Here is a 56,636-nt window from a genome sequence, read left to right as displayed (position 1 = left end):
TATTCGCCGCAACATTCGCCATTTTTACACTAGAGCATATAAATCCCCACCCAAAACCGCATGTATGGGTCCACGCAAAATTCCGCACGATCGGCAAATTGACTATTTAGTCGTTATCACTTTCTGCCGAAACATCCCAGAAAAACTTCGGTGAGCAATTTTATAAATAGTAAGTTTTCGAGGAATACCAGGTGATGATTGCATAATTGCTCGTGTTTGTTTATTTATAAACCATACAAACGGATAAATCACCTGGCCCTCTTTTATGTGATTATATTCCTACAATTAATAAAAACCGATGAACCTCCTTTGGTCCACCGGTCTGCTTACCTCTTAATTATTTTGCCGCTTCTTTTACTACCGCTACTACTGCTTCTGATAACTTCACAAGCTCTTTAATCGGCATTCTTTCATTCTTTGTATGGATCTCTTCGTACCCTACAGCAAGGTTAACAGTCGGCACTCCGTGTCCTGCGAAGATATTTGCATCACTTCCTCCGCCGCTTTGTAGTAATTCCGGTGTACGGCCAATCGCTGTCATTGCACGTTTAGCCACTTCAACAACTTCATCACCATCACCTAGCTTAAACCCTGGATACATTACATCAATCTCAACGTCAGCTTTTGTACCCATTTCCTTAGCCGTTTGTTCAAACGCTTCTTTCATTTTCGCTACTTGCGCTTCCATTTTTTCATTCACCAAAGAACGGGCTTCCGCCAAAATAGCCACGTGATCGCACACGATATTCGTTTGACTTCCCCCTTCAAAACGGCCGATATTTGCTGTCGTTTCTTCGTCAATTCGGCCTAAAGGCATTTTAGAGATGGCTTTTGCTGCAACTGTAATAGCTGAAATCCCCTTCTCAGGAGCAACACCGGCATGAGCAGTCTTGCCATGTACAACGGCTTTAACTTTTGCTTGTGTTGGTGCCGCTACAATAATATTACCTACAGGTCCATCACTATCTAGCGCAAAGCCATATTTCGCTTTTAGATGAGCAGGATCCATTGCTTTTGCCCCTACAAGTCCAGATTCTTCTCCGACCGTAATAATAAATTGAATCGTCCCGTGTTCGATATTTTGTTCTTTAAGCACACGGATCCCTTCAAGCATCGCTGCAATACCCGCTTTATCATCAGCGCCTAAAATCGTTGTTCCGTCTGTCACAACATACCCATCTTTAATTGACGGTTTTACTCCCTTACCTGGTACAACTGTGTCCATATGAGAAGTGAAATAAATTGCATCTACCCCATCTTTTGTTCCAGGTAATGTACAAATGAGGTTTCCTGCACTGTGATCTGTTTTATCAGCTGCATCATCTTCAACTACCTCTACTCCAAGAGAAGTGAATTTTTCTGTCAAAATCGGTGCAATTTCTGCTTCAAACTTTGTTTCTGAATCAATTTGTACAAGCTCTAAAAATTCATCTACTAAACGTTTTTCATTAATCATTATGTAGGCCTCCAATTTGTAGTTTCAGCTTAATGGTACATGATTTCAAGGAATTTTTCACCTTTTCAAGCGATAGACACTATATTATCAAAAATTAAACACTAAAAAGATGCATCAAATCAATGATGCATCTATATAACACTTTATTTTGTCACTTGCTCTTTTTCACAGAATTCATATAGAACCCCTCTGGCTGATTTAGGATGTAAAAACGCCACTTTTGCTCCACCAGCTCCTGGTACAGGCTCATCATTGATCATTTTTACGCCGTTCTCTTTAATATCTTCAATTCTTGATTCAATGTTCGTCACGCCAAGGGCAATATGATGAACCCCTTCACCGCGTTTTGCAATAAATTTAGCAATTGGACTTTCATCTGACAGCGGCTCTAATAATTCAACCTTAGATTCGCCAACCCCTAAAAAGGCTACTTTCACTCCTTGAGACGGTACTTCTTCAATATCAATTAGACGTAATTTCAAGCTTCCTACATAAAAAGGCAGTACCTCTTCAATAGATGTTACCGCAATCCCAATATGATCAATTTTTTTCGGTGTTTTTTCACTCAAAGGAACCACTCCTCCATTTATGACAGTCTAGTTATAACATTCGTTCCACCGATCAAAAAATCCTGCATATCCTGTCAAATTTTCTCGATTACGAAGGTACCCCTTGTCCTAATAGCGAGTTCTTAGTAAAATATAGGGTAGAGACGTATGAGGGAGGGTATTACATGCCACGCAAATTCCAAAAAACAATTATTTATATTATGATTTTCACTATGGTTGTAGGAACACTTTTAATGGGTGTATCACTATTCTAATCATTCATCTAACGATAAAAGTCGCTGCCAGAGTTCTGGCAGCGACTTTCTTACATAGCGCCTGCATCTATCGCTAACTGTTCAAAAGATGCATCTTTTCGCTTTAGAATATGAACCTTCGTACCTAAAGGGATTTGATCAAATAGCTGCTCAACTTCTTCATTTGGCAGGCGTACGCATCCTGCCGTCACGTGAGAACCGATCGAGTCAGGTCTATTGGTCCCGTGGATTCCATATATCCTGCCATCGGTTCCTTCCGCATCAAATCCGATCCACCTGGTGCCAAGAGGGTTATGTGGATCTCCGCCTTTAATGTCCAGTTTTCTGTAATATGGATTTTCAGCTTTCACCACAACAGTAAACTCTCCCTCAGGTGTTGCTGCACCCTCTTTTCCGCTCGCAACTTTATATACCCTTTGAACCTGGCCATCATAAATAAAAGCCAGTTCATTTGTTTCAATATTGATGATCAGGTAAGGATCGCCCAATGCAGGATTCTCCCCCAAAGGCCAAATCGGGGAAAACATCATTAAAAGCGATAACATCACAGCTGCCACATCTATCACCAGCCCTGCCTTTTTACCTGTAGCTTGCCTCTTAGATAGATCGTTTATCCACGTGATTCCATAAGCTGTCTTTAATATGAAGATATTGCCTTAATTCATGCATAATGTAGAATAAAGACGAACGAATTTCAAACTCCTCTCTTGTCTTAGGCAGTTCCATTTCCCTGAATTCCGCTTCCATTTGATCCAGGCGCTCTAAAAAGTAGACCACATGATTAGCAGGACTTAACGATTTACTTAATTCATCTAAGAAATCCGCTAGCTGAACGCTTTGAGGCAACGACCTTTCTAATGAAGAGATAAAGGGCATCATGCGTTCAACAATTTCAAACTGCTTCTCTCTCATCTTAAAATAATGATAATATTGGTCTTCATAACGCATGATGTGGTTATGAACATTTCGCAAAGCTTCATTCTTACCCTTCTTCAACAATTCCACTGTCTCTGGAATTTCAGCTCCGTCCCAATCACTTTGTCCGTGCCGTAAATATTCAGCCATTTCATGCAGGATCTTTTTAAAGTGATCTTCTATGTCCTTTAAATAAACACGTAAAACTTTTTCGCTGCTTGGCATATATAAATTCATAATTAAAGCCACACCTATTCCGATGATGATTAATAATAATTCATTAATAATAATGGCTGTTGAGACTTGTTGCAGTGTATAGAGATGCAAGACGATAACTAAGCTCGTTACAATACCCTCTTGAACTTTCAACATGACGGCTGTAGGTATGAATACTAGCAGCAATAAACCGAGCGACCACGGTTCATATCCCACTAATTCAAATATAATTACACTGTAAGCCATGCCGATCAAACAAGCAGCAAAACGCTGCCAGGATACGATTAATGACTTTCTTTTTGTAATAGAAATACAAAGGATCGTAATAATGGCTGCTGACGCATAAAAATCTAGTTGAAGAAGCTGGGCAATGGCGATTGCTATCGCTGCACCTACTGCTGTTTTTAAGGTTCGATAGCCAATTTTAAAATTCATTCATCACAGGCCTTTCTTTTATTATTGTTTTTATCATACCTTACTTTATTGTCATTTAATATAAAAAAGACCCACAGCCTATCACTGTGAATCTTTTCGTTATAATACCTTTTCAAGAAAGTCTTTGGCACGTTCTGATTTAGGCTCTGTAAAAAAGGTTTCAGGCGGAGCGTCCTCGACGAGCTTGCCTCCGTCTAAAAATAATACTCGATCAGCCACTTCACGCGCAAATCCCATCTCATGAGTGACGATCATCATCGTCATTCCTGTATGAGCTAAATCTTTCATAACAGCCAGCACCTCTTTAACCATTTCAGGATCAAGAGCTGATGTCGGCTCATCAAAAAGCATCACTTCAGGCTCCATAGCGAGCGCTCGTGCAATCGCCACACGTTGCTTTTGCCCCCCTGACAGCCTGTTAGGGTACTCATCTCGTTTTTCAAGCAGGCCGACCTTTTTCAAAAGCTTTTCTGCTCGTTCTACAGCCTCGCTTTTTGACACTCCTTTTACTGTCATAGGAGCATACGTCAAATTCTGAAGCACTGTCATATGAGGGAAAAGATGAAAATGCTGAAACACCATCCCGATCTGCTCACGTACTTTGAGTACATTCGTCTTCTTGTTTGTCAGATCTTGATCTCCTACCCAAATATGACCTGCTGTAGGCTTTTCTAAGAGATTAATGCAGCGGAGGAAGGTTGATTTCCCAGAGCCTGAAGGTCCAATAACCGCTACAACGTCTCCTTTATTTACTTCCGTTGAAATCCCCTTTAAGACCTCAACTTTTCCAAAGGCTTTATGCAAATTATCGACCTTAATCACTGCGTTGCAATCTCCTTTCGATCATTCGTCCAATAATGGTCAACACCATCACCATCACATAATAAATTAAACCAACAAACAATAACGCTTCGAAATACTTATAGATCTGCGCATTGACCATTTGAGCTCGGCGCATAATATCCCACACACCGATAATCGATACAATGGCTGACTCTTTCGTTAAGTTAATGAACTCATTAAAAAGGGCAGGAAGAATATTACGAAATGCTTGCGGTAAAATGATTCTGATCATCATTGGACGCTCAGGGATACCTAGTGCAGCGGCAGCTTCTTTTTGACCCTTATCAACCGCTTGAATCCCTGCACGGATAATTTCTGAAACATAGGCAGATGAGTTTAAACCAAAGGCTAGGACCCCTGCTAAAAAGGCGCTCATTTCAATTCCAAATTGCGGCGCCCCATAATAAATGATGGATAATTGCAAAATTAAAGGCGTTCCGCGGAAAACGGATGTATACGCATGAGCAAACCAGCGCAGTACAGTTATCTTGCCGATTTTCATGATGGCTAAAATAATTCCTAAGATTAGACCGACTAATAATGAGGTAGATACAAATTGTAATGTAACCCCAATCCCTTTTAATATAAAAGGGATATGGGGTTCAATCACTCTAAAATCTATGTTCATGACTGAATGTTTCCTTCCTACACAACGTATTCTTTATTCTTCAGCGTCGAACCATTTAATAATCAGCTCGTCCATTAGGCCGCTGTCAATCATTTCGTTTAATTTATCATTGAACGGTTCAACAAGCTCGCTGCCTTTAGGGAAAGCAATCGCAGAACCAGCTAGTTCCTCACTTGGCACTTCAAATTGCGCTAAACCTGATTGAGACTCCATGTAACCAGCAGCAACGGTATCTTCCATAAGGATCGCATCAAGACGGCCTGCTAATAATTCTTGAATTAATTCAGGAATACGGTCACGTTTTTCTACATTAAAACCAATCTCTTCTGCTAAATCTTCTGCTTCCCCTTCTTGGATGGAACCAAGCTGTACTCCGACTGTTAATCCCTCAAGATCTTCAACTGCACTTAATCCTTGATCTTCTTTTGAAACAATTAAATTCTGTGCTTCATAATAGATATCTGAGAAATCAACATTCTCCATACGTTCTTCTGTTGGTGTCATTCCAGCTAGTACGAAATCTGCACGGCCTGCTTCCATTGCTGGAATTAACCCGTTAAAATCAACATCTTGAATATCAAGCTCATACCCTAATTCACTTGCAATGTGATTAGCAATATCAATATCAAAACCGACAATCTCACCTGACTCTAAATCCACAGACTCATACGGAGGATAGTCAGCTGATGTGGCCATAATTAATGTGCCGCCTTCTCCTGATGTTGCATCTTCATTCACTTCTTCAGTCGGTTCCTCAGCTGGTGCTTCCACTTCCGCAGGCCCGTCCCCTTCTGCTCCACACCCTGCTAATAATCCTACTGATAGGATTGCCGATAATCCTGCCACACTCCACTTATACTTTTTCATCATTATTAACCCCCAACTATCTTTCTAGTAATATAATAATTATGCTTGTAGATGCATAATAACACATAGTTTTATGCATGAAAATAACTTTTCTAAAAAAAATCTTTTTTTAATTAATATCAGAAAATTCATGTTTTTTCAACTATAATCTCTTTTTTTTCAAAAAAAAGATGACCGCTAAAAGCGGCCATCACCTTACATTTATTCTGCTTCTTCTTCTTCTACTTCGATGTCATCTTCTTGTTCCATTGCTGGATCATCTGCTGGAGCTGGCTCATCTACCGGCTCACCGCATGCTGCTAATACACTTACTGATAATGCACCTGCTAGTAATGTATAAAGTAGTTTCTTGCTCATTGAAAATTCCTCCTTCGTGTCGGTTGAAATTTTATACTAATGTGCTTCGAACTACACCTATCATACTAAAACGATAAACACTTTATAAGTCATTTTCCTAAAATTACAAGTTTTCACAAAATTGTTTGAGAGTTTCCCAACCTGTGACAGTCATTTAAACATAATCAAAAAACAATTAAAAAAACCACAGCTCTATGTAAAATGGCTTAATGAACTGTGGTTTTAGCCTTGGATGTTTCCCCTATTTATTTGTATTAACAGCATGAAACGGACATTTAGAAGTAATCGGCTCACAATCGTCCCCGATGAAAAATTGTTTCCATTCGTGATGCGATGGATCACCGTAATGACTGATATCAGGATGCTTCGGGAGCTTATCCCATGCCTCAACTCGTTTTCTTACTGCTTCCCTAGAATTGATCCCATTCGGTTCTGTTCCTTCTAGACCTTCAAAGATTCGACGAGGCTGAATTCCGATAACCATACTCTCGCCTAAATTTCTTGTGATTCGCTGTTTATAGGCTGGAGCATTTCCAAATGCAAAAATTGATTCATCCTCAAAGCAAAACGACCATAAGAACTCATTTGGATCTGCTGGTGTGTGGTCGGGCCATTTTTTTGGATCATGCCGATTTAAGTATTGCAATACATCCCAGAAATAGTTTCTATAATAGGAAAGAGGCTGTTCTTTATTCTCAGGCTCTACGAATATAAAAAGGCCGCGCCTTACTAAAGGAGGTTCTTTCACTAATTGTAAAAAGGTTGAAAGAGTACGAGGAAGATGAGACCAATCGGAATGACTGATATAGGAATACCTGAGCTCTCCTCTTTCTTCACCTGTTCTGCCAAAAAAACAAGGGAAAGTTGGCTTCATCACAACTTCGCGATATTTATGATATTCCTCACTTACCCATTTAGGTACAATTTTTTCATTTTGCATATGCTCACTTGTTAATAAGTAGTTTGATTGCATATTCATAAAAACCCCTCCCTACCTTCACTTTATGATGATGATGTATCAAATAGAATATTCTTGCCGGTTTATGAATAACTTGTCTTATGCCTGTTATAAACGCATAAAAAGGAGGTGCGCTGCTTGATATCAAGCATTCTATTAGGCATTGCCCTAGCAGCACCAGTAGGGCCTATTAGTTTAGAGATGATTAAACGTGGTGTGAGATTTGGATTTTTTGCCTCCTTAGCAATAGGGCTTGGCGGCATGACTGCTGATGCTTTATTTATGCTTCTTATATACTTTGGGCTGACACATTTTTTAACGATCGAAATCGTTCATATCCTATTGTTTTTCTTCGGCAGTCTTTTTCTGCTCAAATTAAGCATTGAATCAATCAATAACACCATGAAACCTATAGATACGGTGAATCAGAATGAAGCTCCTTCAAATAGAATCGTACTGAATAGTTATGTTATTGGCTTTACAATCGCGCTTATAAATCCAATTAATATTCTTTTTTGGTTCGGGGTTTATGGCTCTGTGTTAAGCGAGTCTGCTCATAACACATCTATAAATGCTGTATTTTATCAAGCGATGTTCATATTTTTAGGTATCTTTCTATGGAATGTATGCATTTCAACCTTATCAAAACTAACATCTTTTGTTATGAATCAGCGATTGTATCAGTATATTCATGGCTTTGCGGCACTCTTGCTTATGTATTACAGTCTGCATTTCGGATATGAATGTATCCAATCGATTCGAGTAGCCCTTGCCTAACCATTCACGATTTTGACAGAAACTAAACCTTCCTATCGTTCCTGATTCTAGTATAATAAAAAAAATACCAGAAAGTGAGAGAGTGAAATGCAGTATAGAAGAGAAGAATCATTCCGTTATGAATTTAGTGAACCCCTTAAGTCAACCTTTAAAATCATTCGAGTCTCAGATGCAAATGTTGAGAGTAAGGAAGGTGAAATGTACATCTTAGATATAAGTGCCGGGGGAGTCAAAATGAATACTCACCTTGAGCTGCCCGATCCCAATAAGGCTAAAGTTGAAGTCGAGGTTGAATTGCAGCTTGCCAAAAAAAATTTAGATGTACAAGGAGAGATCGTTTGGAAAAAATCATTCGGGAGAAGCTACCATTACGGAATTGATTTCTCCATTACTGAGACCGAGAGTCAAGAATTAATAAAGATATTAAAAGAGCATATCAAGTATATCCAGACTAAAAAAGAACATGAGTGATCATGTTCTTTTTTGCTTATTATCCTTCATAAAACGGGAAGAATGACGTCAATTCTTGTCCCTGCTCCTTCTTCACTATGAATCGTTACAATCCCTTGGTGATGTTCAATGATTTTATAGCAGACCATGAGTCCGAGACCTGTTCCTTTCTCTTTTGTTGAGTAAAATGGTTCCCCTAATCGCGCAATCCGTTCACTGGAAATGCCGCAGCCATTATCTTCAATTTGGATACAAATCTGATCCTCTGCATGATTTAGCAGTCTAATGACTATTTCCCCGTTCACATCAACAGCTTCTATCGCATTTTTTATTAAATTCAGCAAGACCTGTTTTAATTGCTTTTCAGAGCCGCAGATAGGAGGGACCTTTTCATATTCAAAATCAATCTGTACATTTTTCATAATGGATTGTGTTTCTACTAACGTCATGACTTTATTAACAAGCGGATGCAAGTGTAAGTTGTCAAAAGTCGATTCATGGTTTGGCTTCGCTAAGGTTAAATATTCATAGATAATGGATTCAACTCGTTCCAATTCTTCCATCACTAAATCTAAGAATTGCTCATTAAATTCCTTTTCACGCTGAAATAACTGTAGAAATCCTTTTATAGCTGTTAACGGATTTCTAATTTCATGGGCTACTCCTGCTGCTAGTTGGGCAACGACAGATAATTTATCTGACTTTCTAATTAAATCGTCCATTCGGTTTCTTTCAGAGACATCTTTTAAGATCGTTCTAAAAGCAGGCTTTCCTTTAAATAAAATAACCGTTGACGTTGCTTCTACATCCACTTTCGAACCGTCCAAACATTGCAGCTCAAATACAGAAGTGGTCATCTTCTTTTTTCCGGACAGAAGCAATCTGGCATTTTCCCTAATCCGCTTAAAGTCATCTGCTTTATAGAGCACTTCAATTTTTTTATTAATTAACTCCTTTCTGTTAGCGGCTTTAAACAACTTTTCTCCGGCAGGATTAATATAAATCAACTTACTCCCATCATGAACAGAGATCGTTTCTGGGGTATGCTCGACTAAACTTTTATATCTCCTCTCACTCTCACGCAGATCATGTTCCATCTCTTTTCGTTTAGAACAATCGGTGAAATACAAAGTTACTTGATCTTCAATGCGATATGCTCGCACATCGTACCATGCCTTCATCTCATCGATATAATATTCCACTTGAATGCTTTCTTCCCCCGATAATAATTCATACACCTTCTTAGAGAGTCCAGGCTGATCCATTTGTAAAAGCGACCAAAAATCCCGTCCATTTAATTGTTCACCCGACATCCCTAACAGCCGTTCTGCTTTTTCATTGACAAATAAAAAGGTTCCATCCAGCTTAATCGTGATAATCCCGTCTTTAATCCCATTAAGAATCTTTTTAGCAAATGCTTCATTTGGTTGATAGGCAGTATCAGTATCTTTACTATGACTCTGCATAACTTGTAATAAATATTCACGTTCGTTCATTTGAATGGGTGTTAATATACATGTCAACGTTGTATCTATACCGGATATCTCATTAGTTTGTACTTTAAGTTTCTTAAACTGTTTTAAATCGGCAAAAAAGTCTCCATTTACTTCAGAAGATTTTTGCTGCATCGAATCATTATTAGGCAACTCAGTTTCGAATAGACCCGATTCAAAAAAAACGGACGTAAATAAATGGTCTTCAAGCATTTCATTAATATTTGTATACAACAATTCTCCTGTCTTAAATCCAAATAGTTCAGACCATTTATGATTTATTTCAATAATTGTTCCATTCCGATCTAAAAAGGCTTGAGCAACTCTTGTTCCATTTTCACTCGCACACCATATTGTATCAACCATACCCATTCTCCTAACTTTACTAAATACATTTAGCATTACGTAAAGTTCTGCAAAATTCTTTATATTCCTTCCTTTTTTGTTAGTCATATTTCTCACTCATCCGACATTTTTTACGAATAACCTAATATCTTCCCCTTAATCTGATGAAATCTTATATAATAAAGGGCAGGAGGTATGTATGGACTATTTATTATTTATTTTGTTAGGTGTAGGAATTGGAGTATTCTCTGGCTTTTTCGGTATTGGAGGAGGAATTATTTTAACGCCTTTATTGCTCATGTTTGGCTTACCGCCTACTACAGTGATCGGCACAAGCCTTATGCTTTCCCTTGGAACCTCTATTTCTGGAGCGATCTCACACTTCAGGTTAAAAAATATTAATTGGTATTATGTGATTATTATTAATTGTACAGGGATCATCGGTACGCAAATTGCTCATCCATTAATGATCCGGCTTGATTCTATGGGATTTGCTGAAACGGTGATTTCTGTTTTCTATATCGCTTTACTAAGCTACTTCGCCTTTTCGTTATTATTTCCGGCCAAAAAGGAGAAACAATCAACGAAGAAAAAGCTTCCACCAGCGATTGTAGCTGGGTTAATCGGCCTGGGTGCCGGGTTTATCTCATCTGCATTGGGAGTGAGCGGAGGGTTTTTCATTGTCCCTCTTCTTATATCGTTACTAGGATTCAAAGCGAGTCAAGCAGTAGGTACCAGCTTAGCCTCCGTTGTATTTATCGTAGCTGCAGGGCTTATTTCATATAGTTTATCAAGCCCTATTAATTTTGGAATCGGGTTAGCCTTAATTTTAGGAACATTCCTAGGCGCTCCAATTGGCGCAAGATCCACTCGTTTATTTAATGAGAAGAAAATGAAAAACCTGTTAGGCATTTTATATGTATGTATGATTGTTAGTGTATTATCAAATACGTTCTCAATTTCAATTATTGGATTAATCCTCATCAGCTCGTTTGCCCTTATTTTCTTCTTCCTCATCGCAAAAAAATTTATAGCACTAAAAACTAAGCAAGGACTTTCTTCTTCATGATGAGTCCTTGCTTTTTTCATACTCACCCTTTAATTCCCAATAAGAATTTTCTCCTCCTCTGCATGAATTCTCCATTTATGCAAACGATAATGACGAGAAAACATGCATAAAAGGAGGATGATGAGGGTGAAACGCTTAACACGATTAAAACAATCCAAAATGAATGGCCAATCAAGTGAAGCATCCACGAATTCATCTTCATCTCCGAGTCATGCCAAAACGTCTAATCTGCTCGTTAAAAACCAGCAGTACATTGAATCAACATTAAGTGATGCAGGCGACCTGCAAAGAAGGCATTTTAAAATTGATGACAAAAAAGCATCCTTGTATTATCTAAGCTCGGTAACAGAGTATGAAAAGATTGAGCGGATGTTAGGGTCAGCCTTCGACAGCAAAAGGTCTCTTGATAAAATGCTTGAACATGCAGCAATGTTTGTTCCTACCAATTCAAATAATAAAGTGATTGAAGCGCTGCTTGAAGGCAGGTCTGTTTTGCTGATAGACGGCGAGGAAATGATTTATTTACTTGATACAGGAAGTATTATTAAGCGTGATACAGCAGAGCCGATGAATGAAAAGGTTGTGCGTGGATCGCATGAGGGCTTTGTCGAAGATTTAGGGACGAATGTCCACCTTCTAAGAAGAAGAATTTCAAGCAGGCAATTAGCTATTCAATATCACAAAATCGGTACAGATACGAACACATCTGTTTGTATCGTGTATATGAAAAATATCGCTAACCCTCAATTAGTTCAAGAAATCACAAAACGTATTGAATCGATTGAAATGGACATGACCTTCAGTCCCGGATTTATTGAGGAATTTTTAGAGGATTCTACGTTCTCTCCCTTTCCTCAAGTGTTAAATACGGAACGTCCAGATCGTACGATGGCTGCTGTAATGGATGGCCAGATCGCCATTATGATAGAAGGAAGCCCAACTTGTATTATTGCGCCTATCACATTCTTTGCCTTTTACCAATCACCCGATGATTATAACAGCCGTTTTTATGTTGGGACCTTTTATCGAATGATTCGAATTTTGAGTTTTCTGATTGCAATATTACTTCCAGCTATCTATATCGCTGTTGTTGGATTTCACTTTGAAGTAATTCCGAATGATCTTGTTCTTCCTGTGAAGACCTCTGTTGAACAAATACCATATCCTCCGATTATTGAGGCCATTATCATGGAGCTTACCATTGAATTAATTCGCGAGGCCGGGGTAAGGCTTCCCTCCCCTATCGGGCAAACCATCGGGATTGTCGGAGGTCTCGTGATTGGTGATGCCATTGTTACAGCGGGTCTTGTATCAAATGTCATGATTATCGTAGTAGCATTAACCGCCATCGCCGCCTTTGTTGTTCCTTCAACAGAAATGAATACGTCGGTTCGAATTTTACGATTTCCATTTATGTTTGCGGCTGCATCATTTGGCTTTTTTGGCATTTCATTTGCAGGAATGCTTCTATTAATCCATTTGTGCAAATTGGAATCTTTTGGTGTTCCTTATTTTTCACCTGTTGCTCCTTTCCAATGGAAAGATCTTAAAGATACCTTTCTCCGCATGCCAGTTTGGTTAATGAATTTAAAGCCTGCTTCTTATAGACCTCTAAAGAAAAAACAACAAGGCTATTCAAGAAGGTGGGCTAAAAATGAGTAATCAAAACCAAAAAATGACGATTACCCCTTCTCAGCTCGCTTTGTTTGTTATCCAAACTCAAGTAGGTGTCGGCGTCCTTTCGATGCCCTTTTCTGTCTTTGATGCAGGGGCAAAAACAGATGGCTGGATCTCAATATTGTTAGCTGGCCTTGCTGTGCAGATCATCATCTTTATTTATATGTTCATCTCTAAACGGTATCCGAATTCAAATTTGTACATTATTTTGGAAAACGTTTTTGGCAAGTGGCTTGGAAAATTTTTAATCCTGATTCATGTGGTTTATTTCATTAGTGTAGGAGTGGTTATCTTAATCTTGTTTAGCTCGGTATTAACTATTTGGGCGTTCCCCAACACACCCCAATTTCTTAAAGTAGGAATAGCGGTTTTTACGGCATGGTACTTAACGAAAGAGAATGTGCGTATCATTGCCCGCTTTCACGTAATTGTTTCAGTACTGTTAGTTTTAGTCATTTTATTAACCATTACTGCCTTTACCCATGCTGAATATCGATATGTGCTGCCGATTGGTCATACGGGAATGACCAATATTTTGTTGAGCGCAAAAGCTGCCACGCTATCGTTATTAGGCTTTGAAATATTTATTATATTGTTCGCTGCGACTGAAGGGACAATTAAAACAAAAGTAAAAGCCGCAACGATCGCCAATGTGACAGTTACACTGATATATGCCTATTTAGCGTTTACTTGTTACATTTTTTTCAGTCCAGAAGAGATAGGTTTGGTCCCTCAACCCATCCTTTATTTAATCAAATCATTTTCCTTTATCGTGTTAGAGCGGACAGACTTAATCTTTCTTTCAGTATGGATGGTTTCCGTTTTAACTTCATTTGTTGGGTATCTCTATATTGCTTCATTAGGGACAGCTATGCTGTTTAATAAGACCAACCACAGCCCATTTGTATGGGGAATTTCTCTAATTATTTTTCTGTTCAGTGTTTCACCCCATAACGTATTACGCATAGCGACAATGTCTGAGTTAATTAGCAATATTGGAGGCGTTTTTTCCTTTATATTTCCTTTTGTTATTTTAGGTTTTGCTTTTCTTTTTAAGCGTAAAGAAAATAATGAGAGCAGAACAGGAAAGAAAGGAGTGTCTCCTACATGATCAGAAAAATGATCTTACTCCTATGTTGTCTTGTATTAATGAGCGGCTGTTGGGACAGCCGCTATTTAAAAGACATTCAATTAATTTACAGCGGCGCCTTTGATCTAGAAAAAGATGGTCGCATCAGAACAACGGTTACCATTCCTAGCGCAGATAGTGGAAAGGACCAACAAGCCCAAACAAGAAGTGTTACTGCAATAGGAAATACAACTAGACAAAGTAGATTAAATATTGACCATGAAGTATCCGGAAGACTGGATGCTGCCAAAACACGAGTCATCCTAATTAGTGATGAAGCAGCTAAAACAGATCTCTATTCTTATCTTGATGTCTTTTACCGTGACCCACGGAGCCCTTTAAATGCAAATATTGCAATTACAAAGGGCAAAGCAGAACCTTACTTGAAGTTAAAGGTAGAAAATCATCCTTTAGTTAGTGAATATCTCCGTGACTTAATTGATGCAGGTGAACAAGCTACTATTTTTCCAGTTACGAATATTCAATTTGTATGTCCAATTCTCTTTGATCCTGGGCAAGATGTCATTTTGCCCTATTTGAGTATTCGAGACGACTCAGAGGATATTCATGGTGATCAGATTGCTCTATTTAATGATCGAAAGTTTGCTGGCGCCCTAGGTACTGAGGAGAGCACGATGCTGCTTTTATTAATGGACAAATTTAAACGGACAGCAAATTTCACTGTAAGAGTAACTGATGACAAATACCCTCGATTAAATGATTTTATAACGGTTCAAGTGGTAGGAATTGATCGGGATTTAACTGTGGTTGAAGAAGCCGGCGGGATTCATGCTGATATTAACCTTACGATAAAAGTGAATGCTGTAGAATATCCTGAAGACGGGTTTACCGAGCGCGAGCTCACCCTCAAGTTAAATGAGAAGCTCGGAAAGCATTTTCAAGATGTAGCTAATCGAACGATGAGGCAGCTTCAAGAAGCGAATTGTGATGCACTAGGAATAGGCCTAGAGTTGATGGCGTATGACCGTGATGTATGGCTTAAAAACACCAATTGGAAAGAAGTCTATCCCAATATTGAATTACATGCCCACACAAAAACCGAGATTGTGACACATGGAATTATCAATTAAGCACGCACAATCTGCGTGCTTTTCATTATTTCATCACAACTTTCGTCTATAATGATAGAAGCTTTACCATTTTAATTTAGCTAAGGAGTATTGCTATGTATTCTGCTATAAAGATCGTACTCACAGCATGTTCACTTTTGATTCTTATCAGCTGCTCTCCTTTTTCACACGAAGGACTTCCTAGCGCTGAACCCGTAGTTATTGTTACCAATTCTTTTGATGAGAGTTTAAGCTTTATTCACGGCACAAAGCATGATTTGATAACGACTTGGAATCTGCATCACCCTGCATCTGGCACATTGTTACTTGATCACGACATACTATTAACCTACAGCTCGATCCATTCTACACTGTATGTGTATGACCTTACTTCAGGTAAAGAGGTTCAATCAATTTCTGTCTCTTCAGCTGTAGATGATCTGAAGCTGCTTAACAACAAACTTTACCTCACTCAAAGCGAAGAAAATGAAGTTGTCGTTTTATCGTTGGATGGTGAAGTGATAGATCGTATAGAAGTCGGTTCTTCACCACAATACCTTTATCGTCATGAGAATTCATTATATGTCCTGAATTATGAAGATACGAGCATTTCTGTTATCGACCTTTCCACTAACGAAGTCACTACAACCTTGCCAAGCATTGACCGTGCTACAGATATGATTATGGTTAACGAGTCAATTGTTTGGATAGGCGGTCATGGACGTGGTGCAGAGATAACCAATCACATTGAAATGGTTGATATCGTACGACAAGAAAAAGCAGGTCAACTATTTGCTCCAACGATGCCAGTTGCCTTCTTGAGTCATGATAATTCAATCCTGGTTCTTAGCCATGGCTCCAATCAGCTTCGTGAAATAAATTCTGAAACAAATGAAGTGGAATCTATTATCGATACGGTAGCTAACCCGTTTACTATGGCTGCACTTGATGACTTTCTATTTATCGCCGGCTATGATAGCAACTCTGTAGAAATCGTTGACCTAAATACTCTTACCTCACAAAAGAGGATTAAGGTTGGAGAAGGTCCGCTAGATTTAACTATCCGAGAGGAGGCAAAGTAGACATGCCTACCATTCTAATCGTAGAAGACGAACGAACCATGCAGCGTCTGTTAACGCTTCATCTCACAAAAGAAGGATTTGAGACCATTACGGCTGATCACGGTGAAGAGGCCATGTCCCTCCTCTCTTCACATCAAATTGATCTTGCAGTCGTAGACGTAATGATGCCAGTGATGGATGGTTTTGACTTCGTGAAAAAATTAAGAGAATCATCTACCCTCCCTGTCATTTTTCTAACGGCACGATCAGATGAAAAAGATCGTATTGAGGGGCTAATGCTAGGCGGCGATGATTATTTAAGCAAGCCTTTTAGCAAAGGGGAATTACTTGCACGCATTCAAGCGGTGTTACGAAGAACTTATCAAACAAATAGGAACCTTATTCATCATATTGGCAAACATATCGATCAACATATTGATAAACCGGAGATTTTTTCTTTAGATGGGATTCAACTGAATCGAAAAGCCCGCAGTATGAAAGTCGATCAAGTCCCAATTTCGCTTACCGTCAAAGAATTTGATTTGCTATTATTTTTATTTGAGCATCAAGGTCAGGTGTTCACAAGAGAGCATTTGCTCACCTCTGTCTGGGGTCTTGATTATGAAGGAACAGAGAGAACCGTTGATACACACATAAAAACTCTACGAATGAAGCTTAAACCATACGGAAATGTCATTCAAACTGTGTGGGGAATTGGCTATAAGCTGGTGGATATTGAATGAAGTGGGGTTCATGGTCTTTTCATAAAAAAGTGTGGGCATTTTTACTTACCTTTACGTACGGTTCCATTTTAGTGTCCGTATTGTTAGTTTCCTATATCTATCAAGAAGTGTATGTGGGTGCAGAGGAAGAACGGCTGCTCTCACTTGGCCGTAATCTGGCAACACAGCATACTCCAGGTGAACTAAACGAGGATTTCATTCAGAGGGCAGAAGCTCATAACGATGTGTCTACAACTCAGATATACGTCGTTCAAAACCCGCGGGAATTGAGCGCCTGCCTTCCTTTTGAGATTGACTATCAAACCTTTATTTCAGAGGAAGAGCGCAGACAGCTATTAAACGGGGAATACCTCGTCAAAATGGGGTATGAAGAACGAATTGACCGTAATGTATTAGCTGTTGTCACTCCATTAGTAGAGGACCGTGTATTAGATGGCATATTGTATGTATATGTTCCTGTCTCCTCAATTCAGGAAGTGTTTCTGCCAGCTGTACCTGTTCTCGTCCTCTTAATCTTAGTGTTGTTTGTTATTTTATACTTATCAGGTTCAAGGTTCACAACGTATGTAACTAAGCCGTTAACGACGATGCAGCTTGCCACAAAAAAGATTGCTGCAGGGGATTTTAGCAGCAGGGTTCCTATTCACACAGGTGATGAATTAGGGCAGCTGGGACATTCCTTTAATGAGATGGCCAATGCACTAGAAATTGAAGATGTAAGAAAGCAAACCTTCCTCTCAAATGTCTCACATGAGTTAAGAACTCCGCTAAGTTACGTTAAAGGATATAGTGAAGTACTTCTTGAAGACGAACAATTAAGAGAGGATCAAAAAGAATTTGTCTCTATTATTCATAATGAATCAGACCGGCTTAGTAAGCTGGTGAATGACTTATTGGACCTTGCAAAAATTCAAGGCGAACAAGAAGTTCTCTCAGCGGAACCGACTGTCCTTTCTGCTCTTATTGATGAAGCGGCTGCCTCTTATTTACCGAGTGCAAGAAAAAAAGGAATTGAGATTATTACATCTAATGATGAATCCATTATTGCATTGATCGACCCAAACCGAATCAAACAAGTGCTGCATAACCTTATACAAAACAGCTTGCATCATTGTCAAAGCGGTGATTCTATTAAATGTACTTTAACTCTTGAACGTGCAAACATCTGTAAAATAATGATCACAGACACGGGAGCTGGAATATCTAAGGAAGCACTCGTACATTTAGGTGAACGTTTTTACAGAACAGATGATGCTCGCACAAGGAAATACGGCGGCACAGGTCTTGGGGTAGCTATTTCAAAAGCGATTATTGAAAAACATAATGGAACGATACATTATGAGAGCGAGTTGGGGAAAGGGACAACTGTAACGATCTGTTTACCTATTGTAGATGAAAAAGACCAGCCGAATGATTAAAATGAATTAATCATAGGCTGGTTCTTCTTATTAAAATGTAATTGTTTTATTTATGTGTTCATGCAATGAATCATGCTCCCGCTCAATATGAATGACTGCTTCATATTCTCCTGAATACTCGTCATCTGCAGGAAGCTTGTATCTTCCCTCACCTTCTTCACTCGTATCAAGCCAGATATGTTTATCATCCTCGTTTTGCCACATTTCAATTGTAACAATACCGTCTGTCAGCTCTTCTCCATTTACTTCAATAAAAAAGGTCACTCCATCTTCTTCTTTTGTCATTTCAATTTCTATCTCCCCATGATGGTGATGATTTTCGCTGTTATCTGACTGTTCATGTTCATGCGGCTCTTCTCCCTCTTCCGCTGAACTTTCTACACTGCCAATTTGAATCTCTGCTATAGGCATACGGTGAAGACCTCTTGCCGTCACATGGGTTTGGACGTGATAACGTCCCTCCTCTTCAAAAACATGAGTTAGCATATAATTATTTCCGTCTTGATCTGTGGCTTCAATCATTTCACTTGAATCCTTTTGACCTTCCTGCCACACCTCATAAACGACCTCATTTGCATCTTCTACTAAGTCATCACCTTGAGTGACATGACTCTCAAACAGAACTTCTTCATTAATTTCCGCTTGATCCGGCACAACCAATTCAACCTCAATAGGGGTTAATTGATCATCCATACCCATCTCCATTTCATCTGATTCTGCACCTCCACAAGCACTTAAAGCTGTTAGGGCAGCCACAGTAATCATTACTAAACGTTTCATTTATCATTTCACCTCTTTGTTTTCGTTACACATAGTGTAGCATCTATTTGTGATGAAAATATGATGCAGACATCACATATCAATGTTCATTTTGAACAGTTTGTGAACATAAAAAAGAGGATTACTATAATCGTAATCCTGCTTCCTTGTCTACGCATAAGCCTTGCCAATATATTTTCCAAATATTCATCATTCGCTCTTGATTATGTGCTTCCTGGGCTTCATTATCTAGTTTTTGATGTTCTTTATAAAAGAACAAATGAAATACATTGCCGTCAAGAATACAAAAATAGCTCGATATAAGCTGTTCAATTGGCTGCTTTGCTATCATACCTTTTTCAATTGCTTCAGTGAATAATTGTGAAAGCATTTTTACTTGTTTTTTCTCAAATGCCAGCTTCTACTCACCAAATCTCGACTAATTGTATTGAAATAGTAAAACACAATTTTTTATTTCTTCTTATCTTTATCAATATCTAGTTCTTGATAAATATCTTCTTTAATTTCCTCGTAGAAGTCTTCTTTCATCTCTTCATACACTTCTTCTTTCATTTCCTCAATCATTTCCTCTTTTACTTCTTCTTTCATTTCTTCGATCATTTCTTCTTTCACTTCATCACGTAATTCTTCATACACCTCTTCTCTTACATCGTCTAAAAACTCTTCTTTAATTTCTTTCTTCAACTGTATTACGCGCTTTTTACGTGTTTTCTTGCCTTCTAACTTAAAGTCCCTGCCAAGCATCACGAGTACGGAAATAATCATTATAATCATGATCACTGCAAAAGGTAAGGCTGCAATGATTGATGCAGTCTGAAGGGCATCGAGTCCCCCTCCTCCGCTAATTAAGAGAACACTTGCCGTACCAGCGATTAAGAATCCCCATAATAACTTAACTGATAACTTAGGGTTGAGACTCCCGTGAGAAGTCATTGCACCGAGTACATATGAAGCAGAGTCCGCTGAAGTAATGAAGAAAATAAGAATGACAATAACAGCTAATATATTCGTAATCATGCTTAAAGGCAGTTCTCCTAATGTAGCAAATAAGGCAAGCTCTACATTACTCATAACTAAATCGGCAATTGGAGCTTGTCCTGAAATTTCAAGGTTTAAAGCCGTACCACCGAATGTGGTAAACCAGAGAACCGCTAAAAGGGAAGGTACTAATAATACTCCCGCCATAAATTCACGAATTGTTCTACCGCGTGAGATACGCGCTATAAAAAGACCCATAAATGGAGCCCATGCAATATGCCAAGCCCAAAAGAAGATTGTGTTCGTTCCAAGCCATGTACTTTCTGAAAATGGAGTCATTGTTAAACTCATTGAAGCCACATTTGTAATGTAGCCGCCAAGCGTCGTAACAAAATTCTCTAAAATAAATAATGTAGGTCCTACGATAATAACAAAGAGTAATAGTAATCCTGCAACGGCTAAGTTAATATTACTTAATTTCTTAATTCCTTTATCTACCCCTTTACCAGCCGAGATCATAAATAACACGGTCACAACAGCAATAATGGTAATTTGAGTCCAGACGTTATTAGGGATAGCAGAAATATAAGATAACCCGCCTGTAATCTGCAGGGCGCTTAAACCAAACGTTGTTGCTACACCTGTACAAGTAGCAATAACAGCTAAAATATCAATTGAACGACCAGTCCAGCCATTTACACGGTCCCCTAACAGAGGGTAAAAAGCAGAACTAATTAATGCAGGACGATCTTTACGGAATTGTACATACGCTAACGTCAATCCCACAATAGAGAAAATCGCCCACGGATGCAGAGCCCAGTGGTAAACCCCGTAACGAAGACCTGCTGCGGCTGCTTGTTCAGTTTCAGGTGTATATCCCATAGGAGTATCAATATAGTATAATACCGGTTCAGCTACACCCCAGAATACAAATCCTACCCCGATTCCAGCAGCGAATAACATCCCAATCCAAGAGTACCAAGTATATTCCGGCCTTTCATCAGGCTTTCCAAGTCTCATTCTTCCAAAGGGACTTAGAGCAATAGCTATAACAAATAATACAAAAAAAGCAGTTGATAACATGTAAAACCAGCCAAAGTTTTCAATCATCCAGCCGAGTCCGCTGTCTGCAGCAGATTGTAGTGTGCCAGGAGAGAGCACTCCCCACAATACAAAAAGTCCTATCAAAATGGCTGAAATGATTAGGACACTCCCTATTTTTTCAGGCGTTTTTTGTTGTACATTCATGAACGTTTTTCGCATCCCTTCTTATCTTTTTTCACTAAAACAAAGAAAGAAACCCTCCATCTTCCTTTCATGCCAAAAGTATACCTTTTAGTTTACCCATTTTGTGCATAAAACGAAACCTCATTTGAAATGTTCAGAGTAGACACACAACTTCCTTATTAAACGTTTAACCACACCTAGTATGACCACCTTTTTTATTTCACATCACCCCTTTTTAGATTTCATTGCTATATACATCGTGAAAGGAGGTGATAAGATGATGCAGCAAACAAGACTTACTTTACAATTTCATCACGGTGTAGATGTGTTCGGCGAAAATATTTTCAAAGATAAGCGCTTTAACAACATTAAGGGTACCTCTCTAGATATTGACCTAGAAGAGACTGCCTTAGCGCTTGGTACTTTGCAGAAACATTCTTTAATCGGCGTAGTACGAAACAATAGCTATTCATTAGCTTAATTCATCAGCTTAATTCATCAGCATCATTAATTAATAATATTAGGAGATGATAAGATGGCACGAGTCTTGGAATTGTTATTTCTGAATCAAGAAGGCAAGCAAGTTTCTATCACATTAGATGATCCAATTGAACCCGCAGATCTAGAAGCAATCTTACAAGTGATGAACAAAGTGATTGAAAAAAATGTTTACACTTCTTCTGGGGGGGACTTCGTTAGCATTAAAGGTGCACGGATTACCGAAAGAGCAGTTGAAGTGATTGAACTGCCTGCCCATTAATTATGACTTCATTTGAGTTGTGGCTTCCTATATTAAGTGAGTATGGCTTCCCTGTGATGGTCACGTTTTATTTACTCTATCGGCTTGAGAAAAAACTTGACCTGATGATTGAAGTTCTTCATCAATTAAAAGCAGATTCCACAAAAAAGCCTCCTAACTTATTTACGAAACAACATTATTAATACAAAAAGTGAGCTGAGTTAAATTCAGCTCACTTTTTTATGCTCAATCCATCATGGTTTCTAGAAAAGATGGGATAGAAAGACATATTTAAGACAAACTAGCACTAGTACATTTCAAACGAAGTAAGGACGGAGGAATAGACATGAATGCAACGAACCCGCTCCAAGCGTTGACATTTACATCCCATTACAAAAGCAGCTCTCTTCTCCTGCAAATAAGCTCCCTTATCAGTGAATATTCTCATGAAAGCAGCGTCTGCATGACATGAGTAAAGAAAAAAGGGTAGAAGCCATTTTTTGGAGCATAGCTTTTCCCGGGTTTGGACAATTTCTTAACCAAAAATTTTTAAAGGGAGTATTTTTTGTACTGTTAGAATTCACCATTAATGTGCAAGCCAGATTGAACTTAGCCATTATCCCGAGCTTTTATGGTAACGGGACTGCAGCCAACGATACCGTGAATTATCAATGGATCATGTTTTATCCATGTGTTTATTTATTTTCCATGTACGACGCGTACCGTGATGCAGGGGGCGAGCGAGTAAAGTATGCATTTATTCCTTTTGCCATTTCTGCTTATATCGGAACCATTGGTGTGATTTATTCTCGTAGTATTCAATTTTTTGACCATCTTATCGGAGTCATCTGGTCCCCTATTTTATTTCATTTAGCCGGGTATGGACTTGGAATGATCATACGCGCGATCATTCTCCACTTCACTAAACATGAAGCAAACCCAGCATAAAATTATTACTGCAGCCCTATCAGGTTAAAGATAGTAAGGAGGTCGTTTCATGTCGTGGTTTTCCATCAAAAAAAGACTAACACTTCCAACAGAAAATGAAACAAAGCCTATGACTATTCAAGAAGCAATAGAAGATGGTATGACTTCAAGCGACTTCGAACACCGAATCATTGTGACTTCTTATAAAAATTTATGGGTTTCCTTTTATGGAACGTTGATTGATCCTAAAAAGTTACATAATGATGTGATTAAAAAGTTACAGGATCATCAATTTCATACACCAGAAGACCTTCGTACGTTTATTTCTATAGACGATACCAAACTAACTTCTGATGGGAATGTTGTCGCTGATTCACTTATGCGTGGATATGCGTGCATCCAACTAGAAGAACAAGCAGCTCTTTGTATTTTAGTCGCTATTCAAACGGATGATAACCGTGAGATTACGATACCCGAAGTAGAATTTAGTGTAATCGGTCCAAAAGAATCATTCGTAGAAGGTATTGATACAAATATAAATTTAGTACGCAAGCGTATTCCAGTGCCTGATTTAAAAGTAAAAGAATATACAGTCGGCACCCTCTCAAGAACAAGAGTATGCATCATGTATATACAATCCATAGCCAATGAAGAAAATGTAAATACAATGATTGAACGTGTGAGTTCCATTCAATTTGATCAAATTAATGACAGCTCTTATATTAATCAAATGATAGAAGATCAAACGAACAGCCCGTTCCCTCAATTTATCGATACAGAACGGCCTGACCGGGTTGCCGCTCTTTTGGCTGAAGGGAAAGTAATTGTTCTTGCGGATGGTTCGCCACAGGCTATTACCGGTCCGACAACATTAGTTGAATTCTTCTCAGCATTTGAAGATTATTTTTTATCTTGGCATATTGCAACCGCATTTCGTCTGATCAGGTTATTTGCCGTTTGGTTTTCTATTTTTGCTACGCCCCTTTATGTAGCGGTACTAACGTATCACGCTGAGATTATACCGCAAGATCTACTTGCGACCTTAATTGTATCAAGAAGTCAAATTCCTTTCCCGCCTATATTAGAGGCATTATTTTTAGAATTAACGATTGAACTTCTCCGTGAGGCAGGTGCACGGCTTCCTACAAAAGTCGGGCAGACGATTGGTATCGTTGGCGGGATTGTTATTGGGACAGCAGCTGTTGAAGCAGGCTTAACGAGTAATGTTTTATTAATTATAGTAGCGCTTGCCGCTCTTGCTTCATTTACAACACCAGTCTATCGAATGGGTAATACCATCAGACTTATACGCTTCCCTTATATTTTCGCCTCTCAATTATGGGGCTTAGTCGGATTAGCTATTTTATTTAATTTTATGCTTGTTCATCTGCTGACCATCACCTCGCTTGGGCGGCCCTATTTAGCTCCTTTATATCCTACGAGGCTGGCAGATTTTAAGGATGCGTTTTTTAGGATGCCATTTAATTTCCAATCAAAACGCCCTATTCATTTACAAACCAAAAATAACGTTCGCTTTAATAAACGAAAAGCGAAAAAGAAAAAAGATATTGATGAAGGAATTTAATGAAGGAAGGAATTTAATCAGAATTCTAATCAAAGGAGGGATCTAAATGACGATGAACACCGTACCTGCTAAAACACCGAAAGAAGCTTTGATGATCCCTCCATACCTTGTGTTTTATTTAATCCACTCTATGCAAGTCGGTGTAGGGGTCTTAGGTTTCACTCGGTATATTGCAGGCATCGCAGGCTTTCGTGCGTGGATAGCTGTCCTGTTAACTGGAATATTATTTCACATCATAATTTGGATCATGTATAAAATTTTGAATGGAACTGATAAAGATCTCGTTTCCGTTCATAAGAGTGCATTCGGCAAATGGATAGGCGGCTTTTTAACCTTTGTCTTTATTATTTATATTACTTTCTTAGCTATGACCGTATTACGTACGTATATTGAGGTTGTACAAATATGGATTTTCCCAGAACTTCCTACTTGGGCAATCTCTCTCAGCATTATTCTAATTGCCTATTATGCCATTACGAGCGGATTCCGGGTCGTTGCCGGGATTTGTTTTTTAGGCGTCGTCATTCCAATGTTTCTTTATTTCTCTGCTTTAGCACCGCTCGAATTTGCTACCTATCGGAATCTAATGCCATTATTTGATACAAGTATTAATGTACAGATTGAAGCGACGAAGGCGATGACTTTAAGCTTTTTGGGACCTGAACTTTTACTAATCTATTATCCATTTATTCAAGAACCAAAAAAATCACAGAAATTTGCTCATTTTGGCATCATATTTACGACGTTTATTTATCTAACGGTTACGATTGTTACATTTGTTTTTTATAGTGAAAAACAGCTTGCAACTACGATATGGCCGACATTAAGTGCGTGGAAAGTGCTTGAGCTTCCTTTCATTGAACGGTTTGAGTATTTAGGAATTGCTACCTGGATGTTTGTTGTGATGCCTAATATTACCCTAGGATTGTGGGGAGCGAGCCGTGCCCTCAAAAGACAAATAAACATATCTCACCGTAAGTCAATTTTAATAATGAGTGTGATTGCATTACTTATCACTATTTCATTTACTACAAGAGCGCAAATAGATTTTTTAAATACGTATGTGTCTTATACCGGAACGTACATCGTTTATTTATACCTCCCTTTCCTATTGCTTATATTAATGATAAGGAGGAAACTTAGAAAATGAAAAGATTATTACTAACTTTGTGTTTAAGTATCCTGTTTTTGAATGGATGTGTACAAACTATGATTTTAGATGAAGTTCAGCTGATCCATTCAATTGGTTATGATTATTATGATGAAGACCGGGTTGAAGGGACGGTCAGCTTACCCGTCTATAATATGGAGGGTGCAATAGAAAGTGAAATCATTTCAGCTGTAGCAAGTACGAGTCGTGATGCAAGACTCGAATTAAACGCCCAGGCCTCTAGACCTCTTCATAGCGGGAAGATTACTACCATTTTATTTAATGAAGAGCTCGCAGAGAAGACCGGAATCATGCCTATTCTAGATACCTTTTCCCGCGATGCTACGATTGGAATGAGAAACTTCGTTGCTTTAACCGCAGGCTCAACAAAAGAAATTTTAGAAACCACTTATCCCCTTGAAATGGAAGTCGCGTCGTATATTGCTGAGTTAATAGAACAGAATATGGAAAGACAAAATATTCCTCAGGCAAACTTCCATTTGTTTATGAAGTATTATTATGAAGATGGCAGAGATCCGTTTATGCCTTATATTAAACAGTCAGAGGAACACCTGCAAGTAGACGGCGTTGCCTTATTTAAAGGAGATCGTTATGTCGATAAGCTTAATTTAACAGACTCCTTTGTAATGAAAATATTACTCGAGCCTTTTGCAAATGGCACCTATGAAATTGAGCTAAGTGAAAAAAATGAATTTGCTGTCTTAAGAAATATCCATTCGCGAACTAAATTCACAATAGAAAAAGGCACAAATACGCCCGCTATTGACATCCTCATAAAATTTAAAGGGAAGGTAAATGAATATTCGGGTGAACAAATTGACGATGAAAAACTAAAAGAAATCACTGTAAAAGTGACAGAAAAGCTTGAATCAGATGCCAGCCGGCTTATCTCTTTATTTCAAGAAAATAATATAGATCCGATCGGAATGGGGAGTCGAGTGAAGGGAAAAACCTATCACTTTAACTTAGAGGAATGGGAAAGTTATTATCCTAACGCCAACATTAATGTGAAAGCTGAAGTCGTTATTACAGAAACAGGAGTGAGAGAATAATATAAGGGAGCATGGTTTATTAACTTAATCCATGCTCCCTTTTTGATGCAGAAAACAGTCTGTGTCATGAACGGGCTTAAAATATCCTATTGCCATAAAAAAACTTTCTACTGTCGTGGGACCGACATGCTTGAATAGCTTGCTTAATGCCTTACAAGCTGCTTCCTTTTCTTTCGGCAGCTTCTGAATCCACTCATAGAAACTATTTTCTTTTTTTAAAAGGTTACATAGAATCTCTGCATTTACAATTGTCGCTTCTATCTTCCTTCTATGCCTAATGATCGTTGCATCATTAAGCAGCCTGTCCACATCAACAGGGGTCATTGAAGCCACCTTTTCGATGTTAAACCCATGAAATTGGATTCGGAACCGCTCACGCTTATGTAATACCGTTCTCCAGCTGAGGCCTGCTTGAAAGACTTCAAGGCTCAGAGCTTCAAACAATGATTCGTCCTCTCTTATTATGCGTCCCCATTCATGGTCATGGTAATCGATCATCAACGGATCATCCTTTGCCCATTTACACCTATTCATTCATCTTCCCCCTGCTTTTTATTACAACAAGTTTAATTTACTCATATCAAAAAAGCCAGTTCCGGATTAAGGAACCAGCTTCTTCTATTATCCCCCGACTGAATGAAGGATCATGTGAACTAAAAACAAACTCGCAATGAAGTATAACGGTACAGGGACTTCTTTTGCTTTTCCGATAGCCATTTTTAAGATCGGATAGGCAATGAATCCAAATGCCATGCCTTCAGCGATGCTATATGTTAAAGGAATCAGCGCCAGCACTAAAAAGGCTGGAAACCCTTCTGAGAAATCATGAAACGGAATCGACTTAATGTTTTGTACCATCAATCCGCCAACGACAAGTAAGATAGGGGCAATCGCACTATCAGGCACCGCCGTTATAAGAGGAATCATAAATAACGTAACCCCAAATAACAATCCTGTCACAATAGCGGTCAAGCCAGTTCTCCCTCCTGCTGAAATCCCCGCTGCAGTCTCGACTGTAGAAACTGTTGGACTTGTACCAAAAATACCAGAGGATAATGCAGAGACTGCGTTCGCTCTTAATGCTTTATTCCCTTTCTCCGGATGCCCTGTCATTTGCAAGTGACCATGAATCAGCCCGAGATTTTCAAATACTAATACCATAGTCATTGAAAACACAGCTATCCAAAAGGCAAGAGTAGCAATACCGCCAAAGGATAATTCTCCGAATAAAGATCCATAACTAGCTAGAGAGAAACCTTCTGATGTACCTTGGCTCGGCTTTACACCGATAAAGACAGCTAGAATCGTTCCTGCCACCATCGTAATCAAGAAATTCCCAGGCACATTGCGAATGAATAAGACGACTGCTATAAGCAATGTGAGAATTGTTGCAAACGGCAGCGGGTCGCCTAAGTGTGCTACCTGGATAAAGGTCTCTTCATTTGCTTGGATCAATCCGCCTTTCTGCAGTCCGATAAAGGTTAGAAATAACCCTATACCGACTGTAATCGCATCTTTTAATGATTGAGGAATTGCAGCACTTAAAATAGGTGCAAGCTTTGTAAAAGCGATCGCAATAAAAATCAATCCTGACACAAATACAGCTGCAAGTGCTTCTTGCCAAGTCAGTCCCAATGCATGGACAAACGTGTAGGTAAATAAGGCATTAACGCCCATCCCTGGCACCAAGATGATCGGTGCATTACTCCAAAAGCCCATTAAGATACAGCCTACTAGTGATGTGACAATGGTAGCCACAATGGCAGCCTCTAATGGAATTCCTGCGTCAGCCAAAATGACGCCGTTGACAGCAACGATATAAACAATCGTCAAAAAGGAAACAAGTCCTGCTGTCACCTCTCGCTTGATGGTCGTATCGTGACCATCTAAATCAAACCGTTCAAATACCCCTTTCATGTGTATCATTCAACTCTTTTCGTTGAATCCCTCTCCCACCCAGCGTCAGTCTTAAAAAACTGCGCCAAGATTCTATCATAGCACGAACTTTCTTGAAGGAGAAGTAGAATATTCGTTTTTCTAAACCTTACTAATTCATTATATAAGCGTATCTTAAGTCATGTAAGTGCCTATCATGATATACTAAGCACTATACTATGTAAGGAGTGTTGCATTATGGCAGAAGCTTTTAGAAAAGCAACATTTGCGGGAGGCTGCTTTTGGTGTATGGTAAAGCCTTTTGACTCCTATGACGGCATTGAATCTGTCATATCAGGATATACGGGCGGACATACCGAAAATCCAACCTACAAAGAAGTTTGTTCTGAGACGACTGGTCATTATGAAGCGGTTCAGATCACATACAACCCTGAGATCTTCTCTTATAAACAGTTAGTGGAGATTTTTTGGCAGCAAATAGACCCAACGGATGCAGGCGGTCAATTTCATGACCGCGGAGATTCTTACAGGCCCGCTATTTTTTATCATGATGAGAGCCAAAAAGAAACAGCGGAAGAATCTAAAGCTGAACTGCAAGCAAGCGGCCGGTTTACAAAACCGATTACAGTCGATATTCTTCCCGCACAAACCTTTTATCCTGCAGAAGAATACCATCAGGACTATTATAAGAAAAATCCATTTCATTATATGATGTATCATAAAGGCTCAGGACGAGCAGCATTTATCAAAAACAACTGGGGGGATAACCAAGATGAGTCGAAATAAAGAAGAATTAAAAGAAAGATTAACGCCAATGCAGTATGAAGTGACTCAAAATAACGGGACAGAGCCTCCGTTTCGTAACGAGTATTATAATGTAGAAGATGATGGAATCTATGTGGATATCGTGTCTGGTAAACCTTTATTCAGCTCTTTAGATAAATATGATGCGGGCTGCGGCTGGCCTAGTTTTACTAAACCGATCGTAGATGAAGAAATCATTGAAAAAGAAGACCGTTCGCATTTTATGATTCGTACAGAAGTCCGCAGCAAAGACTCCGATTCTCATTTAGGCCATGTGTTTAATGACGGTCCTGGTCCAAATGGTCTGCGTTATTGTATCAACTCAGCTTCCCTTCGCTTCATCCCAAAAGAAGATCTTGAAAAAGAAGGATACGGTGCGTATTTAAAATTATTTCAGGCATAAATGAAACAAGCTGCCCTCATTCTATGGGCAGCTTGTTTTTGTTCTCTTTATTTCCCTTTAATCGTAATATTCATGGAAAATAGACGCTTCGTTAATAAAATGCTCAAGTACGTAAAGATAGCAGCACCAACCCAGTAGAAAACAAGCTCTAAGATACTTCCATTTTTTAAGCTCCATGGAACAAGACCCGAACCGACCATTCCGCCAAGTAAAGCAAAACAAACAATGATCCCTGCTCGGAAAATAGGTTCAAGTTGTTTAAAGATAAGAAACTCTCCATTAAATTCACTATGATTTTGCTCATATAGCCATTGACCTGCACCAACAAACAGGAGTGTAGCTGCAAGCGGAATCCATAGATTCATAAATTCCCCATCCCCCATGGCAGATGTCGGGTTATAAACCGTATAGATCGGCCAGATAAAGCGGGAAGCCTCTTCTGAAATTCTGCCAAAAAAGTAACCATTATTAAAGTTCACTTCAAAAAAGTAACCTACTAATACCAAAATACCTACAGGAAAAATAGTGAAAATAAAGGTTAAGGCAATTTGTGAAATCATCTCACCTGTAATGGTTCCAATAAACAGCGTAAAGCTGTAGGTTGCAATAAAACCTAATAATGGGAGCATGAACGCCTCAAGAAAGTTTACCCCATCTAAATGGAATCCAAATTCTGATGATACGATCATAAAGTAAGCTGAAAGAAAGGTAATTGGATAGAGAACGAGAACGGGTACTACACCCATCAACCATTTCACTAAAAACATCGTACGCCTCCTGTAAGGCAAGGCAAAAGCAAAGTCCTGACGTCTTGTGCTTCTTTCTGAACCGATCAACTGTACGGCGAGAGTTACGAGAAGGACGATAATAACGAGTGAAAATACACTCATTCCAAGTGCACTGTGCACCGACCATTCTAAATAATTCATTGCTTCTGCAGGGGCTGAACGAACTTCTTCCCTCCAGTTTTCTATGCTCACCATTGCTCTGATCGGAAAATGGAAAAGAAATAATAGTGTGATGAGAAATAAAATGGCTCTTGACTGTTTCCATTCTTTTCGCAGTAATCCTTTAACCGACAAACTGCTCACCTCCAAGTTTAGCGACAAATAAATCTTCTAATGTCATCGGCAGCTCTTCCATATATAGTGGGTGAGCTTCTTTTATTTTTTCAATTCCATTATTCTCCATGTCTTCAAAGACAAGAATATACACTTTTCCTGTTTCATTAATAACAGTGCCCAGCTTTGAAATTGATTCAGGCATACCATGAGGAAAAACAGCTTGCACTTTTTTGTATGATTCTTTAATCGAATCAAGAGAATAGGTGCGCGACACTTCGCCTTCTTTTAACATAATAATGCTGTCGGCTAAGTACTCCAATTCATCTAGACGATGAGAAGAAATGACAACGGCTACTTCAAAATCTGCTACAGCTTCTACTATAAATTGCAGAATTCGTTTTTTCACAATGACATCAAGTCCATCAGTTGGTTCATCTAGTAAAATATAGGTCGCTTTCGTCGAAAAAGCTAAAATAAGTGCAAACAAGGCTTTCATACCTTTGGAGAAGGACCCCACCTTTCCGCTCTTAGGGAGAGTAAAACGGTCTAATAAGGAATTAAATAGTTCTTCATCAAACTTCGGATAGATTTCTTTATAGAGCAGACATATTTCTTTGATTGAATAAGATTTGAGCGCCTCCGGGGAATCTGGAACAAATACGATATCCTGCTTTACTTCAGGATGAGCATAAATGCTTTTTTCTCCAACTAAAATATCACCGGCTTCGGGCTTAAGAATACCTACCATTAACTGCAGCAGAGTTGTTTTCCCCGCCCCGTTCCGCCCAATCAAACCAGTCACTTTTCCTGGTTCAATATCAAACGTAATTTCATTTAATATCGATCGTTGCTTAATGGTTTTCCCCACTTGTTTAATCTGCATCACGTGATCCTCCCAATGCTTCAAATTCTTTTTCAATCCATTTGATCATTTCTGTCTTTCCTACGTTTGCATAATTAGCTTCTATAACAAGCTGACGAAGTTGTTCTTGGATCTTCTGACGTTCTTTCGGATCAACTTCTCTCAACGACTGCTCGGCTACAAAGGTTCCCTTGCCTCTTATGGTGACAATCACACCCTGTCGCTCTAGTTCTTTGTATGCCTTACTTACAGTGTTTGGATTCATTACTATTTGCGCAGCTAAATCTCGAACAGACGGCAGCTGCTCCTCCTCTTCTAAAATTCCTTTTGCTACTAGCTCTTTAATTTGTTGAACGATTTGCTCATAGAGCGGCTTTTGACTTTTAGGATTAATCGTTATAAGCATGTATTCACCACCTCGGTGTCTATAGTGTACTAATTAAAGTAGTACACCTAATACAGTTAGTATATGTATATGTTTGGAAATTGTCAATATCACTTTTTTAGATAACAAAAAAATCTGCATATGCGCCATGAGGCACATATGCAGATTCACGTTATTTATTAAATTAACATACCCGCGATTGCTGCACTTAATAATGATGCAAGCATACCAGCAGCTACTGCACGAAGACCTAAGCGTGCAATATCTCCGCGACGTTCAGGAGCAAGCTTACCAAGACCACCAAGTAAAATACCAAGTGAAGAAAGGTTAGCAAAACCACAAAGTGCGAAACTAATAACAATAACTGCTTTTTCACTTAAATTTTCAATTTCCGGTGCAAAAGATAAATAAGCTACGAATTCGTTAACTACTAGCTTTTGACCGATGAAGCTTCCTGCGATTACTGCCTCATCCCAAGGTACACCAATAAGGAAAGCAAGCGGTGCAAATACATATCCTAAGATCAGTTCAAGCGTTAAATTCTCAAGTCCTGCAAAACCGCCTAGGAATGAAAGGAGCCCATTAATTAAGGCAATTAACGCAACAAAGGCAATTAACATCGCTGCAATATTCAGCGCAAGAGTTAAACCAGTACTAGCCCCTTTAGCAGCTGCATCGATAATGTTTACTGTATCCTCATCTTTAGCAAGCTTAAAGTCATCCACTTCATTTGTTGTACGCTCTGTTTCAGGTACAATCATTTTTGCCATAATCAGACCAGCTGGAGCTGCCATGAAACTAGCTGCAAGCAGGTATTCAAGCGGAACTCCAAGCAGCGCATAACCAATCAATACTGAACCCGCTACAGATGCAAGTCCCCCTGTCATAACAGCAAAAAGTTCTGATTGTGACATTTTGTTTAAGTAAGGTTTTACAATTAAAGGTGCTTCTGTTTGTCCTACGAAAATGTTTGCAGCTGCAGACATTGACTCAGTCTTCGACGTACCAAGTAATTTTGCAAGTCCTCCACCAATAAATTTGATGATTAACTGCATAACACCAAGGTAGTATAAAACAGAAATGAGAGCTGAGAAGAAGATAACAACAGATAATACGTTAATAGCAAATACAAATTCTACTCCAGTCCCATCAAAGAAACCACCAAATACAAAATCAATTCCTTCATTTGCAGCACTAATGATCCATTGAACCCCTTCAGTTAGCTTTTGTAATGCTTGCTGCCCAATTGTTGTCTTTAAGACCAATAAAGCAAAACCAATTTGGATAGCTAATCCTCCTAGAATTGTTCTAGGGCGAATAGCTTTTCGGTTAGCTGAGAGCAGATATGCAACTGCAAAAACCGTAATGATCCCAACAATTCCCCATAAAAAATTCATGATACCGCACCTCTTTTTCATTTATTAGCGAGTCACTTGCTCAAATCGCCAGATCACCTGCATTACTCGTTTAAGAAAACGCCTTCACAAGAAACCAATGAATCAACGTCTTTAGGATGCTTCATGAACACTACCTATATGTACCCATCGTTCATAAAGTCAAACTGAAAACGCTTACTTACTGTTCAAAAAAATGAATGGCTCTTGAAAGCGGTGTCGATCTTTGTAAATGCTTGTCTAGATGTCAGACGTCCGAACTTCTCCCTTACTATATCAATTACGACCCAACTTGTAAATAGGAATCACTGGTAAAATTGAATCAATAATTTTCACATTTTAGGGTATGTATGAAGTAGGGTTACTTTTGAACACCTTAGTAATGAGAAGGGAGTTTTCTAGATGAGTAAACGGATTGAAAGAGATACTTTAGGTGAAATGTATGTGGAAGATGACAAACTTTGGGGTGCACAAACGCAGCGAAGCTTAGAAAATTTCCCAATTGGAAAAGAAAAAATTCCAAATGAGGTTATAACAGCATTTCTCCACCTCAAAAAAGCGTGTGCAATTGCAAATAAAGAATTGGGAGCAATAGAAGAAGAAAAAGCAGCAGCCATTATTGATTCCATTCAGCGGCTTCTAGAACAAGATGCAAGAAAGCACTTCCCTCTTGTTGTATGGCAGACAGGAAGCGGCACTCAATCAAATATGAATGTTAATGAAGTAGTCGCTAGATTAGCTAACGAATCAAAAGAAGGCTTCATTCACCCTAATGATGACGTGAACCGTTCACAAAGTTCAAATGATACCTTTCCAACCGCCATGCATGTGGCTACAGTCTTTGCAGTTGAAAAAACTCTTTATAAAGAAATTGATCGAATGATCGCGACATGCAAAGAGAAAGAACAAGCGTTTCAAGATGTGGTGAAGATCGGCCGTACTCACTTGCAAGATGCTACTCCTTTAACAGTAGCACAAGAAATCAGCGGCTTTAGACATATGCTTGAGACAAATAAAAAAATGATCGAAGAAAGCCTTGAACATGTGAAAATTTTAACGATCGGCGGAACTGCTGTCGGAACAGGTCTAAATGCTCCTAAGGATTTTGGCGAAGCGGTGAGTAAGCAGCTATCTACTCAATTGGGTACAACATTCACCTCTTCTACGAATTATTTTCATGGGCTTACCAGTCATGATGCTTTAGTAGGCCTGCATGGAAACTTAAAAGGACTTGCAGCAAATTTATTTAAAATCGCGAATGATATCCGTCTCTTAGCCTCTGGTCCGAGATCAGGAATTGGCGAATATCAACTGCCTATTAATGAACCCGGCAGTTCCATTATGCCTGGAAAGGTAAACCCTACTCAAGCAGAGGCACTGACGATGGTATGCGCTCAGGTGTTTGGAAATGATGTAACCGTCGGCTTTTCTGCTAGTCAGGGACACTTTCAATTAAATGTATTTAAACCTGTCATCATATACAATGTGCTTCAATCAATCGAACTGCTTCGTGATGGCATGGCCAGCTTCCATGACCGCTGTTTAGCGGGCTTAGAAATTAACGAGGATAAAATGAAAGATCACTTAAATAATTCGTTAATGCTTGTGACTGCTCTTAATCCGCACATTGGTTATGAAAAAGCAGCAAAGATTGCAAAACTCGCCTTTGACGAAAATTTAACATTACGTGAAGCAGCGGAGAAGACGGGTTATATAACACCAGAAGAATTTGATACATTCGTTCGCCCTGAAAATATGGTTAATGAGAAGTAAAGCATAAGAGCTGAAACGGTATGACCGTTTCAGCTCTTTATTTGGTGAATAATTATTTAAGACTTTTTTATACCGTTTCATCATATGTGTAACGAACGATGTACTTATTCGTCTTAAGTTTGCGGACCTCCACTAATGGCCCAACTTCATAGCCGTTCATCCAATTATCTTCAAGCTTTGCTTTAATGCACCCCGCTTGAAATTTCGTACGAAACGTTTGTTTATAGTAGATCCACTTCGGCAACGATTTCATCACTAGAGCAAACCTTCTTTCATCCAATATCTTCTATTATACTGAATTCTGTCTGCTCAAGCAATGAAGAGGCCGCGTGTGTAACCTCGCAGCCCTTGAAATTCACTTCGCTTTTTTGGGAGCAGGTGAACCTTGAAAACTTTTTTAACTAAGAGTGCTTTAAACATGGGTTAGAGCATAGTCACCGCTCCTGAAATATACTGCGCTTTCCGTGGGGAGCTAGTGAGCTTCCTCGGGCTAAAGCCCTGTGGGATCTCACTCCTGCTCTAGGCCCCACAGAAGTCTCCACATATTTCATCCGCTAAGTACTGTCCTTGAAACGGATTTAGTGGGATGATTTCTATTTAGAGCAGACCAAAATTAAATTATCTTCACTATAAAAGATAAATCACTGAACACCTGCTTTAAATGATAGGAACCACTTATTAACCTGCTCGCTCCGTTGATTGTAGCGGAAGGCACCGACTCCAGCGGGATGCGCGTGACCAGGGAGATCTCGCAGGAGCGTAGCGACGAGGAAGCTCCCGGGCCGCCCGCGGAAAGCGTGTGCCTGCAGCGGAAATCAACAACTATGGTAGGGCGACTTTTACTGATAGGTATCTCACAAGAGCGGAACGATAGGGAGGCTTCGGGACACTCTGTGGAAAGCGAGTACATACAGCGGAAGCCTTGTTTAACCGATCAACTCTTCATCTTCTCGCTTTTTAATATCTTCAAGGCGGCGGTTTTCTTCGATGTCACGCAGCCTATGTGCGAGTCTTGCTGCTGCACTTGCTGCGATACTAGCTACAAGATCATCTAGGAAAGTATGTACTTCTGTTTTACGTTTGTCCAGCTCATTAATAATCCCGACTTTTTGTTTATCAAGATAGCCAAATGACGTTACAGCTATACTTCCAAACCCAAAAACAGAGCCTAGTGCAATCGTTTCATCTACACCAAATAACCCTTCATCTGTATCAATTAAAGACTGCAGCGGTTCTGACAGCTGCTTGTTTTCAGCTAGTTCATCTAGCTCAATCCCAACTAAAATAGCGTGCTGAATTTCCCGCTTACATAATACTGCATCTACACTCTCGTAGCATTGTTCATGCGTTACATGCGCATTATAAGGACGTTGCAGATCGTAGACAATGGATGCAATATCATCTATTGATACGCCTCTATTTTTTAATTTTTCTCTAGCTGCTTGTTCTACTACTTCACAATGTACAGGTGTCTTCATGATACATCCCCCTCTTTTTTCTCTATTTTATCATAATTTACAGAATAGTCATTCCTCGTGCATCATTCCTTTGATGCAGCATTCAAAAAAGGCTTTTAGACATGAATTATGTTAAAATAAAACCATTACGTAATGAATATGTACCCTGATATCCGGTAAATAAAAACACTTCATTAAATTTAGTAATAAGAAAGGATTGGCACAGATGGCAAGACCTTATAAAGGTACTCTTTCTGAAGAAACATTTAACAGTGAGTATCTACAAACGGAGCAGAAATTACTTTACTATACTCCACCAAATTTCACTCCATTAAAATCGTATGATATGTTAATCTGTCAAGATGGAAATGATTATTTTCAATTAGGACGTATCCCAAGACAGGTTGAGGAATTAGTTGAAGAGGCGGAACTTCGCGATGTCATTATTGTCGGGGTACCTTATCCAAGCGTTGACGAAAGAAGAAAGCGCTATCACCCAGATGGTGAAAAAGCCGAAGCGTATATCCGATTTTTGGCACATGAGTTAGTCCCTTATCTCGATGATAAATTCCCAACACATCAACTTGCAGCAAGCAGAACATTAGCTGGTGATTCTCTTGCAGCTACGATCTCGTTAATGGCAGCAATCGAATATCCGAGCCTGTTTGGACAAGTAATGATGCATTCTCCTTACGTTAATAAGACGGTGCTTGATGCCGTTTCAAATTGTATTAAACCTGAATCAATTGCGATCTATCATGTCATTGGTACAAAAGAAACGGAAGTCAAAACCACCGATGGAAAGGTGCTAGATTTCCTCTCCCCTAATCGTGAATTAAATGAATTATTGACAGAGAAGAATTTTCCGTACACTTACTTTGAATTTGAAGGAGATCACACGTGGACATACTGGCAAAAAGATTTACCACGCGCCCTAACTACTCTCCTTCCGTATGATTGATTGCAATAGGATTGATTGCAATAGGGTTGATTGAACTGATGTGACTGCTCTTTTTTACAAAAAGGACTAAGAGCCAATAGACATTTTTAGTAAGTATCTGTATGATAAATAAAAACGAGATTGAGGAGGATGAGGTCAATGAAATATGGTATTGCATTATTTCCAACCAAGAAATTGCAAGATTTAGCGAATTCATTCCGTATGCGCTATGATTCCCATTATGCTTTAATTCCACCGCATATTACAGTTAAAGAGCCATTTGAAATCAGCGATGATAGTCTTCCCTACATTACATCTAAATTAAGGGACATTGCTAAAAGCTCATCACCTGTAGAAATTAATGTGTATAAAGTAGATACTTTTTCTCCACAATCAAATACGATTTTCTTTAAAATTAAAGAGCACGAAACGCTTTCTGAATTATATGCTAAGCTTCATCAAGAGCCTTTTGAAGAAAACACAAAATATAAGTTCATTCCTCATGTGACGATTGGTCAAGACCTATCAAATGATGAAGTGGCAGATGTTGTAGGACGTTTAAGAATGAAAAAAATTGAGCACCATGAAGTGATTGATCGCATGCAGCTGCTGTATCAATTAGAAAATGGTTCTTGGACCGTTTATGAAACCTATCGCTTAGGAGAATAACAAACAGATGAATGTAGTTAAAGTTATGAATGATCAACAGTTAAAAGATGCTTATTCCATTCGAACGAAGGTATTTGTAGAAGAACAAAACGTACCTAAAGAGGAAGAAGTAGAAGATTTAGAAGATCAAAGCATTCACTTTGTCATGTATGAAAACGACCGTATAATTGGTTCAGAAGATATTGGTTCAGAAGATATTGGTTCAAAAGCAATTGGTGCAGGACGCTTACGCTTGGTTGATGGGTACGCTAAAGCTGAACGTATATGTGTGGCAAAAGATGCACGCGGCACTGGTGCAGGACGTTTTTTAATGAATGAAATGGAAAAAGAGGCGCTGAATCTTGGTGTTTCAAAGGTAAAGCTTAATGCTCAAACACACGCACAACCCTTTTACTCGAAGTTAGGTTATGAAATCACTTCGGATGAATTTCTTGATGCGGGCATCCCTCATGTGTCAATGGTGAAAACATTATAACTTCTTACACAAAAAAACGAACCGATTGGTTCGTTTTTTTGTGTGTTTATTGCCTATTCTATTTTTGTTTGAATTATTCGACTTAGTTATTCGATTGAATCATTCGATTGAATCATTCGGTTGCTGTTTCATGCGAGCTTCTACTGATGCACGTTTACTTTGCATCGTTGACTCTTTATCCCTGCGGTCATCAATACGAATATTCGTTGCCACACGCTTTAATCCATGCTTAAACGGCACCTCATGAATAGCTTGGATAACTTCAAATAAGATTGGCAGCTCTCCTTCAATCAATGTACTCATTGGTGTTAATTCATAGGTGATTTTATCTTCGTATGATGATAACACATTCTGAATTTCAGCTACATATTGACTCACACTTGGTGTCTCCGTTCCAATTGGTATAACTGTAACATCAACAATTGCCATATGTTTCTCCTCCTTCTTTTTCATCACTTTCCGCGTTGCTAGATGTTCTGGAAACTCTTCTTTAGCGAGCGTCCTGTAAGACTGTATCGCACATATTAAATGCTTATGTTCTGGTTCTGCTGTTGTAATTTTCTCTTGCAGCCAATAAGAGATGGTTAAAATGAATTGTTGAAGCCATTTAAACCCTGCTATCTTTCCTCTCATCACGAACTGAAGAAGCGGAATGAAAAGAAGCGCTGCATAGGAGCTATACATAAGTGCTTCAGTTACCTGTAATCCAGCTGCCAGGAAAATGATACATAAACTTATCACACTTAAAAAGTAGATCACTACAATATTTGTTGAACAAAAGCGATTCGTTATTGCTGCTTTTTTTATTCGGTATAATCTCCCCCGGCGCTTAACTCCCCGATCACTAAACACCTTATGCTCCGCACCATGGTATTTTCTTAAACTGTTAGGGAACATGAAATGCGTCCCAAACATTAAATAGAAGAGCGTGTAAAACGGCAGTCCATTCCACTCTATTGCCAATGGCAGTTTAGGGACAAATACTAGAGCTATCCATGCTAGTACAACAGCCTTGAACCATAAGGGCATTGATAAAATGATCTGCTTTGCCATTATAAGGACTGTTTTTGTCTCATAAGGCTTAATCCATGTCACTAGCCGGCCTTTATCGTGATAGGAACAGGCTATATGTGTCTTACCCATAAAGAAAATTCCTCGCTGATAAGACAATCCACGAATCATCATCTAGCTTATCCCCTCTCTTTATTGGCTAGATTGCTGTGCAGGTGTCTCTTCTTTTATCCAATACGGAACATTAGCAGCCCCGCTAAAATCAGGATTTGTAAATAATGCATCTTCTTTTGTTAAAGGACTATGGTTAACCCATGTATGGAGCATACGGATTGAAATATCCTCTTTATTTATCTCATCACCGTTCAAGCGAACAACAGCCTGTCCTTTATTACCTAGGCTTTGATGTTCTCGTACCTCATTAGGGTAGGCAAAAATGACCCCGTTACTGACGGCTTCGCCTTCGGATTCATAGATCACTTCGTCTCCATAAACTAATTCAAGCTTCATATCTGTAAATGTAATGTCTTCTCTTGCATGCCCTTCCTCATCTAGTACGGCTACACTTACATAATCTTCACCATAAAGGCCGCCATCCGGCATAGAAGCCCATTCCCAGTTAATGTTTACTAACCATCCATCACCAGTATCATCTGCCTCAGCAACTAAACCCGTTTCCTCTTTAAGTTGTTCATGTGTCAGCGTTTCATTTTCACCTAAGAAATGATAGCCTCCCCAGAACATAATGGCCATCAAAATAGCCGGTAAAATTAACACTAGTTTATTCCCGTTAAACATGTTGGTCGTTTCCCCTTTTTATCTACTTCTTTTATATCTGCTTACCTACACTGATCCGTTGTCATTCACCCGTTTTAATTGTAAGTTCTGATTGAAAAACTTTCTGTACGTAAACACCGTAACAAGCATGGCACTAACTGATACAGCAACAAAAATACTTAAAGAAATGACTATCTGGTAACGAATTGCAATATGAGGTGATACTCCCGCCAGTATCAGCCCCGTCATCATTCCAGGAAGCTGTACAAGTCCAATTGTTTTTAACCCATCTACATTAGGAATCATTGCAGCACGGACAATCCGCTTGATAATCGGCTGTGTCGCTTCTTTTGGTGTAGCACCGAGTGAGAGAGCTGCAAGGAGCCGATTATGATTTTCGTTAAATTCACTTTTCATTCTTTCTAAAGCAAGACCTATGGCTACCATGCTGTTTCCAATCACCATACCGCTCATTGGAATAACTTGTTCTGGTGTAAACTCAATCATATCAAATCCAAGCCACATAGAGAGGACCGTAAGCTCAACAGTCACTAAAATGCCAAAAATTAAAAGCAGTACTCCAGAAATGCCACGACCTTTCTTAGCCGCATGAAAACCAGCCACTGTAATCATAACACTCAGCATAATCGGTATACCAATTAAGGGCGGCAGCTCGAATAAGAACGTTAATAAATACCCTATTAAGAATAATTGAGCAGCTCCTCTAAATGAGGACCAAGTGATGCTCCCTGCTAAATTCAACGAATAGACATAAGATAATGAAACGGGTATTAATACAAAAATGATGAGAAATAGCATTGATACATTTGAAATTTCTGGAGCCATATTTATTCGTCCCCTTCCCCGTCACGATACAAAAATCGCCTTGCACGCTCTGTTTGTGGAGACCTAAAAAACTCCTTAGATTCACCGGTTTCAATCAGTTCGCCTTTTTCCAAATAAAAGGTTTGATCTCCTAGGCGCTCTGCCTGTTCGACATCATGGGTCACCATGAAAATGGTCTTGCCTCTCTTCTGTAATGTCCGGATGAAATCTTCAATTAATTCCACATTGCGCAAATCGAGTGCGCTTGTCACTTCATCCAGCAATAGAATCTCTGGCTCGTTTGCTAGCGTTCTCAGGAAAGCAACACGCTGCTGCTCTCCGCCTGATAATTCATCTATAGGTTTATGTAAGAATTCAGGAGAAAGGTGAACGGATTCTAAAAGCTCAATGGTTTTTTCATCAGACCAATCTCTATTATGAAGATTCGGCCCATAAGATACATTTTCTGAAACTGTCCCATCAAATAATGCAGGTGATTGAAACACCATTCCGATCTGTTGCCTTAGCTCAACAATAGGGTAGCTTTCAATCTCTTTTTCTTTAAATGTAATTGAACCTGACCTCTTATCATCTAAACGGTTCATCAAATACAAGTGACTGCTTTTACCCGCTCCAGAAGGCCCGATTAATGTAACAATTTGATTTTCCAGCACAGTAAATGAAATTTTATTGAGCCGTTCACTGCTTACATTGCTCCACTTAATAATCTCCATAACTCACCTCGGTTTCCTCGACGATTTGATCGTATTTCGAACTGGAATGTATATATTATACAGGATGGACAAATAAAACAAAAAGTCTACCCAAATGATTAAATCATATGAATAGACTTTAACACGTTTTCACTTTAACTATAACTATATCCTATCATAATAGAGAATTCTTATAAGCATGATGATTCGTTGGTCCAATGCCTCCCCCAATTGAAAGAGAATGACGGATGGCTTCGGTAATAAAAAGCTTCGCCGTTTGAACTGAATCTTTAATTGATTTACCTTTCGCCAGTTCCGCTGCAATGGCAGCCGCATACGTACAGCCGGTACCATGAGTATGCTTCGTCTCAATCCGCTCTGTCTCTAAGTAATGAAGTTCCTCTCCGTCAAATAAAAGGTCCACTGCCGGTCCATTTTTTAGGTGACCGCCCTTTAAGACCACATATTTTGGTCCAAGTTTATGCAATTCTTTTGCTGCCTTCTCCATGTCCTCCAGTGTCTCCATCTCTTTTGTACGAAGAAGCTTAGCCGCTTCCGGAAGATTTGGTGTGATAACTGCAGCGATCGGCAGCAGTTCTTTAATTAATGCTTCAGTAGCTGCATCCTGAAGCAGCACCGCTCCGCCTTTAGCAACCATAACCGGGTCGACGACAATATTTTGGACATGATACTGTTTGCATTTTTTTGCAACAAGCGTAATGATTTCTGCAGAAAATAACATGCCCGTTTTAACAGCGTCTACTCCGATATCAGAGAGAACAGCATCAATCTGTGCTTCAATTGCTTCAAGTGATTGAGGAAACACACCATGCACACCTAAAGTGTTCTGAGCTGTCAGGGCAGTGATTGCACTCATTCCAAACGTATCAAGTTCTTGAAACGTTTTTAGGTCTGCTTGAATTCCAGCTCCCCCCCCAGAATCTGAGCCTGCTATGGTTAAAACTTTTGCCATCGTCATGTCTATTCTCCTTCTTTCTTACCTTAAGTTTCAGTTATTCCATTTGTCTCATTCATTATTTAGTATGTAAAACGATTCGGTGCGAACGTTTCGATTGGAACAGGCGTCTTTTCATCGCTAAGCAATGCAGCCACTATTTTAGCGGTAATAGGGCTAAGAAGAATTCCATTACGATAATGCCCTGTTGCAAAAATAATATGCTTTGCACTCGGGTGTTCACCGATAAAAGGGTAGCCATCCTGCGTTGCTGGTCTTAATCCAGCCCATGTATGAAACGGATTGAGATCTGTTAAGAAAGGAAAGATATTATTGTTCCAATTCGTTAAACGGGCTATTCCTTTTTCTGTAACATCCGTCTTAAAACCTGCAATATCTTCAGAAGCTCCGTTTACAAGCGTCCCATTTGCCTTAGGAACCAAATACCCTTGGCTCGTATAAACAATATGATTCACTTGTTTATCTCCTAGTTCATAAGCGCAAATTTGTCCGCGTATAGGATAAACAGGGAGATTTAAGGAGAAGGTTTCTTCGAGTTCCTTTGACCAAGCACCGGAGGCGATAACGAGTCGTTCAGCTTGAAACCTCTGACCGTTTTTTGATACTAAATCAATATCTTCCTTCCAGCTGTGAATCTCAACTGCTTCAAGTTCCTCAACGATTGTGACACCATTTTTCCGGCATGCTTCCTCAAGGGCACCAACATAGTCCGGGGCAAAAACATGACTTTCTTCCGGATAATGCATTGCTCCTATAATAGAGTCAGAAAGATGCGGTTCAAGCTTCTTTATCCGAGTCGCATCAACAAGCTCCGCCTCTGCTCCCCATTCCCTTTGCCAAGACTGCCTGGTTTTAAGTGCTAATAGATCCGCTTCATGGTACACAGCATGAAGACTTCCACTATTTGTATATTCAAAATCGTGTCCGCTGAGATTTTTGACTTCTTCTTGCCAAACTGGATATTCTCTTAAACTAGCAAGACATAATCTAAAAAAATCATCAGGGTCTTCCCCTATTTCAGAGTAAGGAGCAAGCATCCCAGCTGCCGCACCAGACGCTTGTCCCCCGCAGCGCACTTTCTCAAGAACAGTCACGTCATGACCTTTCCTAGAAAGTTCTAATGCCGAAGCAAGTCCGATCACACCGCCTCCGAGGACGATCACACGATGAGTCATTGATCTTCACATCCTCTTTTGTTTTTATCGCGAAATGAGGGACTCATACCCGCTGCTTGCTGTCGCGTACTTCTTCTTTGGAATTCTGCCTGCTTCATAAGATGCACGTCCTGCCTCAATCGCAAGCTTCATTGCATGAGCCATCTTCACAGGATCCTTCGCTTTTGCTACGGGCGTATTCATTAAGACACCATCAACCCCAAGCTCCATTACTTCAACGATATCTTTTGCAGATCCTAAGCCAGCATCTACAATTATCGGCACGTTAGAGTCTTCTGCTATTAAGCCAATATTGTACGGATTTAATACACCAAGTCCTGTACCAATCGGCGCTCCTCCAGGCATAACGGCAGCTGCCCCAGCCTCTTCTAATTTACGGCATAAAATGGGATCATCTGATGTATAAGGAAGCACAACAAAACCCTCATTTGCCAACGTTTCTGTTGCCTTTAGTGTTTCGATAGGATCAGGAAGCAATGTTTTTTCATCTGCACTAATTTCAACTTTGATCCAGTTGCTGATTCCTGATGCTTTCGCAAGTCTTGCAATGCGGATTGCTTCTTCTGCATTACTAGCTCCTGATGTATTAGGAAGATACGTAAAGGAATCTTGATCTAGATGCTGCAGGATCGCATCCTCACTCGGAGCATCTAAATTCACGCGGCGAATCGCAAATGTTAATACTTCCGCTTCTGATACTCGGATTGCTTCATTTTGAACAAATGGATTGGGATAACGCCCGGTCCCAAGAAAAAATCTTGATGATAATTCTTTACCAGCTATGACTAACTTTGATGATTTCATTGTCATCATCCTCCCCCAACAAAATGCACTAATTCAATCTTCATACCTTCTTCTACTTTCGTCTCTGCCCAACTGTCTCGGTCAATGATCTCCCCGTTAACCTCAGTTACGACAAGATGCTGTTCTAATTGATAATGCGTTACTACATCAAGCAGCGTGTCAGCTTGAATCGTTTCCTTTTCACCGTTAATGATTAACTCCATCTGTCTGCCTCCTTCCTTTCTGTAAGATTACTTGAGGATTTCAATAAATTTTTCGCACGTCCCTTTAACATCATCTGCCCCGACAATCTCACTGATCATACAGACACGCGTGGCACCTGCAGCTAATACTTGATCGACATTGTGCAGCTTGATCCCGCCGATTGCTACAAATGGAATTGTGATTTCATTGGCCACTTGTTGAATGTATTGGGTTGTCACAGGATCTACGACATCTTCTTTACTCTTTGTTTCAAAAATTGGACCGACTCCAATATAGTCTGCTCCACCTGCTTCAGCCGCACGGGCTTCTTCGATTTTATGCGTAGAAATACCAATGATTTTGTCTGGACCCATCACTTTTCTCGCTTCAGTCAGGGGAAGATCGTCTTGTCCTACATGAATACCGTCTGCATCTACAGCAAGCGCTACATCTATATGGTCATTTACGATAAATGTTACATCGTGTTTCTTTGTTAATTCACGTAATGCTTGAGCTTTTTTAAGCACATCAATTTTTTTACTTTTTTTATCTCTTAATTGAATAATATCGACTCCGCCTAAAATAGCTTCTTCCATTACTTCAATTAAGTCACGTCCCTGATGAAATTCTTCTCCGGTAATCGCGTATAGTTTAAAATCTTTCATTCTATTCACCCCTATATGATTTCAGCATATAAAAAGCCGTATCCCAAAAACGCATGGGACACGGCTACATATGATTCACTCATTTGCAGTCGACTTCCCTACGCTGGTACGAACCAGATCAGGTACAAGGGTAAAAGGAAACTACCTTTTTCTCAGCCTGCTTAAGCGGGCACCCCTAGCCTTCTACAGCTTTTTATTTAATTGATTACACCCCTATTATGACAGAGTGCATAAAAATTGCAATGATTTAACTTGAGCTTTCTTAAAATAAGCTTACCTTCTCTTTATTGCCAAGCTCCACTACTTCCTCGAGCCGATTCCCAATCAGCATTTTCCCGCCGCCTGGGGAGAGCTTAATTGGCAAATGCTCTTCAAGCTCGGTAATGCTTACCTCAGCATTCGTTCTTGGATTGTATTTCAGTAGATTGTAGCCATCTTCGTAGCTGTAATAGTCTCCGCTGTACTTTGGACGTAAATAATAAAAGTCCCCCTCATCCGGGTCGTACATATGAAAGGGAATCCACCACAAATCAGAATACGTATTTAAAATGGGCATCTCAAGTTCGCTTATTTCTTCTGCACCTTCTGATTTAAATGTATACGTTGTATACAGTTCATACATGGAGTCAACCGAAACCTCGAGCTGAGTGTGATCACTGTAAGACATGAAAGTAATAAGCGGCTTTTCCATTTCTTTAGCCTCACCTGTACCTAGATCATACAACACAAGCGGTGCCTCATAATTAGGTGCAGCAGCGTCCCAATTTAAGTAGGCAATTTGGGTTTCATTTACCCATTGGAAATACGTTTGCGGGATTTCTATTGCGGTCACTGTCTGTTCATCGACATTGACATGAAACACGTCAAAATTCCAATCAGGCAAATACGTAATGAGCATCATCTCACTAGGCTTGTAAGGATTCCAATATACTGTATAACTATCCCCAAAGTGTTGAAGCTCTAACTGTCTATTTCCTTCTGCATCAATCACATACATTGAGGATTGGTCAAATTCATCATACGTCACAATTGAAAATAACGTAAGGTCCTCGTTCCCTTCCACCTCTGTAATCCACTCTTCCGTTTCAAAAAAAGGTTCCTCAAGGCCAGAATAAAGATGATATTTTTTCAGGGTAGATAATTGGTCTTTCTCCTCAACATATAGAATTGTATCTTCATCAAACCACTCACTAATCATTGCTATGCCGTTTGATTCTTGGATGGGTTTTATCGTATCACTCTGAAAATAAGAGGAGGACGCAGCGGGCTTTGGTGTTAAATTAACAGTGGATTCGGGCAGGGGCTGACTTTCACGGGAACAACCAGCCAAAAGAACTACAAACAACAAAATAATAATCAAACGCCGCATATTCCCCCTCCTTTCTTTCTAGTATTTTCACATTATCGCATGGGATTGATGGAACAACAATAATCTTAGAGCATTATTTTGTGATTTATGTAGGAATTTTTTTCATTTTCTATCCAATTAAATTCTAACCTCTTCTTATTAGACGTTTATTCAAGTAAAAAGTTTCACAAAACTCATTAACGCAGTAAAAAAACACATTACCACCTAAAAAAGGGATAATGTGTTTTTTAGATTTAGCCATAAATAAACCTTGCTCCAGCAATTCCTGGATTCGTCATTTCTTTAGGATCGAGAATTTCATTTAGTTCTTCTTCTGTTAAAATGCCTCTTTCCAGACAAATTTCACGAACAGGACGATCCGTTTGAATGGCTTCTTTTGCAATACGTGTCGCCACTTCATATCCTACATGCGGATTAATCGCTGTAATAATCCCTACACTGCGCTCAACCATCTCACGACAATGCTCAATGTTTGCTGTAATTCCTTCAATCGCATATTCACGGAATACTTTCATTCCATTTTGTAAAATAGACAGCGATTGTAGAAGGTTGAATACAAGCACAGGCTCCATGACATTTAACTCAAGCTGGCCTGCTTCTGAAGCAAGACTGATCGTTTGATCGTTTCCTATCACTTGGAATGACACCTGGTTCATTACTTCACACATCACCGGATTCACTTTTCCAGGCATAATAGATGAACCTGGCTGTCTTGGCGGCAAATTGATTTCATTCAAGCCTGTCCGCGGTCCAGAGCTCATTAGGCGAAGGTCATTTGCAATCTTTGATAAGTTAATCGCCATAATTTTCATCGCACTAGATAATTCTGTATACGCATCGGTGTTCTGAGTGGCATCAACTAAATCTTCTGCTGTTTCAAATGGGTGATCTGTAATATCAGCTAAATACTTAGACACTTTTTCAATGTATTCAACTTTTGCATTAAGTCCCGTTCCTACAGCAGTTGCTCCTAAATTAATTTCATACAGGTGCTCGACTGAGCGAGTTAAGCGGCCTAGGTCTCTTGTAAGAACTCGTCTATAAGCACCAAATTCCTGCCCTAAGCGAATAGGCACCGCGTCTTGCAGATGAGTTCGACCCATTTTTAACACGTCATCAAATTCTTTCTCTTTTTCATGCATCGCTTCGATTAACTCATTTAATGAATCCGTAAGCCCTTTAGCTAAGTTTAAACTTGCAATGTGAATAGCCGTTGGGAAAGCATCGTTAGTCGATTGAGCCATATTCACATGTGTATTTGGGCTTACCTTCATATACTCGCCTTTTACCCCGCCTAAAATTTCAATCGCACGGTTAGCAATAACTTCGTTTGCATTCATATTGAATGAAGTACCAGCACCGCCTTGAATTGAATCAACGATAAACTGATCATTTAATTTACCTTCAATGACATCTTCAGCAGCAGTAATAATCGCATCAGCAATATTTTTTTGTAATACCCCAACATCTCTATTGGCCATAGCTGCAGCTTTTTTTACATAACCAAAAGCGCGAATTAATTCAGGGTGCGGAGGATATCCTGTGATAGGAAAATTCTCACGTGCCCTCATCGTTTGAATACCGTAATAAGCATCCTTTGGCACTTCTTTTTCACCTAATAAATCGCGTTCCGTTCGATAGTCAGTCATTGTTGTTATTCGTCCTCTCTGTCCGTTCATATCTTTTTATTTTTTATATAATTATACTGGAGTCTTATTAGTCTTAGCATGACCAACAAAACGTTGGTCATGTATATGAGTTGTCCTATTTTATAGTATGTAGCAGCTCTTAATAATGTGTCTTAGTCAGCTTTTGTTTAGCCAGCCAAGCACCGCCGATTACACCTGCATCATTACCTAAAGTCGCAATTTTAAACTCGGCACTGCTCGCCACACGCTCTAATGCATACTGATTAAAATAGGTTCTAAGTGGCTCAAGTAATGCATCGCCAGCTTTTGATACACCGCCGCCAATGACAATTTTCTCTGGATTTAGTGCATTTGAAAGGTTCGCGATTGCTACACCAAGATAAGAAGCCGTTTCATCCAATACTTGTTCTGCTAAATGATCGCCTTTAGCAAGTGCTTCAAATACATCTTTTGAAGTTAACGAACCTAATGTATCAAATTGTTCCTTTAATAAACTAGGCTCATTTGATACGGCAACTGCCTCAGTAGCAAGCCGGGCAATACCTGTTGCAGAAGCAATCGTTTCAAGACAGCCTGTTTTCCCGCAATTACACGGAGCACCGCCCTTTGTAACAGATGTAATATGGCCGATCTCCCCAGCCATCCCGCTAGCACCGTGAAGGATTTGTCCATTAGCGATAATACCGCCACCAACACCTGTTCCAAGCGTAACGCAAAGAAGATTTTTGGCACCATCGCCAGCACCGCGCCACATTTCTCCTAATGCTGCAATATTTGCATCATTATCAACTGTCACAGGAAGGCCTGTTTCCACTTCAAGCCGGTCTTTAAGAGGGAAGTCTTTCCAGCCAATGTTAACAGCTTGATAGATAAATCCTGTTTCCATTTCAATAAACCCAGGAGCCCCCATGCCGATCGCTGCTAAATGTTCTTTTTCTTGGTTTAGCTCGTTCAATTTATGATCAATGGATTTTGCAATATCCATCGTGATATGAATTCCGCCATCCTCGGTATTTGTTGGGATTTCCCATTTTGATACAATTTCACCGTATGAAGTAATGAACGCCATTTTAATTGTTGTCCCGCCTAGGTCAACACCTACATACCATTTTTTCGTCGTTGTACTCAATCGTTATACTCCACCTTTACTATTCTGTTTTTTCATGCTTAAGTTTTTTCATGTCTAATAAGCAGCAATGCCTTTTGGAATGTTTCTGCTTCAATCATTTTCATTTCATACAGTTCGCGAACTTCTTCTTCCATCAACTCTAAGTCAACAGCCCGCTCACCCGTATAAATAAAAATTCCATATTTTTTAAGCAGCTGCATCACGTCAAATAACGTGTTCATGACGCTCACCTCGGACTCATTATAACAGCTTTATGATGGTTACGAAAAGAAGCCAAATTAGCGGTAAGTAAACAATGTACGAATAACGCCATAACAACGCTTGAATTTGCTGCTGAATAAACAATCCGAGACATATGGCACAAAAAAATAAGATTGCCGCACTTACTGTAAAAAAAGTTCTAAGTTCTACAATTCCCCATTCAAAACCCATCACAAAAAACAACGAAGATAATAAGATAAGCACAATCGGTCTTCCGTGCCCAAAGAAACCGAATGTAGGATGAAAATTTGTGACAGAGGCAATAATGAAAAGGAAAGTTAGGATAACTATAATGATCTCAATAAAGCCAAAAGCAAACCAGCTTGTGACAAACATTCCGCTTAGCATGCCTAAATAAGTTAATACGCCAAAGACAAAACTAAATAAAATAACGTGCATTAGCTGCGGCGGCTGTTTAGGTGTACTTAAAAGACCGCCTAACGTGAACCCTAAAGCAAAGACAAAAAATAACATCATTATTCCAAACCACATTCCAACCTCTCCCCTCGTTTATTTAAGGAATGTATGTTAACTACCTGTAAATTGCTTATTAAGGTATTTCATGATCCTAAGCATGGAAAAATGAAACCTACACCAAGCTTATTTCGTATACGTAGTAAACCTCTCTATGCTATGATATGTCCATTGTCCAAATTAAGGACAAGAAATCATCAAAAGGGAAGTCAGAATTAGGAAAGAGGGATCCATCATGGACAAAAAAATGAAGGAAGTACTCGATCACGCTATTTACGGAACACCTGAATTAAAACCTGAAGAGAAAGCATTATTTCTCTCCAATTTCGCTGAAAGAATTCATATTGCCCTAACAAAAAGCCAAGTGATGAAAGCTGGTACATACGGGGAAGTCATTCAGTTGATGAAAACGAAACAAAACCTCAAACTTTTCTTAAATGGAAATTTATCTTATAGCATTTATTCCAATTACATTAAAGAAGCAAATCAACAATCAGTCCCTTTTACAATTGTTACTCCAACATCAGAAACACCATTTGGACTTGTTCTTGCTGATCCTGCAACTGCCATCAGCAAAACGTCTTTTGTCATCGAGGATGACTGGTACAAGCAAGATATGAACGAACTATAAAAAAAGCCTCAGTCTTGTCATTAGACAGACTGAGGCTTTTTTCTGAGATTTTCTTTTTGAGAATTTTTTTCTGATTCTTTTACCGATCGGGGTCCTGTGGATGCAGAGAAACCGGACGTCTATTTTTAAGCGGCATGGGCGCTCTAAATAAAACATCGCGCATCGCTCGTACGTTAAATGGGATAAACGGCCATAGATAAGGCATATCAAGCACTTTTGTACGGACAAGGAGCAGGATCCATAATGTAATCCCAACTATATAGCCCCCTAAGTGGAAAGCAGCTGCACTTATTAATAGTGCTACTCTAATGAATCGGTTAGCAAGACCCATTTCATAACTAGGGGTCGCAAATGAACCTACAGCAGCAACCGCTAGATAAAGAACGACTTCTGGTGAAAATAATCCGACATTGATTGCCACTTCTCCTATTAAAAGTGCAGACACTAACCCTAGTGCTGTAGCTAAGGCATTAGGGGTATGTATGGCCGCCATCCTCAACATTTCAATTCCTATTTCCGCGATCAAAAATTGAGCAAATAATGGCACGCTGCCAACTTCCTCTGAACCAATATACGTGAGCGCTTGTGGTCCGAAATTGTCATTTGTCGCAAGCAAGTACCATAGAGGAAGCAGAAAAATCGAAGCCCAGACAGCAATGAAACGTACTAAACGCAAGCCGAGACCAATCAAAGGCTTCTGTCTGTACTCCTCTGCATGCTGCATATGATGCCAGAATGTTGTAGGACTGATCATCACACTAGGAGATCCGTCCACCATGATAATAATATGCCCCTCAAAAAGATGGGTAGCGGCTACATCCGGACGCTCGGTATAACGCACAAGGGGATAAGGGTTATAGTGATGCCCAAAAATAAACTCCTCAATTGTTTTGTCTCCCATCGGAAGGCCGTCGGTATCAATTTTCTCTAATGCTGATTTAATTTCTTTTACATACTTGTTATCAGCAATATCTGCTATATAGGTAATCGCTAAATCCGTTTTTGAGCGTCTTCCTACCTGCACATATTCAACCCGCATTGTTCGATCGCGAATACGTCTTCTGATAAGTGCCGCATTCATAACGAGGGTTTCGACAAATCCATCTTTTGAGCCTCGTATGACTTGCTCTGTATCCGGTTCTTCAGGTCCACGTACAGGATACTCTCTTGTATCGAGCAAGATAACGTAGTCGCATCCTTCAACTACTAATGCTGCTGGTCCTGCTAGTACTTGATCTACTACATTATCTAAATCATCAGTCGTTTCGATCTCCACGTATGGAATTCGGCTTTTTATTAATTTATCGAGCGGCTTTTCATCAAGCATGCTTTCCGTGGTCATTGATAGCTCACGCTGAATTTGCGTTAAAGCTGAATCTTTTGCAAAGCCATCAACTAAAAAGAGTCCCATCTGCCTGCCGGCGTGTTCAAGTTCCAAGTAGATAATGTCAAAACTATCGTCTACTGCTAGTTCTTTTTTCAAAAAAGATATGTTTTTTGTATACTCATTTGAAACTCGATGTTTGACTTCTGTATCACCCATAAAACCACCTCCAATGTCTTCCTCATTATTTGCAAATGTTGGTCATACCATGCATCTAGCTCATAATTGCATAAGTACCTTCATATATATGAGGCAACCGTTTGTCCAAATGGAGGGGCTTATTATGAGAAAACGAACGATCTTACTTACAGTATGTGCGGCAGCTCTTGTCGTCGGCTTATTTTTATCTATTTACGGAAAGCCAAATTACCTGCGTGAAACGTTAATAACCTTTCCTATCGATCCTAATGCAACCTATACCGAAGCAAGCTCAAACTTAGAATTTCTGCAGTCGACGGATGAAGATGAATATAAGCTAAGATGGGATACGTTGTCCGTACTTAATGAAGAAGCGGCCATTAGACAAGATGTTTCTCTTTTATTTGAAGATGGGGTTTTAAAAGATACGATGTCTAAGTGGGAAGAAAATACGGAGCTTTTAGCACAGCAAAAAGAAGTATCAGCAGAGGATAGCGGCCACTATGAAGTGATCACATTCCATCATGCTGAACTTAGAAGACCGAATAACGAATTTAGAAGCGCCCAAGCAATCAGCTTTGATCAGCTTTATGTGATTGACTCGCCGCTAAGTCCGCTTCATGCATTTAAGATTCCAGAAACAGCTGAGGATAAAGAGAGTAAACGAATACTTGACTATATTTTAGAGCAGCAGCAAACGTATGACTGGGATGATCTGTTTGAATACTATCAAATTCCATCATCACAATACCGACGGATCCCGCTTACGAAAATAGATACGTATCAATCAGAGCCTATTCCTGGTTTAACGATGGAGGAGACAACTAAATTTCTAGGGGGGCTTTGGGAAGGATTATATAAAAACTATGTATTAGGAATCGACCTTAACGGCACAGCAGTAAGCCCGATAGGCAGCACCGTGCCGTTAATCGTTATTCCAAAAGAAAATCCAGATCATGTATTTATTTTATTTAGAACAGCTGACGATACACCCATTCAGTTAATGCAATCAATTCCTGCAGCCGAATAGTTATTAGTCAGTCATTATATCATCATATAATGCTTGATATTCTTCTTCTTCCGGAGCGAGGGCAATGGCTTCTTCTAATGAGGCTATTGCCTCCTCTGTATTACCTAACCTTGAGTGAGTCAGAGCTAGATTGTAGTGGGCCTCGTGGAAAGAAGGTCTTAATTCAACGGTTTTTAAGAGTGATTCTCTTGCCTTTTCATAATCCCCGAATTCATACTCTAAATAAGCCATCAAGAAATAAGCCTCAGGATTATCATTCTCCTCTTCTAGAACAGTCTCAATCAATGGGTAGGCTTCATCAAACCGGCCTTCCTGCATATACTCTTGGGCAAGCTGTAATGATAATAAAGAGGACATTTGTTGGTCTTCTTTTATGTGACCTAACCAAAAAAGGCTGAGAGCAAGAATAATGGTTCCTAAGAGGTAAAAAATCTGCCTCGGCCGCCCTCTTTCTTTCGGCAGCTGAACGAGCGCGGCTGCTAGAAAACCGCCAACAAGACCACCAATATGGGCACCGTTATCAATCATCGGCATCACGAAGCCAAAAACTAAATTAATTCCTAAAATAACAAGGACGTTCATTCCCATCGTTCTAAAAAACAGTTTAGGCTGCGCTATTCCAAAGTATAAAAGGGCACCAAAGAGGCCGAAGATCGCACCTGAAGCTCCTGCTGCTACTTGCTCATTAAAAGCAAAACTAGAGATCGACCCAATTAATCCAGCAATAAAATAAATAAGAACAAAGCGGCTCGTGCCATACATTCTCTCAACCGCTCCGCCTAAATAAAAGAGCGCTAAAGAATTCATAAATAAGTGGATAAACCCGATATGGAGAAACATCGAGCTAAAAAACCTCCACCATTCCCCATCAAGAATAGCTGGATTATACTTGGCTCCGAACTCAATTAAAGTCAGTACATGAGTACTTCCTCCATTTTGCTCTACGATATAAAACATGACCGCAATCATGATTAAAAGCACATACGTTGCAATTGGTTTACCGTATAAGAAAAAAGAGCGCTCTTCCTCTTCTTTTTTCTTAGTATGTTGTCTAACCTCCCGCTTCAATCGGCCGATTACGACTTCTGCCATGTCTATATCTTCATAAATAGGGAATGCGGGGATAAGATCTTTTGACAACTCACCGCTCGTTACGCTTCTCTTCTCTTCTAAGCCACTAGGAATCAACACCATTTTCATCATCGTTTGTTGTTTTTTTCCCAAGTAAAAAGGACGTGTAAGATCATCCCAAGAATCCACAGGAGGGTACATCGAAATATAGATATTCTCACCAGCTATTTTCTTTTGCTTTAATTGTTTTCTAAGGAGCTCTGCTCTCTTAACTGTTTCGGTGACATCTTTTCTTAATTGATTTTGCCAATCAAAATCTCTTCTAGCTATTCGAATGATCCGTTTTGGCTTAGGGTTCTCATCCTCAAGCCACACTTCTTTATTTTTTTCGTATAACAAGCGGAAGCCTCGTTCTGTTACATAATAATGAACAAGCTGCCAAAAATATAAATCCTGCTTCCACACGGACATCTACCTGCCCCCTCTCCCATATGTTTGAAGCCATACATATATGTCGCTTAAAGAATGTACATTAGTAACTACATTCACATGGCTCGAAGGCTCTATCTCTCTTGTATTCAAATATACAGCATCCCACCCGGCAGCCACGGCCCCCTCTACATCTTGTTCCCATGAATCCCCTATAAATAAGAATGTATCAGTGTTTAAAAGACTGTCCCTCCCCATCTGAAAGGTCTGTTCCATCAGATGAAAAAAACGCGGATCAGGCTTTTCTAACCCTGTCTCACTAGAAATAAGGAGATGCTGTTCTTCTACAAATTGATTAAGCCCTAGAGCTTCTATCTTATTTCGCTGGGTAATAGAAGGGCCGTTCGTCAAAATTCCCACCTTTACCCCAATATCCGACAACCATTTTAATAACGGCCCCATCATCGGGTCGGGCTTTGCAAATTGATGGACAATCTCATAATACTCGTTATGAAAGTCATCCGCTTCCTCCATTTTTACAGGAAGGCGGTGCTCTCTCATCGCTTCAGCATATCGAGCCCTTCTGTAATCAAGCCCGCTCATCCTCTTATGTTCAAGTTCGGGCCAAAAA

At 39.5% G+C, this 56,636-nt stretch carries 64 protein-coding genes, 1 pseudogene and 1 riboswitch (2 of these 66 only partly in view); of the genes and pseudogenes, 26 read left to right on the top strand and 39 right to left on the bottom strand.

Annotated features, from left to right (window positions below):
* Positions 1-33, top strand: partial view of a hypothetical protein gene (locus tag A33I_RS02845; protein ID WP_022626947.1) — the end only. Its footprint begins 174 nt before the window's first position; only the last 33 of its 207 coding nucleotides appear in the window; its start codon lies beyond the left edge, outside the window; the stop codon is at positions 31-33.
* A 304-nt stretch (positions 34-337) separates the two neighbouring features.
* On the opposite strand, the gene A33I_RS02840 is transcribed toward A33I_RS02845, so the two are convergent.
* Together A33I_RS02840 and mce are read right to left on the bottom strand one after the other, a co-directional pair.
* Positions 338-1,456 carry a M20/M25/M40 family metallo-hydrolase gene (locus A33I_RS02840; protein ID WP_022626946.1) on the bottom strand — a complete coding sequence of 373 codons (1,119 nt, stop codon included), beginning with the start codon at positions 1,454-1,456 and terminating at the stop codon, positions 338-340.
* A gap of 143 nt (positions 1,457-1,599) precedes the next feature.
* Complete coding sequence (gene mce, locus A33I_RS02835) at positions 1,600-2,025, bottom strand: methylmalonyl-CoA epimerase (RefSeq protein ID WP_022626945.1); 426 nt, start codon at positions 2,023-2,025, stop codon at positions 1,600-1,602.
* Between the two features lie 164 nt (positions 2,026-2,189).
* Between mce and prli42 the strand changes: the two genes are divergently transcribed.
* Positions 2,190-2,279 (top strand): stressosome-associated protein Prli42, encoded by a 90-nt coding sequence (gene prli42, locus A33I_RS20500; RefSeq protein ID WP_022626944.1) that lies wholly within the window; start codon positions 2,190-2,192, stop codon positions 2,277-2,279.
* A 50-nt stretch (positions 2,280-2,329) separates the two neighbouring features.
* Here prli42 and A33I_RS02830 read toward each other — a convergent pair whose 3' ends face one another.
* From A33I_RS02830 to A33I_RS02805, 7 genes are all read right to left on the bottom strand, one after another.
* Positions 2,330-2,824 (bottom strand): L,D-transpeptidase, encoded by a 495-nt coding sequence (locus A33I_RS02830; RefSeq protein ID WP_031311367.1) that lies wholly within the window; start codon positions 2,822-2,824, stop codon positions 2,330-2,332.
* A gap of 52 nt (positions 2,825-2,876) precedes the next feature.
* Complete coding sequence (locus tag A33I_RS02825; RefSeq protein WP_022626942.1) at positions 2,877-3,845, bottom strand: aromatic acid exporter family protein; 969 nt, start codon at positions 3,843-3,845, stop codon at positions 2,877-2,879.
* 99 nt (positions 3,846-3,944) lie between these two features.
* Positions 3,945-4,667, bottom strand: coding sequence for an amino acid ABC transporter ATP-binding protein (locus A33I_RS02820; protein WP_012958265.1), 723 nt, complete (start codon positions 4,665-4,667; stop codon positions 3,945-3,947).
* The gene (locus tag A33I_RS02815) at positions 4,660-5,316 is read right to left on the bottom strand and encodes an amino acid ABC transporter permease (RefSeq protein WP_022626941.1); all 657 of its coding nucleotides are present in this window, start codon (positions 5,314-5,316) and stop codon (positions 4,660-4,662) included. Before A33I_RS02815 ends, A33I_RS02820 begins: the two co-directional genes overlap by 8 nt.
* Before the next feature lie 33 nt (positions 5,317-5,349).
* Positions 5,350-6,183 carry a transporter substrate-binding domain-containing protein gene (locus tag A33I_RS02810; protein ID WP_031311366.1) on the bottom strand — a complete coding sequence of 278 codons (834 nt, stop codon included), beginning with the start codon at positions 6,181-6,183 and terminating at the stop codon, positions 5,350-5,352.
* A gap of 201 nt (positions 6,184-6,384) precedes the next feature.
* Positions 6,385-6,540, bottom strand: coding sequence for a hypothetical protein (locus A33I_RS21020; RefSeq protein ID WP_012958262.1), 156 nt, complete (start codon positions 6,538-6,540; stop codon positions 6,385-6,387).
* 241 nt (positions 6,541-6,781) lie between these two features.
* Positions 6,782-7,513 (bottom strand): YqcI/YcgG family protein, encoded by a 732-nt coding sequence (locus tag A33I_RS02805; protein WP_031311365.1) that lies wholly within the window; start codon positions 7,511-7,513, stop codon positions 6,782-6,784.
* Between the two features lie 123 nt (positions 7,514-7,636).
* On the opposite strand from A33I_RS02805, the gene A33I_RS02800 reads away from it, so the two are divergent.
* Together A33I_RS02800 and A33I_RS02795 are read left to right on the top strand one after the other, a co-directional pair.
* Positions 7,637-8,275: a LysE family transporter gene (locus tag A33I_RS02800; protein ID WP_022626938.1), complete on the top strand. Its 639-nt coding sequence runs from the start codon at positions 7,637-7,639 to the stop codon at positions 8,273-8,275.
* An 87-nt stretch (positions 8,276-8,362) separates the two neighbouring features.
* Entirely contained in the window at positions 8,363-8,746 is a 384-nt protein-coding gene (locus tag A33I_RS02795; RefSeq protein WP_022626937.1) for a PilZ domain-containing protein, read from the top strand.
* A 26-nt stretch (positions 8,747-8,772) separates the two neighbouring features.
* Here A33I_RS02795 and A33I_RS02790 read toward each other — a convergent pair whose 3' ends face one another.
* A complete protein-coding gene (locus tag A33I_RS02790; protein WP_022626936.1) occupies positions 8,773-10,584 on the bottom strand; it encodes a PAS domain-containing sensor histidine kinase in 1,812 nt (603 codons plus the stop codon).
* A 178-nt stretch (positions 10,585-10,762) separates the two neighbouring features.
* Between A33I_RS02790 and A33I_RS02785 the strand changes: the two genes are divergently transcribed.
* From A33I_RS02785 to A33I_RS02755, 7 genes are all read left to right on the top strand, one after another.
* A complete protein-coding gene (locus tag A33I_RS02785; protein ID WP_022626935.1) occupies positions 10,763-11,632 on the top strand; it encodes a sulfite exporter TauE/SafE family protein in 870 nt (289 codons plus the stop codon).
* A gap of 126 nt (positions 11,633-11,758) precedes the next feature.
* On the top strand, positions 11,759-13,294 hold the full coding sequence (locus tag A33I_RS02780; protein WP_022626934.1) for a spore germination protein: 1,536 nt from the start codon (positions 11,759-11,761) through the stop codon (positions 13,292-13,294).
* Positions 13,287-14,420, top strand: coding sequence for a GerAB/ArcD/ProY family transporter (locus A33I_RS02775; protein WP_022626933.1), 1,134 nt, complete (start codon positions 13,287-13,289; stop codon positions 14,418-14,420). Before A33I_RS02780 ends, A33I_RS02775 begins: the two co-directional genes overlap by 8 nt.
* The gene (locus A33I_RS02770) at positions 14,417-15,529 is read left to right on the top strand and encodes a Ger(x)C family spore germination protein (RefSeq protein WP_022626932.1); all 1,113 of its coding nucleotides are present in this window, start codon (positions 14,417-14,419) and stop codon (positions 15,527-15,529) included. The genes A33I_RS02775 and A33I_RS02770 overlap by 4 nt, the downstream gene beginning before the upstream one ends.
* Before the next feature lie 95 nt (positions 15,530-15,624).
* Positions 15,625-16,590, top strand: a complete 966-nt coding sequence (locus A33I_RS02765; protein ID WP_022626931.1) for a YncE family protein — start codon at positions 15,625-15,627, stop codon at positions 16,588-16,590.
* 2 nt (positions 16,591-16,592) lie between these two features.
* Positions 16,593-17,312: a response regulator transcription factor gene (locus A33I_RS02760; RefSeq protein WP_022626930.1), complete on the top strand. Its 720-nt coding sequence runs from the start codon at positions 16,593-16,595 to the stop codon at positions 17,310-17,312.
* Positions 17,309-18,730: a sensor histidine kinase gene (locus tag A33I_RS02755; protein ID WP_022626929.1), complete on the top strand. Its 1,422-nt coding sequence runs from the start codon at positions 17,309-17,311 to the stop codon at positions 18,728-18,730. Before A33I_RS02760 ends, A33I_RS02755 begins: the two co-directional genes overlap by 4 nt.
* Positions 18,731-18,760: 30 nt before the next feature.
* On the opposite strand, the gene A33I_RS02750 is transcribed toward A33I_RS02755, so the two are convergent.
* From A33I_RS02750 to A33I_RS02740, 3 genes are all read right to left on the bottom strand, one after another.
* Positions 18,761-19,510 carry a FixH family protein gene (locus A33I_RS02750; protein WP_022626928.1) on the bottom strand — a complete coding sequence of 250 codons (750 nt, stop codon included), beginning with the start codon at positions 19,508-19,510 and terminating at the stop codon, positions 18,761-18,763.
* A 124-nt stretch (positions 19,511-19,634) separates the two neighbouring features.
* Positions 19,635-19,880 (bottom strand): hypothetical protein, encoded by a 246-nt coding sequence (locus A33I_RS02745; RefSeq protein ID WP_022626927.1) that lies wholly within the window; start codon positions 19,878-19,880, stop codon positions 19,635-19,637.
* Positions 19,881-19,960: 80 nt separating this feature from the next.
* Positions 19,961-21,736, bottom strand: a complete 1,776-nt coding sequence (locus A33I_RS02740; protein WP_041203287.1) for a BCCT family transporter — start codon at positions 21,734-21,736, stop codon at positions 19,961-19,963.
* Positions 21,737-21,992: 256 nt separating this feature from the next.
* Between A33I_RS02740 and A33I_RS02735 the strand changes: the two genes are divergently transcribed.
* From A33I_RS02735 to A33I_RS02705, 7 genes are all read left to right on the top strand, one after another.
* Entirely contained in the window at positions 21,993-22,196 is a 204-nt protein-coding gene (locus A33I_RS02735) for a DUF1659 domain-containing protein (protein ID WP_012958247.1), read from the top strand.
* 54 nt (positions 22,197-22,250) lie between these two features.
* A complete protein-coding gene (locus tag A33I_RS02730; RefSeq protein WP_022626925.1) occupies positions 22,251-22,475 on the top strand; it encodes a DUF2922 domain-containing protein in 225 nt (74 codons plus the stop codon).
* A 2-nt stretch (positions 22,476-22,477) separates the two neighbouring features.
* The gene (locus A33I_RS02725) at positions 22,478-22,657 is read left to right on the top strand and encodes a YvrJ family protein (RefSeq protein ID WP_041203286.1); all 180 of its coding nucleotides are present in this window, start codon (positions 22,478-22,480) and stop codon (positions 22,655-22,657) included.
* 265 nt (positions 22,658-22,922) lie between these two features.
* The gene (locus A33I_RS02720; RefSeq protein ID WP_012958244.1) at positions 22,923-23,402 is read left to right on the top strand and encodes a hypothetical protein; all 480 of its coding nucleotides are present in this window, start codon (positions 22,923-22,925) and stop codon (positions 23,400-23,402) included.
* A 49-nt stretch (positions 23,403-23,451) separates the two neighbouring features.
* On the top strand, positions 23,452-24,966 hold the full coding sequence (locus A33I_RS02715) for a spore germination protein (RefSeq protein ID WP_022626924.1): 1,515 nt from the start codon (positions 23,452-23,454) through the stop codon (positions 24,964-24,966).
* A gap of 46 nt (positions 24,967-25,012) precedes the next feature.
* Complete coding sequence (locus A33I_RS02710) at positions 25,013-26,116, top strand: GerAB/ArcD/ProY family transporter (RefSeq protein WP_022626923.1); 1,104 nt, start codon at positions 25,013-25,015, stop codon at positions 26,114-26,116.
* On the top strand, positions 26,113-27,189 hold the full coding sequence (locus tag A33I_RS02705; protein ID WP_022626922.1) for a Ger(x)C family spore germination protein: 1,077 nt from the start codon (positions 26,113-26,115) through the stop codon (positions 27,187-27,189). Before A33I_RS02710 ends, A33I_RS02705 begins: the two co-directional genes overlap by 4 nt.
* 24 nt (positions 27,190-27,213) lie before the next feature.
* On the opposite strand, the gene A33I_RS02700 is transcribed toward A33I_RS02705, so the two are convergent.
* Positions 27,214-27,723, bottom strand: coding sequence for a DNA-3-methyladenine glycosylase I (locus A33I_RS02700; protein ID WP_022626921.1), 510 nt, complete (start codon positions 27,721-27,723; stop codon positions 27,214-27,216).
* 87 nt (positions 27,724-27,810) lie between these two features.
* On the bottom strand, positions 27,811-29,106 hold the full coding sequence (locus A33I_RS02695) for an NCS2 family permease (protein ID WP_022626920.1): 1,296 nt from the start codon (positions 29,104-29,106) through the stop codon (positions 27,811-27,813).
* Between the two features lie 216 nt (positions 29,107-29,322).
* Between A33I_RS02695 and msrA the strand changes: the two genes are divergently transcribed.
* A complete protein-coding gene (gene msrA, locus A33I_RS02690) occupies positions 29,323-29,871 on the top strand; it encodes a peptide-methionine (S)-S-oxide reductase MsrA (RefSeq protein ID WP_012958238.1) in 549 nt (182 codons plus the stop codon).
* Positions 29,858-30,292 (top strand): peptide-methionine (R)-S-oxide reductase MsrB, encoded by a 435-nt coding sequence (gene msrB / locus A33I_RS02685; RefSeq protein WP_022626919.1) that lies wholly within the window; start codon positions 29,858-29,860, stop codon positions 30,290-30,292. Before msrA ends, msrB begins: the two co-directional genes overlap by 14 nt.
* A gap of 47 nt (positions 30,293-30,339) precedes the next feature.
* Here msrB and A33I_RS02680 read toward each other — a convergent pair whose 3' ends face one another.
* From A33I_RS02680 to A33I_RS02665, 4 genes are all read right to left on the bottom strand, one after another.
* A complete protein-coding gene (locus A33I_RS02680; protein WP_022626918.1) occupies positions 30,340-31,374 on the bottom strand; it encodes an ABC transporter permease subunit in 1,035 nt (344 codons plus the stop codon).
* Positions 31,364-32,239 carry an ABC transporter ATP-binding protein gene (locus A33I_RS02675; RefSeq protein WP_022626917.1) on the bottom strand — a complete coding sequence of 292 codons (876 nt, stop codon included), beginning with the start codon at positions 32,237-32,239 and terminating at the stop codon, positions 31,364-31,366. The genes A33I_RS02680 and A33I_RS02675 overlap by 11 nt, the downstream gene beginning before the upstream one ends.
* Positions 32,229-32,624, bottom strand: a complete 396-nt coding sequence (locus tag A33I_RS02670; protein ID WP_022626916.1) for a GntR family transcriptional regulator — start codon at positions 32,622-32,624, stop codon at positions 32,229-32,231. Before A33I_RS02670 ends, A33I_RS02675 begins: the two co-directional genes overlap by 11 nt.
* Positions 32,625-32,782: 158 nt before the next feature.
* Positions 32,783-34,000, bottom strand: a complete 1,218-nt coding sequence (locus tag A33I_RS02665; RefSeq protein ID WP_022626915.1) for a NupC/NupG family nucleoside CNT transporter — start codon at positions 33,998-34,000, stop codon at positions 32,783-32,785.
* Positions 34,001-34,399: 399 nt separating this feature from the next.
* Here A33I_RS02665 and fumC point away from each other — a divergent pair, with 399 nt between their 5' ends.
* Positions 34,400-35,770, top strand: coding sequence for a class II fumarate hydratase (gene fumC / locus A33I_RS02660; RefSeq protein ID WP_022626914.1), 1,371 nt, complete (start codon positions 34,400-34,402; stop codon positions 35,768-35,770).
* Positions 35,771-35,837: 67 nt separating this feature from the next.
* Here the strand turns inward: fumC and A33I_RS02655 are convergent, their stop codons facing one another.
* Positions 35,838-36,023, bottom strand: coding sequence for a hypothetical protein (locus A33I_RS02655; RefSeq protein ID WP_031311357.1), 186 nt, complete (start codon positions 36,021-36,023; stop codon positions 35,838-35,840).
* Between the two features lie 673 nt (positions 36,024-36,696).
* Positions 36,697-37,248: a phosphatidylglycerophosphatase A family protein gene (locus tag A33I_RS02650; RefSeq protein WP_022626913.1), complete on the bottom strand. Its 552-nt coding sequence runs from the start codon at positions 37,246-37,248 to the stop codon at positions 36,697-36,699.
* Positions 37,249-37,453: 205 nt separating this feature from the next.
* On the opposite strand from A33I_RS02650, the gene A33I_RS02645 reads away from it, so the two are divergent.
* From A33I_RS02645 to A33I_RS02635, 3 genes are all read left to right on the top strand, one after another.
* Entirely contained in the window at positions 37,454-38,188 is a 735-nt protein-coding gene (locus A33I_RS02645) for an esterase family protein (protein ID WP_022626912.1), read from the top strand.
* 138 nt (positions 38,189-38,326) lie between these two features.
* Positions 38,327-38,836, top strand: coding sequence for a YjcG family protein (locus A33I_RS02640; RefSeq protein ID WP_022626911.1), 510 nt, complete (start codon positions 38,327-38,329; stop codon positions 38,834-38,836).
* A 7-nt stretch (positions 38,837-38,843) separates the two neighbouring features.
* Positions 38,844-39,311 carry a GNAT family N-acetyltransferase gene (locus A33I_RS02635; RefSeq protein ID WP_022626910.1) on the top strand — a complete coding sequence of 156 codons (468 nt, stop codon included), beginning with the start codon at positions 38,844-38,846 and terminating at the stop codon, positions 39,309-39,311.
* Between the two features lie 99 nt (positions 39,312-39,410).
* On the opposite strand, the gene A33I_RS21460 is transcribed toward A33I_RS02635, so the two are convergent.
* The 15 genes and pseudogenes from A33I_RS21460 to A33I_RS02565 form a co-directional block, all read right to left on the bottom strand.
* On the bottom strand, positions 39,411-39,740 hold the full coding sequence (locus A33I_RS21460) for an MTH1187 family thiamine-binding protein (RefSeq protein ID WP_031311356.1): 330 nt from the start codon (positions 39,738-39,740) through the stop codon (positions 39,411-39,413).
* A gap of 75 nt (positions 39,741-39,815) precedes the next feature.
* Positions 39,816-40,493, bottom strand: a pseudogene (locus A33I_RS21455) (DUF1385 domain-containing protein); the annotation flags it as partial.
* A gap of 21 nt (positions 40,494-40,514) precedes the next feature.
* Complete coding sequence (locus A33I_RS02625; RefSeq protein ID WP_022626908.1) at positions 40,515-41,120, bottom strand: hypothetical protein; 606 nt, start codon at positions 41,118-41,120, stop codon at positions 40,515-40,517.
* A 45-nt stretch (positions 41,121-41,165) separates the two neighbouring features.
* On the bottom strand, positions 41,166-41,945 hold the full coding sequence (locus A33I_RS02620; RefSeq protein WP_022626907.1) for an ABC transporter permease: 780 nt from the start codon (positions 41,943-41,945) through the stop codon (positions 41,166-41,168).
* Positions 41,946-41,947: 2 nt separating this feature from the next.
* Positions 41,948-42,658, bottom strand: coding sequence for an ABC transporter ATP-binding protein (locus A33I_RS02615; RefSeq protein ID WP_022626906.1), 711 nt, complete (start codon positions 42,656-42,658; stop codon positions 41,948-41,950).
* Positions 42,659-42,812: 154 nt separating this feature from the next.
* Positions 42,813-43,616, bottom strand: coding sequence for a bifunctional hydroxymethylpyrimidine kinase/phosphomethylpyrimidine kinase (gene thiD / locus A33I_RS02610; protein WP_022626905.1), 804 nt, complete (start codon positions 43,614-43,616; stop codon positions 42,813-42,815).
* 59 nt (positions 43,617-43,675) lie between these two features.
* A complete protein-coding gene (gene thiO / locus A33I_RS02605) occupies positions 43,676-44,788 on the bottom strand; it encodes a glycine oxidase ThiO (RefSeq protein WP_022626904.1) in 1,113 nt (370 codons plus the stop codon).
* 24 nt (positions 44,789-44,812) lie between these two features.
* Positions 44,813-45,592: a thiazole synthase gene (locus A33I_RS02600; protein WP_031311355.1), complete on the bottom strand. Its 780-nt coding sequence runs from the start codon at positions 45,590-45,592 to the stop codon at positions 44,813-44,815.
* Positions 45,593-45,597: 5 nt separating this feature from the next.
* Positions 45,598-45,795: a sulfur carrier protein ThiS gene (thiS, locus tag A33I_RS02595; protein ID WP_022626902.1), complete on the bottom strand. Its 198-nt coding sequence runs from the start codon at positions 45,793-45,795 to the stop codon at positions 45,598-45,600.
* 27 nt (positions 45,796-45,822) lie between these two features.
* Positions 45,823-46,440, bottom strand: a complete 618-nt coding sequence (gene thiE / locus A33I_RS02590) for a thiamine phosphate synthase (RefSeq protein ID WP_022626901.1) — start codon at positions 46,438-46,440, stop codon at positions 45,823-45,825.
* Positions 46,441-46,518: 78 nt separating this feature from the next.
* Positions 46,519-46,627: riboswitch (TPP riboswitch) on the bottom strand.
* Between the two features lie 75 nt (positions 46,628-46,702).
* A complete protein-coding gene (locus A33I_RS02585; RefSeq protein ID WP_022626900.1) occupies positions 46,703-47,809 on the bottom strand; it encodes a YqgU-like beta propeller domain-containing protein in 1,107 nt (368 codons plus the stop codon).
* A 233-nt stretch (positions 47,810-48,042) separates the two neighbouring features.
* Positions 48,043-49,458, bottom strand: a complete 1,416-nt coding sequence (aspA, locus tag A33I_RS02580; RefSeq protein ID WP_022626899.1) for an aspartate ammonia-lyase — start codon at positions 49,456-49,458, stop codon at positions 48,043-48,045.
* A 139-nt stretch (positions 49,459-49,597) separates the two neighbouring features.
* A complete protein-coding gene (locus tag A33I_RS02575) occupies positions 49,598-50,527 on the bottom strand; it encodes an ROK family glucokinase (protein WP_051320794.1) in 930 nt (309 codons plus the stop codon).
* Positions 50,528-50,625: 98 nt separating this feature from the next.
* A complete protein-coding gene (locus tag A33I_RS02570) occupies positions 50,626-50,808 on the bottom strand; it encodes a YqgQ family protein (RefSeq protein WP_022626897.1) in 183 nt (60 codons plus the stop codon).
* 19 nt (positions 50,809-50,827) lie between these two features.
* Positions 50,828-51,340 (bottom strand): hypothetical protein, encoded by a 513-nt coding sequence (locus A33I_RS02565; RefSeq protein WP_012958213.1) that lies wholly within the window; start codon positions 51,338-51,340, stop codon positions 50,828-50,830.
* Positions 51,341-51,557: 217 nt separating this feature from the next.
* Between A33I_RS02565 and A33I_RS02560 the strand changes: the two genes are divergently transcribed.
* On the top strand, positions 51,558-51,953 hold the full coding sequence (locus A33I_RS02560; RefSeq protein ID WP_022626896.1) for a YueI family protein: 396 nt from the start codon (positions 51,558-51,560) through the stop codon (positions 51,951-51,953).
* A gap of 79 nt (positions 51,954-52,032) precedes the next feature.
* Here the strand turns inward: A33I_RS02560 and A33I_RS02555 are convergent, their stop codons facing one another.
* Positions 52,033-53,496, bottom strand: coding sequence for a spore germination protein (locus tag A33I_RS02555; RefSeq protein ID WP_022626895.1), 1,464 nt, complete (start codon positions 53,494-53,496; stop codon positions 52,033-52,035).
* A 124-nt stretch (positions 53,497-53,620) separates the two neighbouring features.
* On the opposite strand from A33I_RS02555, the gene A33I_RS02550 reads away from it, so the two are divergent.
* Positions 53,621-54,505 carry a hypothetical protein gene (locus A33I_RS02550; RefSeq protein WP_022626894.1) on the top strand — a complete coding sequence of 295 codons (885 nt, stop codon included), beginning with the start codon at positions 53,621-53,623 and terminating at the stop codon, positions 54,503-54,505.
* A 3-nt stretch (positions 54,506-54,508) separates the two neighbouring features.
* Here A33I_RS02550 and A33I_RS02545 read toward each other — a convergent pair whose 3' ends face one another.
* Both A33I_RS02545 and A33I_RS02540 read right to left on the bottom strand, forming a co-directional pair.
* Positions 54,509-56,047, bottom strand: coding sequence for a rhomboid family protein (locus A33I_RS02545; protein ID WP_022626893.1), 1,539 nt, complete (start codon positions 56,045-56,047; stop codon positions 54,509-54,511).
* Positions 56,048-56,636, bottom strand: the 3' portion of a protein-coding gene (locus A33I_RS02540) for an HAD family hydrolase (RefSeq protein WP_235806154.1). The gene runs 176 nt beyond the window's last position; only the last 589 of its 765 coding nucleotides appear in the window; the start codon falls outside the window, past its right edge; the stop codon is at positions 56,048-56,050.

This window comes from Alkalihalophilus marmarensis DSM 21297 (assembly GCF_000474275.2).
Lineage (GTDB): Bacteria > Bacillota > Bacilli > Bacillales > Bacillaceae_D > Alkalihalophilus > Alkalihalophilus marmarensis.
Note: the sequence above shows the minus strand (reverse complement) of the source record. Positions and strands in the feature narration are given on the sequence as shown.

Bases quoted from the DNA above. Each gene is read 5' to 3' on its own strand.
- A33I_RS02815 (WP_022626941.1), bottom strand. From the start codon at position 5,316: ATGAACATAGATTTTAGAGTGATTGAACCCCATATCCCTTTTATATTA.
- A33I_RS02705 (WP_022626922.1), top strand. From the start codon at position 26,113: ATGAAAAGATTATTACTAACTTTGTGTTTAAGTATCCTGTTTTTGAAT.
- A33I_RS02760 (WP_022626930.1), top strand. From the start codon at position 16,593: ATGCCTACCATTCTAATCGTAGAAGACGAACGAACCATGCAGCGTCTG.
- A33I_RS02725 (WP_041203286.1), top strand. From the start codon at position 22,478: ATGACTTCATTTGAGTTGTGGCTTCCTATATTAAGTGAGTATGGCTTC.
- A33I_RS21020 (WP_012958262.1), bottom strand. From the start codon at position 6,540: ATGAGCAAGAAACTACTTTATACATTACTAGCAGGTGCATTATCAGTA.
- A33I_RS02625 (WP_022626908.1), bottom strand. From the start codon at position 41,120: ATGTTTAACGGGAATAAACTAGTGTTAATTTTACCGGCTATTTTGATG.
- A33I_RS02840 (WP_022626946.1), bottom strand. From the start codon at position 1,456: ATGATTAATGAAAAACGTTTAGTAGATGAATTTTTAGAGCTTGTACAA.
- A33I_RS02645 (WP_022626912.1), top strand. From the start codon at position 37,454: ATGGCAAGACCTTATAAAGGTACTCTTTCTGAAGAAACATTTAACAGT.
- A33I_RS02775 (WP_022626933.1), top strand. From the start codon at position 13,287: ATGAGTAATCAAAACCAAAAAATGACGATTACCCCTTCTCAGCTCGCT.
- A33I_RS02565 (WP_012958213.1), bottom strand. From the start codon at position 51,340: ATGTGGTTTGGAATAATGATGTTATTTTTTGTCTTTGCTTTAGGGTTC.
- A33I_RS02810 (WP_031311366.1), bottom strand. From the start codon at position 6,183: ATGAAAAAGTATAAGTGGAGTGTGGCAGGATTATCGGCAATCCTATCA.
- A33I_RS02740 (WP_041203287.1), bottom strand. From the start codon at position 21,736: ATGAATGTACAACAAAAAACGCCTGAAAAAATAGGGAGTGTCCTAATC.
- A33I_RS02715 (WP_022626924.1), top strand. From the start codon at position 23,452: ATGTCGTGGTTTTCCATCAAAAAAAGACTAACACTTCCAACAGAAAAT.
- A33I_RS02745 (WP_022626927.1), bottom strand. From the start codon at position 19,880: ATGCTTTCACAATTATTCACTGAAGCAATTGAAAAAGGTATGATAGCA.
- A33I_RS02710 (WP_022626923.1), top strand. From the start codon at position 25,013: ATGACGATGAACACCGTACCTGCTAAAACACCGAAAGAAGCTTTGATG.
- thiE (WP_022626901.1), bottom strand. From the start codon at position 46,440: ATGAAAGATTTTAAACTATACGCGATTACCGGAGAAGAATTTCATCAG.
- A33I_RS02665 (WP_022626915.1), bottom strand. From the start codon at position 34,000: ATGAATTTTTTATGGGGAATTGTTGGGATCATTACGGTTTTTGCAGTT.
- A33I_RS02735 (WP_012958247.1), top strand. From the start codon at position 21,993: ATGATGCAGCAAACAAGACTTACTTTACAATTTCATCACGGTGTAGAT.
- A33I_RS02640 (WP_022626911.1), top strand. From the start codon at position 38,327: ATGAAATATGGTATTGCATTATTTCCAACCAAGAAATTGCAAGATTTA.
- A33I_RS02555 (WP_022626895.1), bottom strand. From the start codon at position 53,496: ATGGGTGATACAGAAGTCAAACATCGAGTTTCAAATGAGTATACAAAA.
- A33I_RS02560 (WP_022626896.1), top strand. From the start codon at position 51,558: ATGGACAAAAAAATGAAGGAAGTACTCGATCACGCTATTTACGGAACA.
- A33I_RS02650 (WP_022626913.1), bottom strand. From the start codon at position 37,248: ATGAAGACACCTGTACATTGTGAAGTAGTAGAACAAGCAGCTAGAGAA.
- msrA (WP_012958238.1), top strand. From the start codon at position 29,323: ATGGCAGAAGCTTTTAGAAAAGCAACATTTGCGGGAGGCTGCTTTTGG.
- A33I_RS02675 (WP_022626917.1), bottom strand. From the start codon at position 32,239: ATGCAGATTAAACAAGTGGGGAAAACCATTAAGCAACGATCGATATTA.
- thiD (WP_022626905.1), bottom strand. From the start codon at position 43,616: ATGACGATGGCAAAAGTTTTAACCATAGCAGGCTCAGATTCTGGGGGG.
- A33I_RS02825 (WP_022626942.1), bottom strand. From the start codon at position 3,845: ATGAATTTTAAAATTGGCTATCGAACCTTAAAAACAGCAGTAGGTGCA.
- A33I_RS02805 (WP_031311365.1), bottom strand. From the start codon at position 7,513: ATGCAATCAAACTACTTATTAACAAGTGAGCATATGCAAAATGAAAAA.
- A33I_RS02770 (WP_022626932.1), top strand. From the start codon at position 14,417: ATGATCAGAAAAATGATCTTACTCCTATGTTGTCTTGTATTAATGAGC.
- A33I_RS02620 (WP_022626907.1), bottom strand. From the start codon at position 41,945: ATGGCTCCAGAAATTTCAAATGTATCAATGCTATTTCTCATCATTTTT.
- A33I_RS02585 (WP_022626900.1), bottom strand. From the start codon at position 47,809: ATGCGGCGTTTGATTATTATTTTGTTGTTTGTAGTTCTTTTGGCTGGT.
- A33I_RS02785 (WP_022626935.1), top strand. From the start codon at position 10,763: ATGGACTATTTATTATTTATTTTGTTAGGTGTAGGAATTGGAGTATTC.
- A33I_RS02670 (WP_022626916.1), bottom strand. From the start codon at position 32,624: ATGCTTATAACGATTAATCCTAAAAGTCAAAAGCCGCTCTATGAGCAA.
- A33I_RS02765 (WP_022626931.1), top strand. From the start codon at position 15,625: ATGTATTCTGCTATAAAGATCGTACTCACAGCATGTTCACTTTTGATT.
- A33I_RS02750 (WP_022626928.1), bottom strand. From the start codon at position 19,510: ATGAAACGTTTAGTAATGATTACTGTGGCTGCCCTAACAGCTTTAAGT.
- A33I_RS02655 (WP_031311357.1), bottom strand. From the start codon at position 36,023: ATGAAATCGTTGCCGAAGTGGATCTACTATAAACAAACGTTTCGTACG.
- A33I_RS02570 (WP_022626897.1), bottom strand. From the start codon at position 50,808: ATGAACACGTTATTTGACGTGATGCAGCTGCTTAAAAAATATGGAATT.
- prli42 (WP_022626944.1), top strand. From the start codon at position 2,190: ATGCCACGCAAATTCCAAAAAACAATTATTTATATTATGATTTTCACT.
- A33I_RS02720 (WP_012958244.1), top strand. From the start codon at position 22,923: ATGAGTAAAGAAAAAAGGGTAGAAGCCATTTTTTGGAGCATAGCTTTT.
- A33I_RS21460 (WP_031311356.1), bottom strand. From the start codon at position 39,740: ATGGCAATTGTTGATGTTACAGTTATACCAATTGGAACGGAGACACCA.
- A33I_RS02695 (WP_022626920.1), bottom strand. From the start codon at position 29,106: ATGAAAGGGGTATTTGAACGGTTTGATTTAGATGGTCACGATACGACC.
- A33I_RS02600 (WP_031311355.1), bottom strand. From the start codon at position 45,592: ATGAAATCATCAAAGTTAGTCATAGCTGGTAAAGAATTATCATCAAGA.
- A33I_RS02730 (WP_022626925.1), top strand. From the start codon at position 22,251: ATGGCACGAGTCTTGGAATTGTTATTTCTGAATCAAGAAGGCAAGCAA.
- A33I_RS02790 (WP_022626936.1), bottom strand. From the start codon at position 10,584: ATGGTTGATACAATATGGTGTGCGAGTGAAAATGGAACAAGAGTTGCT.
- A33I_RS02700 (WP_022626921.1), bottom strand. From the start codon at position 27,723: ATGAATAGGTGTAAATGGGCAAAGGATGATCCGTTGATGATCGATTAC.
- msrB (WP_022626919.1), top strand. From the start codon at position 29,858: ATGAGTCGAAATAAAGAAGAATTAAAAGAAAGATTAACGCCAATGCAG.
- A33I_RS02755 (WP_022626929.1), top strand. From the start codon at position 17,309: ATGAAGTGGGGTTCATGGTCTTTTCATAAAAAAGTGTGGGCATTTTTA.
- A33I_RS02615 (WP_022626906.1), bottom strand. From the start codon at position 42,658: ATGGAGATTATTAAGTGGAGCAATGTAAGCAGTGAACGGCTCAATAAA.
- thiS (WP_022626902.1), bottom strand. From the start codon at position 45,795: ATGGAGTTAATCATTAACGGTGAAAAGGAAACGATTCAAGCTGACACG.
- thiO (WP_022626904.1), bottom strand. From the start codon at position 44,788: ATGACTCATCGTGTGATCGTCCTCGGAGGCGGTGTGATCGGACTTGCT.
- A33I_RS02795 (WP_022626937.1), top strand. From the start codon at position 8,363: ATGCAGTATAGAAGAGAAGAATCATTCCGTTATGAATTTAGTGAACCC.
- aspA (WP_022626899.1), bottom strand. From the start codon at position 49,458: ATGACTGACTATCGAACGGAACGCGATTTATTAGGTGAAAAAGAAGTG.
- A33I_RS02545 (WP_022626893.1), bottom strand. From the start codon at position 56,047: ATGTCCGTGTGGAAGCAGGATTTATATTTTTGGCAGCTTGTTCATTAT.
- A33I_RS02550 (WP_022626894.1), top strand. From the start codon at position 53,621: ATGAGAAAACGAACGATCTTACTTACAGTATGTGCGGCAGCTCTTGTC.
- A33I_RS02830 (WP_031311367.1), bottom strand. From the start codon at position 2,824: ATGTTATCGCTTTTAATGATGTTTTCCCCGATTTGGCCTTTGGGGGAG.
- A33I_RS02635 (WP_022626910.1), top strand. From the start codon at position 38,844: ATGAATGTAGTTAAAGTTATGAATGATCAACAGTTAAAAGATGCTTAT.
- fumC (WP_022626914.1), top strand. From the start codon at position 34,400: ATGAGTAAACGGATTGAAAGAGATACTTTAGGTGAAATGTATGTGGAA.
- A33I_RS02575 (WP_051320794.1), bottom strand. From the start codon at position 50,527: ATGGCGTTCATTACTTCATACGGTGAAATTGTATCAAAATGGGAAATC.